Annotated in this window: 61 protein-coding genes, 3 tRNA genes, 1 rRNA gene, 1 other RNA gene and 1 pseudogene (2 of these 67 only partly in view); 37 read left to right on the top strand and 30 right to left on the bottom strand. The window is 48.9% G+C overall.

All coding sequences use genetic code 11. The features are described 5' to 3' along the window. On the bottom strand, positions 1 to 787 hold the 5' portion of the coding sequence (locus METMK1DRAFT_RS13360) for an AIR synthase-related protein (protein ID WP_009075083.1). 485 nt of this gene lie to the left of the window's left edge; only the first 787 of its 1,272 coding nucleotides appear in the window; it begins with the start codon at positions 785 to 787; its stop codon lies beyond the left edge, outside the window. 49 nt (positions 788 to 836) lie between these two features. Between METMK1DRAFT_RS13360 and METMK1DRAFT_RS13355 the strand changes: the two genes are divergently transcribed. The 4 genes from METMK1DRAFT_RS13355 to dnaG all read left to right on the top strand — a co-directional run bounded on the left by METMK1DRAFT_RS13355 (position 837) and on the right by dnaG (position 3,934). After that, positions 837 to 1,241 (top strand): secondary thiamine-phosphate synthase enzyme YjbQ, encoded by a 405-nt coding sequence (locus METMK1DRAFT_RS13355; protein ID WP_009075081.1) that lies wholly within the window; start codon positions 837 to 839, stop codon positions 1,239 to 1,241. Positions 1,242 to 1,354: 113 nt separating this feature from the next. Further along, positions 1,355 to 1,594, top strand: coding sequence for a hypothetical protein (locus tag METMK1DRAFT_RS13350; RefSeq protein ID WP_009075079.1), 240 nt, complete (start codon positions 1,355 to 1,357; stop codon positions 1,592 to 1,594). A gap of 40 nt (positions 1,595 to 1,634) precedes the next feature. Next, complete coding sequence (locus METMK1DRAFT_RS13345) at positions 1,635 to 2,717, top strand: tyrosine--tRNA ligase (protein WP_048088124.1); 1,083 nt, start codon at positions 1,635 to 1,637, stop codon at positions 2,715 to 2,717. A 5-nt stretch (positions 2,718 to 2,722) separates the two neighbouring features. Beyond that, the gene (gene dnaG / locus METMK1DRAFT_RS13340; protein WP_048088123.1) at positions 2,723 to 3,934 is read left to right on the top strand and encodes a DNA primase DnaG; all 1,212 of its coding nucleotides are present in this window, start codon (positions 2,723 to 2,725) and stop codon (positions 3,932 to 3,934) included. On the opposite strand, the gene METMK1DRAFT_RS13335 is transcribed toward dnaG, so the two are convergent. Both METMK1DRAFT_RS13335 and rimI read right to left on the bottom strand, forming a co-directional pair. Next, positions 3,921 to 6,272, bottom strand: a complete 2,352-nt coding sequence (locus tag METMK1DRAFT_RS13335) for a DNA-directed DNA polymerase (RefSeq protein WP_048088122.1) — start codon at positions 6,270 to 6,272, stop codon at positions 3,921 to 3,923. The two genes, dnaG and METMK1DRAFT_RS13335, sit on opposite strands and share 14 nt — an antisense overlap. Positions 6,273 to 6,310: 38 nt before the next feature. Next, positions 6,311 to 6,778: a ribosomal protein S18-alanine N-acetyltransferase gene (gene rimI, locus METMK1DRAFT_RS13330; protein WP_009075071.1), complete on the bottom strand. Its 468-nt coding sequence runs from the start codon at positions 6,776 to 6,778 to the stop codon at positions 6,311 to 6,313. Between the two features lie 18 nt (positions 6,779 to 6,796). Between rimI and METMK1DRAFT_RS13325 the strand changes: the two genes are divergently transcribed. Continuing rightward, a complete protein-coding gene (locus tag METMK1DRAFT_RS13325; RefSeq protein ID WP_009075069.1) occupies positions 6,797 to 7,816 on the top strand; it encodes an mRNA surveillance protein pelota in 1,020 nt (339 codons plus the stop codon). Between the two features lie 9 nt (positions 7,817 to 7,825). On the opposite strand, the gene METMK1DRAFT_RS13320 is transcribed toward METMK1DRAFT_RS13325, so the two are convergent. The 3 genes from METMK1DRAFT_RS13320 to METMK1DRAFT_RS13310 form a co-directional block, all read right to left on the bottom strand. Beyond that, positions 7,826 to 8,761: a radical SAM protein gene (locus METMK1DRAFT_RS13320; protein ID WP_009075065.1), complete on the bottom strand. Its 936-nt coding sequence runs from the start codon at positions 8,759 to 8,761 to the stop codon at positions 7,826 to 7,828. Positions 8,762 to 8,822: 61 nt separating this feature from the next. Next, on the bottom strand, positions 8,823 to 9,329 hold the full coding sequence (locus METMK1DRAFT_RS13315) for a DUF1122 family protein (protein WP_048088121.1): 507 nt from the start codon (positions 9,327 to 9,329) through the stop codon (positions 8,823 to 8,825). A 16-nt stretch (positions 9,330 to 9,345) separates the two neighbouring features. Continuing rightward, positions 9,346 to 9,957: a nucleotidyltransferase domain-containing protein gene (locus METMK1DRAFT_RS13310; RefSeq protein ID WP_155812461.1), complete on the bottom strand. Its 612-nt coding sequence runs from the start codon at positions 9,955 to 9,957 to the stop codon at positions 9,346 to 9,348. A gap of 83 nt (positions 9,958 to 10,040) precedes the next feature. Here METMK1DRAFT_RS13310 and METMK1DRAFT_RS13305 point away from each other — a divergent pair, with 83 nt between their 5' ends. After that, entirely contained in the window at positions 10,041 to 11,105 is a 1,065-nt protein-coding gene (locus METMK1DRAFT_RS13305; protein ID WP_009075060.1) for a site-2 protease family protein, read from the top strand. Here METMK1DRAFT_RS13305 and lysS read toward each other — a convergent pair. Next, positions 11,092 to 12,573: a lysine--tRNA ligase gene (gene lysS, locus METMK1DRAFT_RS13300; RefSeq protein WP_009075057.1), complete on the bottom strand. Its 1,482-nt coding sequence runs from the start codon at positions 12,571 to 12,573 to the stop codon at positions 11,092 to 11,094. The genes METMK1DRAFT_RS13305 and lysS overlap by 14 nt on opposite strands. A 94-nt stretch (positions 12,574 to 12,667) precedes the next feature. Here lysS and ffs point away from each other — a divergent pair. Next, positions 12,668 to 12,973: signal recognition particle sRNA (gene ffs / locus METMK1DRAFT_RS16795), an RNA gene on the top strand. Between the two features lie 266 nt (positions 12,974 to 13,239). On the opposite strand, the gene METMK1DRAFT_RS13295 is transcribed toward ffs, so the two are convergent. The 6 genes from METMK1DRAFT_RS13295 to METMK1DRAFT_RS13270 form a co-directional block, all read right to left on the bottom strand. Further along, a tRNA-Trp gene (locus tag METMK1DRAFT_RS13295) sits at positions 13,240 to 13,368 on the bottom strand. 315 nt (positions 13,369 to 13,683) lie between these two features. Continuing rightward, a tRNA-Gly gene (locus tag METMK1DRAFT_RS13290) sits at positions 13,684 to 13,759 on the bottom strand. Between the two features lie 40 nt (positions 13,760 to 13,799). After that, positions 13,800 to 14,288 (bottom strand): DUF2258 domain-containing protein, encoded by a 489-nt coding sequence (locus tag METMK1DRAFT_RS13285; RefSeq protein WP_009075055.1) that lies wholly within the window; start codon positions 14,286 to 14,288, stop codon positions 13,800 to 13,802. A gap of 400 nt (positions 14,289 to 14,688) precedes the next feature. Beyond that, the gene (locus tag METMK1DRAFT_RS13280; RefSeq protein ID WP_009075053.1) at positions 14,689 to 15,312 is read right to left on the bottom strand and encodes a protein-L-isoaspartate O-methyltransferase family protein; all 624 of its coding nucleotides are present in this window, start codon (positions 15,310 to 15,312) and stop codon (positions 14,689 to 14,691) included. Beyond that, positions 15,309 to 17,024: an ATP-binding protein gene (locus METMK1DRAFT_RS13275; protein ID WP_009075051.1), complete on the bottom strand. Its 1,716-nt coding sequence runs from the start codon at positions 17,022 to 17,024 to the stop codon at positions 15,309 to 15,311. Before METMK1DRAFT_RS13275 ends, METMK1DRAFT_RS13280 begins: the two co-directional genes overlap by 4 nt. Continuing rightward, positions 17,006 to 17,752, bottom strand: coding sequence for a DNA double-strand break repair nuclease NurA (locus tag METMK1DRAFT_RS13270; RefSeq protein ID WP_009075049.1), 747 nt, complete (start codon positions 17,750 to 17,752; stop codon positions 17,006 to 17,008). Before METMK1DRAFT_RS13270 ends, METMK1DRAFT_RS13275 begins: the two co-directional genes overlap by 19 nt. 1 nt (position 17,753) lies before the next feature. Between METMK1DRAFT_RS13270 and METMK1DRAFT_RS13265 the strand changes: the two genes are divergently transcribed. After that, a complete protein-coding gene (locus METMK1DRAFT_RS13265; RefSeq protein ID WP_009075047.1) occupies positions 17,754 to 18,653 on the top strand; it encodes a thiamine-phosphate synthase family protein in 900 nt (299 codons plus the stop codon). Here the strand turns inward: METMK1DRAFT_RS13265 and METMK1DRAFT_RS13260 are convergent. Beyond that, complete coding sequence (locus METMK1DRAFT_RS13260) at positions 18,607 to 21,078, bottom strand: MMPL family transporter (protein WP_009075045.1); 2,472 nt, start codon at positions 21,076 to 21,078, stop codon at positions 18,607 to 18,609. The genes METMK1DRAFT_RS13265 and METMK1DRAFT_RS13260 overlap by 47 nt on opposite strands. Positions 21,079 to 21,172: 94 nt before the next feature. Here METMK1DRAFT_RS13260 and METMK1DRAFT_RS18335 point away from each other — a divergent pair, with 94 nt between their 5' ends. Genes METMK1DRAFT_RS18335 through METMK1DRAFT_RS13235 form a run of 7 tightly spaced genes read left to right on the top strand, consistent with a single transcriptional unit; the run spans position 21,173 to position 24,797 of the window. Continuing rightward, entirely contained in the window at positions 21,173 to 21,334 is a 162-nt protein-coding gene (locus METMK1DRAFT_RS18335; RefSeq protein ID WP_009075043.1) for a hypothetical protein, read from the top strand. A 17-nt stretch (positions 21,335 to 21,351) separates the two neighbouring features. Continuing rightward, positions 21,352 to 21,966: a hypothetical protein gene (locus METMK1DRAFT_RS13255; RefSeq protein ID WP_048088025.1), complete on the top strand. Its 615-nt coding sequence runs from the start codon at positions 21,352 to 21,354 to the stop codon at positions 21,964 to 21,966. A 20-nt stretch (positions 21,967 to 21,986) separates the two neighbouring features. Further along, positions 21,987 to 22,598, top strand: coding sequence for a site-2 protease family protein (locus METMK1DRAFT_RS13250; protein ID WP_048088024.1), 612 nt, complete (start codon positions 21,987 to 21,989; stop codon positions 22,596 to 22,598). A 37-nt stretch (positions 22,599 to 22,635) separates the two neighbouring features. After that, a complete protein-coding gene (locus METMK1DRAFT_RS13245; RefSeq protein ID WP_009075036.1) occupies positions 22,636 to 23,163 on the top strand; it encodes a rhomboid family intramembrane serine protease in 528 nt (175 codons plus the stop codon). A 5-nt stretch (positions 23,164 to 23,168) separates the two neighbouring features. Beyond that, a complete protein-coding gene (locus METMK1DRAFT_RS18330; RefSeq protein WP_009075034.1) occupies positions 23,169 to 23,330 on the top strand; it encodes a hypothetical protein in 162 nt (53 codons plus the stop codon). Next, complete coding sequence (locus METMK1DRAFT_RS13240; protein ID WP_009075032.1) at positions 23,327 to 23,872, top strand: adenylate kinase family protein; 546 nt, start codon at positions 23,327 to 23,329, stop codon at positions 23,870 to 23,872. Before METMK1DRAFT_RS18330 ends, METMK1DRAFT_RS13240 begins: the two co-directional genes overlap by 4 nt. Before the next feature lie 25 nt (positions 23,873 to 23,897). Beyond that, on the top strand, positions 23,898 to 24,797 hold the full coding sequence (locus METMK1DRAFT_RS13235; protein WP_009075030.1) for an Mrp/NBP35 family ATP-binding protein: 900 nt from the start codon (positions 23,898 to 23,900) through the stop codon (positions 24,795 to 24,797). Here METMK1DRAFT_RS13235 and METMK1DRAFT_RS13230 read toward each other — a convergent pair. Further along, positions 24,781 to 24,987 carry a helix-turn-helix domain-containing protein gene (locus METMK1DRAFT_RS13230; RefSeq protein ID WP_009075029.1) on the bottom strand — a complete coding sequence of 69 codons (207 nt, stop codon included), beginning with the start codon at positions 24,985 to 24,987 and terminating at the stop codon, positions 24,781 to 24,783. The genes METMK1DRAFT_RS13235 and METMK1DRAFT_RS13230 overlap by 17 nt on opposite strands. Positions 24,988 to 25,084: 97 nt before the next feature. Between METMK1DRAFT_RS13230 and METMK1DRAFT_RS13225 the strand changes: the two genes are divergently transcribed. Beyond that, on the top strand, positions 25,085 to 25,432 hold the full coding sequence (locus METMK1DRAFT_RS13225; RefSeq protein WP_048088022.1) for a helix-turn-helix domain-containing protein: 348 nt from the start codon (positions 25,085 to 25,087) through the stop codon (positions 25,430 to 25,432). On the opposite strand, the gene METMK1DRAFT_RS13220 is transcribed toward METMK1DRAFT_RS13225, so the two are convergent. Then, the gene (locus METMK1DRAFT_RS13220) at positions 25,413 to 25,982 is read right to left on the bottom strand and encodes a LysE family transporter (RefSeq protein ID WP_009075025.1); all 570 of its coding nucleotides are present in this window, start codon (positions 25,980 to 25,982) and stop codon (positions 25,413 to 25,415) included. The two genes, METMK1DRAFT_RS13225 and METMK1DRAFT_RS13220, sit on opposite strands and share 20 nt — an antisense overlap. Positions 25,983 to 26,091: 109 nt before the next feature. Between METMK1DRAFT_RS13220 and cbp1 the strand changes: the two genes are divergently transcribed. Next, the gene (gene cbp1 / locus METMK1DRAFT_RS13215) at positions 26,092 to 26,511 is read left to right on the top strand and encodes a CRISPR DNA repeat-binding protein Cbp1 (RefSeq protein ID WP_048088120.1); all 420 of its coding nucleotides are present in this window, start codon (positions 26,092 to 26,094) and stop codon (positions 26,509 to 26,511) included. Positions 26,512 to 26,800: 289 nt separating this feature from the next. On the opposite strand, the gene gins15 is transcribed toward cbp1, so the two are convergent. The 4 genes from gins15 to METMK1DRAFT_RS13195 form a co-directional block, all read right to left on the bottom strand. Continuing rightward, entirely contained in the window at positions 26,801 to 27,250 is a 450-nt protein-coding gene (gins15, locus tag METMK1DRAFT_RS13210; RefSeq protein ID WP_009075022.1) for a DNA replication protein Gins15, read from the bottom strand. Position 27,251: 1 nt separating this feature from the next. Further along, the gene (priS, locus tag METMK1DRAFT_RS13205) at positions 27,252 to 28,226 is read right to left on the bottom strand and encodes a DNA primase small subunit PriS (protein ID WP_009075020.1); all 975 of its coding nucleotides are present in this window, start codon (positions 28,224 to 28,226) and stop codon (positions 27,252 to 27,254) included. After that, positions 28,198 to 28,932 (bottom strand): DNA polymerase III sliding clamp, encoded by a 735-nt coding sequence (locus METMK1DRAFT_RS13200; protein ID WP_009075018.1) that lies wholly within the window; start codon positions 28,930 to 28,932, stop codon positions 28,198 to 28,200. Before METMK1DRAFT_RS13200 ends, priS begins: the two co-directional genes overlap by 29 nt. Before the next feature lie 340 nt (positions 28,933 to 29,272). Beyond that, on the bottom strand, positions 29,273 to 30,037 hold the full coding sequence (locus METMK1DRAFT_RS13195; protein ID WP_009075011.1) for an ATP/GTP-binding protein: 765 nt from the start codon (positions 30,035 to 30,037) through the stop codon (positions 29,273 to 29,275). A gap of 51 nt (positions 30,038 to 30,088) precedes the next feature. Here METMK1DRAFT_RS13195 and prs point away from each other — a divergent pair, with 51 nt between their 5' ends. Genes prs through rnz form a run of 3 tightly spaced genes read left to right on the top strand, consistent with a single transcriptional unit; the run spans position 30,089 to position 32,786 of the window. Further along, positions 30,089 to 30,961, top strand: coding sequence for a ribose-phosphate diphosphokinase (gene prs / locus METMK1DRAFT_RS13190; RefSeq protein ID WP_009075009.1), 873 nt, complete (start codon positions 30,089 to 30,091; stop codon positions 30,959 to 30,961). Between the two features lie 11 nt (positions 30,962 to 30,972). Next, the gene (locus tag METMK1DRAFT_RS13185; RefSeq protein WP_009075007.1) at positions 30,973 to 31,899 is read left to right on the top strand and encodes a TRM11 family SAM-dependent methyltransferase; all 927 of its coding nucleotides are present in this window, start codon (positions 30,973 to 30,975) and stop codon (positions 31,897 to 31,899) included. A gap of 8 nt (positions 31,900 to 31,907) precedes the next feature. Next, entirely contained in the window at positions 31,908 to 32,786 is an 879-nt protein-coding gene (rnz, locus tag METMK1DRAFT_RS13180) for a ribonuclease Z (protein ID WP_009075005.1), read from the top strand. On the opposite strand, the gene METMK1DRAFT_RS13175 is transcribed toward rnz, so the two are convergent. Further along, on the bottom strand, positions 32,767 to 33,204 hold the full coding sequence (locus tag METMK1DRAFT_RS13175; RefSeq protein WP_009075004.1) for an RNA-binding domain-containing protein: 438 nt from the start codon (positions 33,202 to 33,204) through the stop codon (positions 32,767 to 32,769). The two genes, rnz and METMK1DRAFT_RS13175, sit on opposite strands and share 20 nt — an antisense overlap. Further along, entirely contained in the window at positions 33,201 to 33,752 is a 552-nt protein-coding gene (locus METMK1DRAFT_RS13170) for an AAA family ATPase (protein WP_009075002.1), read from the bottom strand. Before METMK1DRAFT_RS13170 ends, METMK1DRAFT_RS13175 begins: the two co-directional genes overlap by 4 nt. Positions 33,753 to 33,767: 15 nt before the next feature. Between METMK1DRAFT_RS13170 and thpR the strand changes: the two genes are divergently transcribed. The 3 genes from thpR to METMK1DRAFT_RS13155 are packed head-to-tail and all read left to right on the top strand — an operon-like array spanning position 33,768 to position 36,181. After that, positions 33,768 to 34,313 carry an RNA 2',3'-cyclic phosphodiesterase gene (gene thpR, locus METMK1DRAFT_RS13165; protein WP_048088021.1) on the top strand — a complete coding sequence of 182 codons (546 nt, stop codon included), beginning with the start codon at positions 33,768 to 33,770 and terminating at the stop codon, positions 34,311 to 34,313. Between the two features lie 12 nt (positions 34,314 to 34,325). Further along, complete coding sequence (cca, locus tag METMK1DRAFT_RS13160; protein WP_009074997.1) at positions 34,326 to 35,582, top strand: CCA tRNA nucleotidyltransferase; 1,257 nt, start codon at positions 34,326 to 34,328, stop codon at positions 35,580 to 35,582. Beyond that, entirely contained in the window at positions 35,570 to 36,181 is a 612-nt protein-coding gene (locus METMK1DRAFT_RS13155) for a phosphotransferase (RefSeq protein WP_009074995.1), read from the top strand. Before cca ends, METMK1DRAFT_RS13155 begins: the two co-directional genes overlap by 13 nt. Here the strand turns inward: METMK1DRAFT_RS13155 and METMK1DRAFT_RS13150 are convergent. Then, entirely contained in the window at positions 36,144 to 36,302 is a 159-nt protein-coding gene (locus METMK1DRAFT_RS13150; RefSeq protein WP_009074993.1) for a hypothetical protein, read from the bottom strand. The two genes, METMK1DRAFT_RS13155 and METMK1DRAFT_RS13150, sit on opposite strands and share 38 nt — an antisense overlap. A 236-nt stretch (positions 36,303 to 36,538) precedes the next feature. On the opposite strand from METMK1DRAFT_RS13150, the gene METMK1DRAFT_RS13145 reads away from it, so the two are divergent. From METMK1DRAFT_RS13145 to METMK1DRAFT_RS13110, 8 genes are all read left to right on the top strand, one after another. Continuing rightward, positions 36,539 to 36,635: transfer RNA gene (locus METMK1DRAFT_RS13145), tRNA-Pro, on the top strand. A 63-nt stretch (positions 36,636 to 36,698) separates the two neighbouring features. Further along, a complete protein-coding gene (locus tag METMK1DRAFT_RS13140) occupies positions 36,699 to 37,370 on the top strand; it encodes a nucleotidyltransferase family protein (protein WP_009074991.1) in 672 nt (223 codons plus the stop codon). Then, positions 37,364 to 38,200, top strand: coding sequence for a bifunctional phosphoglucose/phosphomannose isomerase (locus METMK1DRAFT_RS13135; RefSeq protein ID WP_009074989.1), 837 nt, complete (start codon positions 37,364 to 37,366; stop codon positions 38,198 to 38,200). The genes METMK1DRAFT_RS13140 and METMK1DRAFT_RS13135 overlap by 7 nt, the downstream gene beginning before the upstream one ends. A 169-nt stretch (positions 38,201 to 38,369) precedes the next feature. Beyond that, complete coding sequence (locus METMK1DRAFT_RS13130) at positions 38,370 to 39,278, top strand: ornithine cyclodeaminase family protein (RefSeq protein ID WP_009074986.1); 909 nt, start codon at positions 38,370 to 38,372, stop codon at positions 39,276 to 39,278. Positions 39,279 to 39,527: 249 nt separating this feature from the next. Next, positions 39,528 to 39,815, top strand: a complete 288-nt coding sequence (locus tag METMK1DRAFT_RS13125; protein WP_009074984.1) for a 50S ribosomal protein L44e — start codon at positions 39,528 to 39,530, stop codon at positions 39,813 to 39,815. After that, positions 39,812 to 40,009 (top strand): 30S ribosomal protein S27e, encoded by a 198-nt coding sequence (locus METMK1DRAFT_RS13120; RefSeq protein ID WP_009074982.1) that lies wholly within the window; start codon positions 39,812 to 39,814, stop codon positions 40,007 to 40,009. The genes METMK1DRAFT_RS13125 and METMK1DRAFT_RS13120 overlap by 4 nt, the downstream gene beginning before the upstream one ends. A gap of 138 nt (positions 40,010 to 40,147) precedes the next feature. Next, complete coding sequence (locus METMK1DRAFT_RS13115; protein WP_009074980.1) at positions 40,148 to 40,849, top strand: TatD family hydrolase; 702 nt, start codon at positions 40,148 to 40,150, stop codon at positions 40,847 to 40,849. Between the two features lie 154 nt (positions 40,850 to 41,003). Next, the gene (locus tag METMK1DRAFT_RS13110) at positions 41,004 to 41,735 is read left to right on the top strand and encodes an SDR family NAD(P)-dependent oxidoreductase (protein ID WP_009074977.1); all 732 of its coding nucleotides are present in this window, start codon (positions 41,004 to 41,006) and stop codon (positions 41,733 to 41,735) included. Here METMK1DRAFT_RS13110 and METMK1DRAFT_RS13105 read toward each other — a convergent pair whose 3' ends face one another. Genes METMK1DRAFT_RS13105 through hpaD form a run of 3 tightly spaced genes read right to left on the bottom strand, consistent with a single transcriptional unit; the run spans position 41,736 to position 45,033 of the window. After that, on the bottom strand, positions 41,736 to 42,584 hold the full coding sequence (locus tag METMK1DRAFT_RS13105; RefSeq protein ID WP_009074975.1) for a fumarylacetoacetate hydrolase family protein: 849 nt from the start codon (positions 42,582 to 42,584) through the stop codon (positions 41,736 to 41,738). A 26-nt stretch (positions 42,585 to 42,610) separates the two neighbouring features. Beyond that, positions 42,611 to 44,092 carry a 4-hydroxyphenylacetate 3-hydroxylase family protein gene (locus METMK1DRAFT_RS13100; RefSeq protein WP_009074972.1) on the bottom strand — a complete coding sequence of 494 codons (1,482 nt, stop codon included), beginning with the start codon at positions 44,090 to 44,092 and terminating at the stop codon, positions 42,611 to 42,613. Further along, entirely contained in the window at positions 44,089 to 45,033 is a 945-nt protein-coding gene (gene hpaD, locus METMK1DRAFT_RS13095; RefSeq protein WP_009074970.1) for a 3,4-dihydroxyphenylacetate 2,3-dioxygenase, read from the bottom strand. The genes METMK1DRAFT_RS13100 and hpaD overlap by 4 nt, the downstream gene beginning before the upstream one ends. 316 nt (positions 45,034 to 45,349) lie before the next feature. Here hpaD and METMK1DRAFT_RS18325 point away from each other — a divergent pair, with 316 nt between their 5' ends. From METMK1DRAFT_RS18325 to METMK1DRAFT_RS18540, 6 genes and pseudogenes are all read left to right on the top strand, one after another. After that, entirely contained in the window at positions 45,350 to 45,505 is a 156-nt protein-coding gene (locus METMK1DRAFT_RS18325) for a hypothetical protein (protein ID WP_172634146.1), read from the top strand. A 276-nt stretch (positions 45,506 to 45,781) separates the two neighbouring features. Then, positions 45,782 to 46,111: a hypothetical protein gene (locus METMK1DRAFT_RS13090; RefSeq protein WP_009074967.1), complete on the top strand. Its 330-nt coding sequence runs from the start codon at positions 45,782 to 45,784 to the stop codon at positions 46,109 to 46,111. Between the two features lie 253 nt (positions 46,112 to 46,364). Beyond that, positions 46,365 to 47,831, top strand: coding sequence for an MFS transporter (locus tag METMK1DRAFT_RS13085; RefSeq protein ID WP_009074965.1), 1,467 nt, complete (start codon positions 46,365 to 46,367; stop codon positions 47,829 to 47,831). A gap of 96 nt (positions 47,832 to 47,927) precedes the next feature. Beyond that, entirely contained in the window at positions 47,928 to 48,548 is a 621-nt protein-coding gene (locus METMK1DRAFT_RS13080; RefSeq protein WP_245544647.1) for a helix-turn-helix domain-containing protein, read from the top strand. Positions 48,549 to 48,584: 36 nt separating this feature from the next. Then, positions 48,585 to 50,036 (top strand): annotated as a pseudogene (locus METMK1DRAFT_RS13075) (aldehyde dehydrogenase family protein). Positions 50,037 to 50,198: 162 nt separating this feature from the next. Continuing rightward, positions 50,199 to 50,435, top strand: a complete 237-nt coding sequence (locus METMK1DRAFT_RS18540) for a hypothetical protein (RefSeq protein ID WP_216586107.1) — start codon at positions 50,199 to 50,201, stop codon at positions 50,433 to 50,435. Here METMK1DRAFT_RS18540 and METMK1DRAFT_RS13065 read toward each other — a convergent pair. From METMK1DRAFT_RS13065 to METMK1DRAFT_RS13050, 4 genes are all read right to left on the bottom strand, one after another. Further along, a complete protein-coding gene (locus tag METMK1DRAFT_RS13065) occupies positions 50,428 to 50,619 on the bottom strand; it encodes a hypothetical protein (protein ID WP_009074953.1) in 192 nt (63 codons plus the stop codon). The two genes, METMK1DRAFT_RS18540 and METMK1DRAFT_RS13065, sit on opposite strands and share 8 nt — an antisense overlap. A gap of 33 nt (positions 50,620 to 50,652) precedes the next feature. Then, positions 50,653 to 51,129, bottom strand: coding sequence for a hypothetical protein (locus METMK1DRAFT_RS13060; protein ID WP_009074951.1), 477 nt, complete (start codon positions 51,127 to 51,129; stop codon positions 50,653 to 50,655). Positions 51,130 to 51,197: 68 nt separating this feature from the next. Next, a complete protein-coding gene (locus METMK1DRAFT_RS13055; protein WP_009074949.1) occupies positions 51,198 to 51,899 on the bottom strand; it encodes a hypothetical protein in 702 nt (233 codons plus the stop codon). 431 nt (positions 51,900 to 52,330) lie between these two features. Continuing rightward, a 23S ribosomal RNA gene (locus METMK1DRAFT_RS13050) occupies positions 52,331 to 53,541 on the bottom strand (it continues 1,850 nt past the right edge of the window).

Raw genomic sequence — 53,541 nt, 5'->3', positions numbered from 1 at the left:
ATAACTTCTCCCTAACGACCTCACATGCCCTCAGGTCTTGAAGTCTTAGAGTTTCCTCTACCACTCCGTCGATCCCGTAGAACAGAGCCATGGAGGAGATCGTTCCTCCGCCGTGTCCCTCTGTCATGACTATGCGAAGTCCCTTCTTCACGTTTCTTCTGGAATAGTCCCTCGTTCTCTTACCTACAGCTCCCACAGCTCCACTTATTCTCTCTCCTATCACCACGTCCCCTCCAATTCTGAGTGTGCTCCCAGTAAGTATTGGAACGCTCATTGCCTCACTTACAGTTGAGACCCCCGCTTGAAAGTCAAATAACATCCCCACGTCACTATCATCAGAGAGGTGTATGTCCACCAATAACCCTAGCGGTCTAGCTCCCTTTACCATAATGTCCCTCAAGGACGCTCTCGTGGCATGAAATCCTGCGAGAAATGGGAAATATGAGAGCCTGGAGTGTATACCGTCTATGGCAACAACTACATCTTCCCTGAGTCCCGCATCGTCATAATTCTGTAGGTCGATCTTACTCAGCTTAAATAACATACGATGTATCAGATTGTCTCCTAGACCTCTAGATCCCAAACCGGTCTCTCCGGCTCTGAGACCTGAGACAGGGAAGGCAAACTTAGTAAACCTGAGTGAATTTTTTACCTCAGTGAGCACGGAGCTAGCAATCTTATAGTTAAGTTCTCTCTTTCCCTTGTAAAACTCGAGCCACTCCACTATTCTCTTCCTAGCCTCCTCCTCGTCGGGAATTAACTTCCTAGCTACTCCTTCAAGATCCATTAAGTCATATTATATGGCTTGAGGTGTTAAAAGTGAGGTTGTGTCAGTAATGAGAATATTCACCCATGAATTCGAAGTGAGGACAGACTCAAGATTTCAGAGTATTGATATAACTGAAGAGGTGAAGAAGACGGTTAAGGAGTTTCGTGATGGCATTGCTTTCATTTTCGTTAAGCATACCACCTGTGCCGTTATAATTAATGAGGGTGAGTCGGGGCTAATGGAGGACTACACGGCATGGATGAGGAGACTCATTCCTCCAGAAGGAGAGTTTAAACACAACGTGATAGACAACAACGGGCACGCTCACATATCCGCAATGTTCCTTGGAAACTCCAAGGTTGTTCCCGTGAGGGACGGGAAACTGGATCTAGGGACGTGGCAGAGGGTAATTCTCCTTGAATTCGATGGACCTAGAACAAGGAAGATTCAGGTGAAAGTCATGGGAGAATGATGACTTTTATTTCACCTCATCAATGTAGGAATTGGTGAGTTTTGCCTCCAGGATTTATTTCTCCGCTTGATAGGTTAAGTTACTGCGAAAGTAGAGAGTGCGTACAAAAGGTTGTGGATGACTATCTGAACTATCTCCTCAACAGGAGAGAGGAAGGGTTCTCTGCATTTAGAAAAGAGAGTGTTCAGGAGGACGAAAGGACTATAGCGAATTCCTATCTCTTCACTGAAGCGCTCATAACTAGAGTTTTAGAGACGGAGATAGACCTAATCGCTGTAATCGAGGATCTTCAGAAGAGGCTGGGAGATAACCATCCAGTACTAATTTTCCTGAAACAACTCATGGATGAATAGGACTTTTTAGTCTTTAGTTCATGATTTCTTTTAGAGGATGATTACTTTGGAGGACAGACTATCGTTAATAACGAGGAACGCCGCAGAAGTGGTCACTCCAGAAGAGCTTAAGCTTAAACTGGAGAGCGGCGAAAAACTCAAGGGCTACTTAGGTTTCGAACCTAGTGGTCTCTTCCATATAGGGTGGCTCATTTGGGCCCAGAAGTTTAAGGATCTAGTGAAAGCTAACGTAGAAATGAACCTTTTAGTAGCGACATGGCACGCCTGGATAAATGACAAAATGGGAGGAAACCTGGAAATGATAAGGTTGGCGGGAGAGTACGCCGTCGATGTGTTAGAGGCGTTCGGTATAGCTAGATCATCAATAAAGATATGGGACGCTGAAGATATGGTAAAGGATAAGGACTATTGGGCTTTGGTGATTAGAGTAGCCAAGAACACCAGCCTAGCTAGGATGAAAAGAGCACTGACTATCATGGGAAGGAAGGCTGACGAGGCTGAACTTGACTCTTCTAAGCTGATTTATCCAGCGATGCAGGTTAGCGATATCTTTTACATGGACTTGGATATAGCTCTAGGAGGCACTGACCAGAGGAAGGCACATATGTTGGCTAGGGATGTTGCAGAGAAACTGGGAAGGAAAAAGGTAATTGCAATTCACACTCCGCTACTAGTTGGTCTACAAGGGGCACAAAGGATGACTGCAGGGGGAGATGAAGATGAAGTGTTGGCAGACATAAAGATGAGTAAGTCGAAACCAGATACGGCAATTTTCGTTAATGATGAGCCTGAGGAGGTAGAGGCGAAGCTGATGAAGGCCTACTGTCCTAAGGGGGTCGTAGAGAATAACCCGGTTCTACAAATAAACAAATATATCATATTTCCTTCTGACCCCTCCGGTCTTAAGGTAGAGAGGGAATCCAAGTTCGGTGGAGATGTGCACTTCAAGAGTTACGACGAATTGGAGAGGGAGTTTGCCGAAGGAAAGCTTCACCCGAAGGATCTCAAGGTTGCTACTGCCAAGAAGCTGAATTCGATCCTAGAACCCATGAGGAAGTCTATTAAGTCTAAACCTGAATATGATAGATTAGCAAAAGAAATAGCGAGGAGTGTCACCAGGTGACGTCGTTGAAATATGTAATAAAATTGACCTTCGAAGTAGAAGGGTCAGTGGACAAGCCAGATGTGATCGGAGCGATTTTTGGACAGACCGAGAATCTCTTCGGTCAAGAGTTTGACCTCAGAGAACTCCAGGATAAGGGAAGACTAGGAAGGATAGTAGTGGAAATGAAGACGAAGGGCGGAAAGTCAGAGGGATACATAGAGATACCTTCCAACCTTGACAAGGTAGAGACTGCCCTCATAGCCTCCATGGTAGAAAGCGTCGAAAAAGTAGGTCCATATAACGCTAAATTTGTACTAAAGGAGATAGAGGATGTAAGAGCAGAGAAACTAAAGAAGATAATAGAGAGGGCAAAGGAAATACTGGCCACTTGGACCAGAGAAAAGAACTTGGACATAAAGGAGGTAATGAATGAGATAAGCGGTGCAGTAAAGACTGGGGAGTTAATAGAGTTCGGACCTGATAGATTACCTGCTGGACCAGACGTTTACTCTGATCCCAACCTCATAATTGTTGAGGGAAGGGCTGATATAATTAATCTCCTGAGGTACGGTTATAGAAACACAGTTGCCGTTGAAGGCGCGAGCGGAAAGATTCAACAGTCTGTGGTGGACCTAGCCAAGACCAAAAAGACAGTTATCGCGTTCCTAGATGGAGATCATGGTGGGGATCTCATCCTCAAGGAATTACTGAACAGTAACGTGAAGATTGACTACGTAGCTAGAGCTCCTGTAGGGAGAGAAGTTGAGGAACTCACAGGAAAGGAAATAGCCAAGGCCCTTTCTAACATGATACCGCTGACTCAGTACCTGAAGAAGCAGCAGGAGGTCTTGGCGTCCCCACAACGTATGGAAGAAGCCCAGAGCCAGCAAGCAGTCCAGTTAGTTGAACAGCCCAAGAAAGAAATAGAGATTCAGATTCCGCAAGCGGCAATAGAAGAAATAAAGAAGCTTCCCGGTACTTTAGAAGGCATAATCTTCGATGAAAATTGGAGACCAGTGGAAAAAGTTCAAGTAAGAGATATAATTAGTAAATTAGAGAACATGTCCAACGGAAACGTATCCTTCATAGTGTTTGACGGCGTAATCACGCAGAGGTTGTTGGAGCTGGCTTCCTCTAAGAACGTTAAAATGATAGTAGGTGTGAGAATAGGGGGCATAAATAAGAAGCCTGAGAACGTTAAAATACTGACTCTCTCAGACGTTATCGGTCTCTGAAATAACTAAGGATGTCCATCCCACCGCCCTTTAGGTTGCTCTCCTTTATCCCGAATGGCTCTAGGATCCTGAGAACTGCTGGTACAATCTGCTTGTCCACATAATAATCTACGTCAATTCTGTTTTTATCTTTCACCATGAAGTAGGGCTCTACCCTATCTGAGACCTTTCCTACGCCCTTAACTACGACATATCCTATTTTTCCTCCCTTCATTATCACATACCCAGAACTCATGGCCTTCTTGGCAGCTATTACGTGAGGTGCGTCCACCTCGTACTCCTCTAGAGACTTCTCAAGAGACTTCCATATTACCAGCTCTTGTAAATTGAACTCCCTTCTCCTTATCCTCATTATTATTTCCTTTGCTTTCTTCACCGCTTCATCGACCCCCTTCAGAAGCGTCGTCTCGATCACCATCCGTTGTGCCTCCTTGGCCAGCTCGCACCAGTCCCCCCTTATGGCTTCGAACCCTACTATGTCGATCTTGTTTTCCTCAGTGAGCCCAGCGTATCTCTTTTTGTTTTCCGTGAAGAATATTCGCTTGTACTTCTTGTCTACCTTAATCTCAAGGTCCAATCTACTTGTTATTTCCTCCACCAATCTCCCTACTTTGGATAGGTCGCCCTTTACGAAGATAGAGTCCGTATCTCCATAAATGATTTCGAAACCCATACCTGAAGCCATTTCGATGGCCTTTCTTATGGTCTCTCTTCCCCATGCTGTAACTGCCTCAGCTCCTTCCTTACTGTACCATCTCGCGTTGAGCCATCCCATATAGCCATAGAAAGCGTTGGCCATAACCTTCAGTGCCTTCTGCCTCTCTTCCAATCTTCGCCTCTCGTATTCGTCAGTGACGTCCTTCAACTTCTCCTTAATGGCCTTCCTCTCCTCCAAGAGTACCTTCAATATCCTCCTGTAGAATCCATCGGGTGACTTTCTGAATTTATAACCAACCTCTGGTGCTGTCCAACAGTCTCTGCACTCCCCCCTAACTAATGTGTCGGGTCCAATGTTGTACTTGACCATTATGGAGGGATACATGGACGTAAAGTCTAGGACGACAACATTCTCATGAATCCCCGGTTTAGGTTCTATAACGAGACCTCCCTTGTAGCTCTCGTGAGGTCTCTCCAGTCTATTGGGTATCAACTCGTTGAATTTGTAGGCCTCCCTCATGAGCAACCACTCGACCCTATATCCGACACTGGCCATGGGGAGCTGATCCAATGGCAACCCTGAGATTATGGTCAATTGTTCCCCAAACGGAAGGAAGACGTCCTTCAGGAGATATGTAGACCTAGCATCATCTAGGTTGTACTTGAGAACAGTGTCCCTCTTTTTGGGATCTGCCCAATATTCGGGGATCTGGTACCATTCCAGGTTTACCCTGCTGGCCTTAGGGACTACTCCTAGGTAGTCAGCGATATTATCCAGGCTTTTTACCTTCACCTCTTCGACACCCTCAGCGAATCCCAAAAGATCAACGTTGAGTCTGCCCATGATGGAGAAATGACCGTAAGTACCTTGAGATGGTTCAGAGCCGACCTTTCTACCCACATCTACCTTAAGGTTCCTGGAGGAAGCCCTCTCGGTCAGGTACTGCCAATCGAATCCATTGGAATTGTACCCGAGAATGATATCGGGATCATAGTCGACCACGAACTTGACGAAGTCCCTGATCACTTCAATATCGTCACCCCTGAGGTTTATGAATTGTCGAGGACCTTCGGCAGTCCAAACCCCTATTACGATAATCGGGTCTCTCTTTGGATCAGGAAAACCGTATTTGTTATATACCTCTATATCGAAGGCCATCGTCCTCATAATTGGCGGGTTAGCCTCGTATATCTTCAGGATCTTCTTCAACTTGTAACACTTCTTAACCCTTAGCCCCCCCAGTTCATCCTCCTCTACTTCTGCCTTAAGCCAATGAAAGGGTTTAACACCACTATCTATGGAATATCTCATGTAGAATCTGATGTCTGCCTCAAGTACCTCCCTAATTCCCTTGAGTTTCGCAACTTGATCCCTGTATATCCTTACGTAAGCGGGTATGATGGTCTGAATCCTGAGCGTTTTGACTGGCTCTCCGTAATACTTCTTCTCTAGGAGCTTTACGTCCGTGATTGGGGATTGAGGCTTACTCAGTCCCTTTATCTCTGTTGCCAACGTTTCTGGATCAGTGTCAGTCTCAAGGAGCGCATAGAAGTAAGGTCTAAACTCCTTCTCTAGTATTACTACCCTTTCCCCCTCTCTGGATATTCCCCAAATATAGATCTCTGGGGATCGTTCCTCAACGTCGTAAGAGAAATCTAACACGAAAACGTCAACTTCCATAGCTCTAATATTCGTCTCATAATAATTATGCATTTTCTTCATGATTCTAAGACTCTTGTGCTTGGAAGAGGTTTAATCATAATTAAGGCGTGTCTATTTCTCCCATAGTAATTCCTTTTTAACCCTACAACAATATATCCATGCTTCCTGTAAAAAGATATTGCGTCTATATTTTTGTAATCCACTTCAAGGTAGGAGTATTTACTGCCTAGTATCTGAAATCTATTCTCCATTTCGTTTAGGAGCATCGATCCTATTCCTTTTCTCCTTGAGTCCACCTTCGTGGCGATTGAGATGACGTGGCCCCTATGCCTGTATTGAATGAGTCCAATGCAATAACCTTTGATCTGTCCATCCTCCCTTGCAACCAAATACAAGCCTTCGGCGATAAATAAGTACGCCCTGAGGAGTCCCTCTGGATAGGGGGTAGGGAAACTGGTCCTCTCTATCTCGTATATTTGAGGCAGATCGAACTCGTTCGCATCGGAAATAATTACCTCGCCCAATTCCAGTATATTGAGGCAATGAGAGTATTAGAGTATGACGAGAGGAGAAACTACCTAAGGCTCTATGTAGAGGATGAAGATGATCTATGGCTATTGCATACCATTTTAACGAAGGGGGACGTCGTGATAGCCAGGACTACGAGAGATGTGAGTATGGGGAATGAAAGTAGAAGGATTCCAATGACGATTCAGCTAAGGGTGGAGTTCACCGAGTTTCAATCCTATACCGGAAGATTGAGGATCCATGGAATTGTAGAGGATGCCCCCGAGAAATTTGGGATAAAGGGATCCCATCACACTATAAATCTAGATTTGGGAGAAGAAATAGTAATAGTCAAGCCTTGGACTAAGGCTCAGCTGGAGAGGATCGAAAGGGAGGCCCGAAAGAGGAGTAAGAACATGATAGTACTGGTCGATCAAGACGAGCTACTGATAGCCATACCCATGGAGCAGGGCATCAAAATTTTAGTAGAGAGAGCCCTACAGGGAATCAACGAACAGACGGAGTCTCTGGAAGATGTAGCTAAGGACGTTGCAGAGGAGATAACTCAGTTCGCTAATCAATATCAACCTGAGGCACTGATTTTGGCTGGTCCGGGGCCCTTCAAGGAAATAGTGAAGGATATGTTAAGGGTGAAGGCTAGAATATACGTGGACAGCGTATCCACGGCCTCCAGGGCCGGACTAGCAGAGATACTGAAGAGGGACATAATTGACCAGGTCATGAGGGACTACTCAATCTCTAAATCCACGAAACAGCTTGAGAGGGCCCTGGGACTCATGGCTAGGGATTCAGGACTGGTGGTCTATGGTTTGGAAGAGACGAGGGAAGCCTCGACTTACGGTGCTGTTGAAACCCTTCTGGTCTCTGAAGACCTTATAACCGATGACGAGAAGAGAAGCGTGATTGAGGAGGTCATGAACCTAGTGGAAAGCAAGGGAGGAAATGTTATGATAGTTCCTAAGGACTCCCCTGTATATCATCAACTTAAAGCTCTTTCTGGAATAATTGGAATTTTACGATTCAGATATAAATAGGTAAGAGATTTATTTTCCTCTTCTAAATACCAAAGTCTCCGATACTTTCTGACCGTAAGGCAGCTCTTCCACGAGCCAAACCTCGTCAGCTAGACCCTTCTTCATTAGCTCCTCGACTATTGACGGAGAGACGCTATACATCTCCTCTCTCTTTTCGCCATAATCAAGGAGATCTTCTTTGGTTCTAACTAGAGCCCTCACTACTGTCCCCTCCCCAGTATATTCCTCATACGGCTTTGCACTAGTCCTTACGGTCCTAAGAAACCTGGTCCTAGTCTCAACGACGTCCTTATAGACAGAACTGCAATAATGAAGGGATATCTCTGCTTCTGAGAACTCTTGAAGCACTCTCAAGGAGGTCTCGAAACTCCCCTTGGCCCCTGCTAACCCGTGAGATATATTGAAACCTAGAGGTGCTAAGTTCCCAGCGTTTCTCTCGGTTATCTCCAGTTCGTTAATGTTGACGAACTTGACACCTTTATTCTTCGCCCACTGAACTAATCCCCCTAACCACTCCTCCTTTCCTGGAATCGCTGGGACCTCCAAACCGACGTCCATGCTAGTCCTCAAGGCCCTCTCCACCGCCTCCAAGTAGCTCTCCTTGACTGGATGGAACCTTATCTCGTCAAGACCTGAGCGCTCTAACTCTCTGAGGGCATCTGAAGTAGCGTATCTGCCCGTGGTGTAAAGGTGGACGTGATAGCTCCTCCCAAACTCGGACTTGAGGATACCGATCAGTTCCACTACTCTATCTAAATGGAGGAGTGGATCTCCCCCGGTTATCCCAGCACCGACGGCCTTCATTCTGTACGATTCATAAACGTAATCCATGAGGTCCTTTACAGGGAACTCGTTCGCATACGCCCTATCCTTACCGAATCTACCCTCGCTCACGGGACAGTAAAAACACGAGTCTCCACACTCACCGGAGATGAATACTACCATTTTACCTCCTAGCCTACAAAGCTCACAGCCCTTCGGCAACTGTCGGTTGTAGAGCCCTACTTCAGGGTTTCCCTTTAGCAAGCATTTCAGCAATCACTTGTCTAGCCTCGGGGGTTTTAACTTCTGCTGAAAGCTCCTCTAACTCTCTTCTCCTGTCCTCCTCCCTAAGTACCTTGTTGGCTTGAAGCTTTAGTCCACCTTCATTTCCTCCCTCAGGGAAGTACCAATTCTTAAACCACGTAAATCCAGCTCTTAATAGAGATAAACCTAGGGGCGTGTCTACTGGACTAAATCCACTCTGTAACATGTTTAATGTATCCCGATCCCTCACATATGAAATAAAAAATCGGCCTTGATCTGGGAGGATATCGTAAAACACTCTGAAGAGCTTTACCTCCAGGCCTAACCCCCTGGGCCAAGGGTCGTAATCCAGCTCTATCCAAGGTGGATAATATCCCCTTCCCTGGAAATAGTGGCACTTTCCCACCAACTTGTTACCTAGGAGTAGATCTAAGACCAATAATTCAGTTATGTGGGTTCTACGCACGTTGGTTGAGATTAACCTCATTCCATCTATTTCTGCCTCAATCGCCAACAGATCTCCTGAAGAACTTGTTGTTCTTGCTCAAATCCCTTACTGCACCCTCAATGCTCTCATCCCTTGAGAGATCATACCTCAGGAAGACTCCAGTTCTACCCTTCTCCCTTCTCCTATTCAATAGTCTCTCCCGTAAGGTGAGGGAGGCAATGGATATCCCCAGGTACTTCACTGCTACGTCCTCATTTCCTAGGAGGGGTAACTGGACGTGTCCCTCAGGAATTGGGACTATTAGCTCCAGCTTCTTATTGACTCCAGGCACTCTTACTTTATCCTCTATGTCCTTCCTCGACACCATCCCCCCGAATCTGTAAAAATCCTCTTCGTGTCTCTTGAGCTTACTGAGGGGGAACGATATGACCTCTCTCTCCTCTGGGTCTAACGATAAATACGCCTTGGGAGTTGAGGTTGGAGTAGCCTGAACAATGAACTTGTGATTTACCTCCAGGAGGTCTAAGACAATAACGTTAGGATTCAATACGACTACGTCTATGTCGCTATCCCTGTTCACATCTCCTCTGGCCAGGGAGCCGTACACGAAGCCTGTCTGGGAAATCTCCTCCAATTTGCTCAGTATTCTCAGTGCTCTGGCTCTCATGAAACCTAGTAATTTCCACTGTACCTCGTTATACTCCACATACACAAGGTTTTTTAAAAAGGGCCGGAAATTAAAGCCAGTTGATGCCTACCACAATATATTTTCTAATTGGGCTACTGGTGTTCTGGGGGATAGTTTTACTGTTAAGGGAGAAACTAGTAGAGATGGGATTTACTGTGTATCCTTTCCTCCTCCTCTGGAGGAAAGGAACTAGGGCAGAGTGGTTTCCTAAACTAGCTCGATCTAGGGCCTTCAAAGTCTTTGAGGTGATATCCTTAGGAATATCGATTGGGGCAATGTTAGGAGGAATCTCACTCATTATATTGTCCTTGCTCGGCTCTTTAAATCCAGCAAAACCCTCTACGGTGAGACTGGAGCCCATAATACCAGGCGTGACGGTGGGACTAGATCAAGCTCCTTATATCTTGATCGCAATAGGCGTCTCCGTATTGATTCATGAACTGATGCATGCCATATCAGCCACGTCAAACCGAATATCAGTCAAAAGTGGAGGCATAATTCTCCTCGGGTTCTTCCCTGGAGCCTTCGTAGAACCTGAGGAAAGAGAGTTCTCCAACAGTAGTACACTATCCAAATTGAAGGTCGTATCTGTGGGAATAGCCATTAACCTAATCCTAGCTGGAGTCTTCTTTCCAATAGTTAGTTATGTTCCTCCCATGTTATCTCAAGGAGTCTTGGTGGAGGGAGTCCTTCCCCACAGTGCAGCCTACAACTCTTCCATGGAACCAGGATATGTAATCCAAGAGATTAATGGGATAAGAGTGACCACTCCAGACCAACTCCACAGAGTCCTGGAGAACTTCACAACCTATTTGATTGAAGTGAAGACACCATCTGGGAGCGAACTCTTCAACGTTACATCTCCTAACCATTTCCTTGGGGTTTATATCACCTATTATATTCCCTCCTACTACTTACCTCTGATCTCGACCGCCCTTTGGATGTTCATAGTGAACCTGAGCCTCGGTCTGCTCAACGGAGCACCCCTTATTATAACAGATGGTGGAAAAGTACTTAACGAGCTCATGAAGAAAATTCCACACGGCGAGAGGATATCCTTAATACTACAGGGAGCCTTAGTTTTACTCTTGGTGTTCTCAATATCCTTGTCCTTCACTCCTCAATGAGCTTGGAACTTACCATAGGGAACGGAATAACTTCCTTTATACTCGAGTTATTAGTGAACAGCATAACCAACCTGTCTATTCCTATTCCTAGTCCACCAGTTGGCGGCATGCCGTAACCCAAGGCCCTCACGAAGTCCCTATCGTAGGGGTGTGCCTCCTGATCTCCTCTCCTCATCATTTCCTGCTCTTCATTGAAGAGCTTATCCTGAAGTATCGGATCATTGAGTTCCGTATATGCGTTGGCAAACTCCATTCCAGCGATATAGAGTTCAAATCTCTCCACAAGTCCAGGCTTACTCCTGTGGGGTTTGCAGAGGGGGGTTGTCTCCTGCGGGTAGTCAGTGACAAAGGTGGGCTGAACGAGCTCCGGTGTGACCAACTTATCGAAGAGCTTCTCGATCATGAGTCCCCTAACGTACATGGATCCCCTGGGCACTAATCCGTGTGTCTTCATTAGAGACTTCAATTCCTCGTCGCTCATGCTCTCAACGTCTTTGCCCAAATGATCGGAGAGTAACTCGAACATGGACACCCTCCTGAACTTCCCTAGGTCTATTACGACTTCCCTGTCACCCAGGTGATACTTCAGCTCATGAGTTCCAAGAACCCTGTTTGCTAGATGGGAAAACAACCTCTCAGTTAGATCCATTATGTCAATGTAGTCCGCGTAAGCCCAATAGAGTTCCAGGAGGGTGAACTCTGGGTTATGGGTTACGTCAATATCTTCGTTCCTGAAGACCTTACCGATCTCGTAAACCTTGTTGAAACCCCCAACTATATATCTCTTGAGGTAGAGCTCTAGGGATATCCTGAGGTACCAATCCTCATCAAGGTAGTTAATATGAGACTTGAAGGGTTTAGCCAAGGCACCGCCGTATACCGGCTGTAATATTGGAGTCTCCACTTCCAGGAAGCCTTCAAGGTTCAGGAAGTTCCTTATCTCCCTGATTATGGTATACCTCCTCTCCATGGTTTGTCTCGCTCTGTCGTTGTAGAGGAAATCTACATATCTATGGGCATACCTAAACTCTGGGCTCATCTTTGACCAGTCTGGTGGTTCTACTAAAGACTTGGCCAACATCTGATAATCCCTGACTAGCAAAGTGAGCTCCCCCTTAGCTGTGAAAAAGAGGTCGCCCCCAACACCTATTATGTCTCCTCTGTCCACTTCCGCAAAGAACTGCTCATACCTATTCTGAAGCTCATTCACTCTCAGGTAAAGCTGTAGCTTCTCGCCCTCGTCGAAGATGTCCACGAACGAAGCTTTCCCGTGTCTCCTAAGGTTAGCTACCCTCCCTGCAGTCCTAACGTTAGTCAGAAAGGGATCCTTAGGCCTATCGTTCTTCTCTAAGCCGATCTTTCTTAACTGGACTATACTGTGAGTAATAACGTACTTCTGAGGGTAGGGATTTATTCCCTTATCCCTCAGGTACTCAATGATCTTGAGTCTCCTTTCGTCCCACTTCATAGGGTTTGAGAGACGATTCCAATTTTAAGCTTGAGGTATGACCTCAGATACCTGAAACCGTAAACTAAAATATACCATACGACAAGACTCAACTGGGCCGGGTAGGGTGGAGGTCTCGCCAGCCTCTCATCCCGTACGGCGTAAAGCGGGCACCAGTAACCCCCACATGGGCGTCGAGCCCGTGGTGGGGTCCGAACCGTACGATGATGGCCGCCCAGCAGGGCTGACGGATAGGGTCTCCACTCCTGGAGGGGAGAGGGGAACCCTATTAGCTGGGGGAATCGGTGAGGCCCGGAAGGGAGCAGCCGTGCCTGGACGTCAGAGCTTGCTGGTCACCGGTCGGAGGAAGATTCGGGCTCACCCCCACCACAGGCAGGCGAGCATGTGGGGGAGCCGGCCCTCCATTAGATGAACCTTTATCACTATAGTTAGAAAATGTCTAAATACTTCGTCATTCCTAAAACTACACATTAAATTGTAAGATCGACGATCCGCCAGTGTTATGGAACAATCTCCTCCGCCAGCCTGACTTAGACGTGAAAGTATATGCGGAATTAACGAAGCCTTTCTAGGACACTGGTCTCTCCTATAAGCGTCCATAATAATTAGGAAAAGAAAAACTCTACTCTAACTACACACACCAACCCACAGAAATAAGATATTTAATGGGCCCACGGGGATTCGAACCCCGGACCACTGGGTCTCTCCATTCCAGACACATATCATCCCCTTTCGGGTCTACAGACCCAATGCTGTCTGGAGCCCAGCACTCTAACCTGGCTGAGCTATGGGCCCATTATCGAGCACTATGTTAACATAGTCCTGAAGGAGTAATTAAGATTGACTAAAGGGCTTAAAATCACTAACATGATTGGGTTCCTTGTTTAGGAACCTCACTGGGCCATGAGTCAGCTTAAGAACATTATGTGTATTAATGATTTTCCCTCGCCTTAAAGAGCCCCCCAGGAAGATAAAAACAAGGGAACCTAGCGAACCTTAACTCCCGTTGCCACACTCCTCTCACAACATCCTTATCTTTCGTTAAAAGTATTTTCAAGGCAATTGTTAGGTATACCCATAACGTTAGACAGAAAGAACATGAACCCATAGTGCGACCGCCGGGATTTGAACCCGGGACCTCCTGCGTGGCAGGCAGGCGTCCTAATCCAGGCTAGACTACGGCCGCACGGAACATTATTTTCATGATTTTAAAAAACCTATCGGTCTCATTCAGCCTCTCTAATGACGGCACTCAGGGTTTCGCGGATCTTTTTAAGTTCGTCCTTAAGTTTGTTATTCTCTTTCTCAAGTTGCTCGACCCTCTTCTTCAGGTCACCCTCGGCAAGCCCCTTACATTCCTCCTCAGTATAGTATCTGGTCACCCTGATGTTAGAGAACACCAGCCTCTTCTCCGCTTCCTTGTAGGTAGCGTCAACCACAATCCTCACTACGTCAAGCTTACCTACCTTCATCTTGTTAACTAGGATGTCATAGAGTTGTTTGTTCAGTTCCGCTACGTCCCTGACTATCACTTCCCTAGGAACTAACCTCCCCAACGCCACTAGGGCAATCCTTCTCATCTTATCTGCATACCTTGCTGCTATTATTAGTCCAGTGCTTAGTTCCACCTTGTTCTCTCCTAGAAACGATGCCCTAGAGGTGGTGTGTTCATACTCTTCAACTCTTTCCAGGTCCCTCCCGATCTCTTCGGTCATATGTAAATATTTGATTTCATGTTTTTAAACCTTAACTTACAATTATATACATCATATTAAATAAAAATAGTCCATTTTACAATTCAGTAGGCAAAAGACAGCGGTTGACGTTACTTGCAACGTCAGGGCCCCACCTCTGGCAGAGATCTGCGATCGTTGCGGATTTGATCGGCATCTAACGAGTACAATCGACTGTTGATCTGGGCAGAGGTTTGGTGAGGCCGTATTCCTTAACCGCTAAGTGGGATCTAGAATTCTTGAGGAAAGTGGTATTTTTGAACTATACCGTCTTCCTAATCTTATAGAGCTTAACTCGATGAACGTTTTAAACGTATGGTACTTCTCTTATCTAGTGATGACAAGGTAGGTACGGAGTAGTGAAGAAGGTCTTGAGTCCTGATCACTCATAAAAGCCGAAGAGCCCCGTCGCCTTCATGAAGATCACTGAGTCCAACCTTTCAATTAGAGGTTTATTTGACTTCCTGACGCGATATAAGTGTTGAACTCTGTCTCCTCCTATCGGTGTTAGGAGTATTCCCTCTTCACTAAGTTGCTCGTAAAGGGCACAAGGAACGGTAGGCATAGAGGCCCACGCTATTATCTTCGTATATGGAGATTTTTCCTTATAGCCTATGGTTCCGTCGCCCACTATGGGATTTACGTTATATTTCGTGAGTCTATTTCTTGCAAACTCTGCAAGCCACGGGTCTATTTCCACAGTATATACATTCTCACCACCTACGATCTCGGCCATTATCGCAGTGTAATATCCACATCCGGTACCTACCTCGAGCACCTTGTCGCCCTTCTTAAGGTCTAGATAATCCAACATTTTCAGACCCAACGTGAGTGCTGTCGTGTTCACCTTATCGGTGATGGCTATAGGCCTATCTAGATACTCTGGGTCATAGGCGAATTTCTTTGAACCCTCCGGGAGGAAGTCCTCACGGTTTACGTTTAAGTAAGCCCTCCTGAGCTCTTCACTGGATATTAGTGATAGGATCAGACCGTCCGCCCTCCTCACTGGAGTCCCCTCCTGAGTTCGTCAAGGTTATTAGGGGCAGAGAAGAACACTGGAACGTCGTGTGGAAGGGATGCCTTAAAACTTACGAGGAGCCACTGGCCCACTTCTAAGTCGAGCGTCCTATCCAATAAGGCGTCGCTCACTCCAAATGTCTCCGAAACCAATTGACGATCGTAAGGTCTGGGGAGTGTGCTGATGAAGTAGGTGTGAAGTTGCTGAAGGACGTTAGTATTAAGGTAGGCTAGCCTCTGTGTACTTATGAGAGTATGAAGATGATACTTTCTTCCGTGTCTCAAAAGCTTCTCCACAGCACTGCTGGAGAGTTCGCTCTTGTCTCTCTGCCTTGTATCGAAGGGAATGAACTCTTGGGCTTCGTCAAGAACGAAGAGTATGGGGAGATTACTGAAGGCCCTCTTCCTCCTAGACATAACGTGTTCTATTAGCGATGCCAACAACTCTCTGGCCTCGTCTAAATTGGGTAGCTCCAGGATGAAGAGCCTAGAAGAGGCAGGGTCTCTGTCTAAGATGTCTATTGCTAATTTCTCTACGTCATATTCATTGCTCTCAGGGGACTCGGTTGAGATATAGCTCTTCACAGAGGAGATGAAAGTGAAAATTGATGAGTTCTCTCTAAGTCCTGCCTCCCTGGCTCTCTCTGACGCCTCCTCAAGGAGGGGTATTACGGTGTCGTCTAAGACCGATTCTTTACTTATCTTGTTTTCCCTCATGAACTGATCCAGCCTCTTTAAAAGGAGACTGAAGAGTGGCTTCTGGGCAAACGCTGTGTATTTATCATCGATCTGCGATTTGACTAACTCTACCAGGTCACCGTAAGTTAGCTCCACCGAACCCTCGGGAGGCATATACAGATACCTGGCTTTCTGACCTCTGAATATACTCTCAGCGGCATCACCTATCTTCTCCCTAATGTCATCGAGTTCTTCTGGCACCACGTGACTTCTCAAGAATTTCCTTCTAGCGTCTGAGGGGTTCTGTGGATACCTCTCCGTGGAGATGAGGAGGGAATTATGCTCAAGGATCTGATCAATCAACAGGACCGCGTACTCCATGGATATATCAGCTATAATCACCTTAGCGTCAGTGTAACGTAAAACCCTCCTTATGAGACTCGCCGTTAGGTTAGATTTTCCAGATCCAGTAAAGGCGAAGATACCCATATGGTACACTAAGGCCTTGTTCAGGTTTATGGTGAGTGGAATATCCTGACCTAAAACCTTCCCTATCTCCACTCCACCCTCATAGCACACGAACTTCCTGAAAGCCTCCTTGCTCAGGATCCTGACGGAGGTGCCGGGTAACGGAGGTACGTAGCCCTTTTTGAAACCGGAGGATGTCATGAGGTAACCAATGGGATACGCAAAGACGTCCACCCACATCTCCTTACTCTCTCCAGCCTTCCAACTGGACTCAACTCCTTCCATTACCTGGTCCCTTATCTCCTTGGGTATAGTTCCGTCCAAGTTAAGCATGCCGTAATGGACTGGGATGAAATCTGCGACCTCCAGTATCAAACTAGTTCCCTCCTCCATGGTATCTACTGCAAGTAGGGTACCTATGTTGAGCTTAAGATCCCTAGAGTAGGGTATCTCTATGACGAAATTTCTGAACGATACAGAACTCCTTCCGTCAGCAGTAGGTCTGGTGACAACTCTCACTTCTCTAAGTCTACCACTTACACTCTCGAATTCCATACTCTCCTTCTCCCGATCTCCACAATTCTCCTAAAGTCCCTATATTTAAGGAACTTCTTGGATGAAAGGAAATCCAGTCCTCTCCTGGCCCTGTCCCTATAGAATTTGGCCATCTTGTCGGCCAAGAAGAGTGGATAGTTGTAATTGATGGCCTCAGGTATAGGTTCTCTGGCCATACGATAAAGGAGTGCCAACAGCTGCCTCTGTTCGTAGTTCAGGTCAGTCTCTATTCTGAAGACCCATCCTCCATCAGAGAACCTCACAAACCCTGTCCTGAGACCGTTTCCGCTGAGAACTATCCAAGGAGCTCCACTCTCATCGAGTATCGATCTTTCCCTCTGATCGAAGTCCTTCACTATACCTATGATGTTACGCGGGATTTCTATACCTAGCTCTCTATCCATGGAGATCTTTCTGTCCATTAGGATTATTACGTCCTCCATTTCCGATCTTAAATTTCTAGCCTCTTCATACTCTATTTGCCTCATGGCCTCCTCACCTGGGCCTTGTACTATGAACTCCTTAACGTGTCCACCTTGATATATTAGGGAACTGGTGAGCCTAAATATCACGGCACTCACATTAACATAGCTGTAGTTTCCGTCTTCTGTGATGAATTCGTGAAGACTTCCGTCAACTGCAGCTACCCTTATGTCAAAAACGTAATTATCCTCTGGATACAATCTCACTACCGTGCTGGATACCCCCCTATCGCTAATAACCGACATTATGCTACCAAACGTAAGGGGTTTGGTGGCTAAAAGGCTTAGGGCTTCAGGGATGAGCCAGAGCAGGATAGCGTCACTCATAGGAGTTACGCAACCGGCAGTGAAGCAATATTTAGACGGTGATGAACAGGAATACAAGGAAAACCTGGTAAAATTAGGTCTATCTGTCTCTGAAATAGAGTTCTTGATATCATCGATCTCTAGTCTCCTATCGATGGGAAGGGGGGAAGAGACTTCTGCTTACATTACTGTATTTGGTTTATCCAATCTCAGTAGACTGAGATTCTGTGAATTCCACAGGAGATTCAACCCCTCCATCTCCCCGGACTGTAGAATATGCCAGGGGTTCTACAGGGAAAACGAAGAGAATGAACTGGAACTCGCAGTTTCGATGATAAGGAACCCAGAGGTAGCTAAGCTGGTACCTGAAGTCCTGAGTAATCTGGCCTTCTCCAAAAGGAATCCTCAGAGTGTATCGGATGTAATAGCTGTAGCTGGGAGGATAGCTGTCATAGGGGGAATCCCCACCCCCGCTTCCAGGCCAACGTGGGGAGGAAGTAGACATTTAGCTACGATACTCCTCAGGGCACTCAAAGTCTGCGGGAAATGGAGGGCAGTCATGAACATAAAATTCGACGATAGAGTAGAACAGGCTCTGAAAACCGCGGGTTTGGTCTACTCTAAGGTTGGACCATCTCAAGATAAGGACGATGAGAGGATAGCCCAAATGGTGGCCTCGTCCTTAGGCGATTGTCCAGACGTGGTAGTCCACCTGGGCGGGAACGGCATAGAGCCTAACGCTTACGTCTTTGGTGAGAACCCACTTGAGGTAGCTACTAAAGTCATGAAGATAGCTAAGAATTATCAGCCCTCAAATGGGGCCACCAATTATACTGCTTAAGTACAGACATGATTGCAGGAACCAGGATGGGTCTAACTATGAAAGTGTCGAACAGGATGGAGAAGGCTACAGCTACTCCTATCTCCCTTAGAAACTTCATGTCGGTAAAGGCCAACGAAATGAAAGCACCAGAAAGTATCAGCCCAGCTGCGGTGACTACGAGACCGGTCTTCTCCACACCTTTCATTATTCTCTCCTCTTCCGTCCCTATCTCCTCCTTTATCCTTAAAATGATAAACATATCATAATCTATTCCTAGGCTGAAGAGTAGAGCAAATACTATCAATGGAGAAAGCCAATAAACAGAACCGAATACCGCAAACATGAACGCGACTCCCACTAAGGAGCTGATGGCTAGGGTCACAACTAGCCTGATGGGGACTACGAGAGATCCGAGAATCCAAGTGAGGTAGAAGAGGATGAGAAGAACAGTTAAGGGGAGAACGAAATGGTAGTACTCGAAGACGGTGCTATCCACGATGTCTATCCTCTCAGCGTTACTCCCTCCCACCAGAACAGGATACTTCATGAGGCCTTCTGTTATGGCTATGGCACCGTGACTGAACACGGGATAGGGTATGAGAACTTCAGTCAAGGTGTAATTGTGACTATAAAACTGGTTAGTGATCGCAGTCGGTCTATCGAAAACCACTCTACCCAAAGAAGTAGGGCCGTAGACTATGGCTCCATGCTTTATGGTGAAGTTAGTTATGTTGAGAAGGAGATTATATGACGAGTTGGGATTTCCCTTGATGACCAAATAGTCTAAGCTGTAGTTGAACAAGTTAGACAACGCATCTAGACCCCTGACGGAAGTAGATTGGGCCGGAACTATTTCGTCGACGTTGACGTTTGTTGGGTGAGTCGCGAACACGTAGAGGGATACAAGCGCTAAAATAACCGTGAAAAATATAACGAGATACTTTCTCCTCAGGGCAAGAAGTACTGACCTCCTGAGGTAGTTGCTCCTGGGATCCTCGGTGTTGGGAACATCCCTCTTAGGAAAGGCCAATAAAGAGGGTGGAACTGACCTCAGAGCTGTGTACATGAAGCCTATCACAGGGAAGAGAGATGAGAGGGAACTTACCAAGAGGGCTATGCCTATGTTCCTCAGTAGAGGGGACGGAGAGATCACAAACGAGGAGAACCCTATGGCTATGGAGAGGCCACTAAAGAGGGCCCCTCGACCAGCAGTCCTAAAGGCTAACTTTAAGGGTTCTCTTGACCCTTTTCTCAACTCCTCGAAGTACCTGTAGAGAAACAAGAGAGAGTAGTCCACAGTAATGCCAAAGACGATGGGCGGAATCACGAGTCCAGATATGTAATATATTTGATAACCTGAGAACGTGAGCAACTCAAGTAAAGTGTACGATATTTCTACCCCCAATAGGGCACCAGTAACTAGAAGAATGATCGGTAACAGTGCCCTCACTAAGACGACCAGGAGGACACCAACAAGAATGATGGTGACCAGGTCTATGAGCCTCAGATTCTGCTCTGTGTAAAATGCGGACTGAGCGTAAATGGGAAGGTGACCTGTGACCTCAGCGTTAACGTTTTCAATGAAACGATTTATCGAGTTGAGACTCTCGTTTTTAGGCACCTTAACGATGAAGAGCCAAGTGTAATTCCTATGAAATTGTGATAGATTGAAAGGAGGTGGCGGTATCTCCTTCTCTACAACATCAACGGCATAGGAGTGAGGGTCGACCAACGCCTCCTGACTTACGTTATGTTTGGTAAGGAGATAAATGAGGAGTGGGTACTCATTGAAATTCTCGAGGAAGGACTTAGCTAAGGTGCGATTAGTGAAATTATTGAAAGAGAAGAAGACTAGAAAAGGGTTCTTAAAAGTCAGGTACCCTGCTACCCTCGATGCGTTCAGCTCGGAGTAGTTCTGAAGTGCTAGAAAGTAGTAGGTTTTAAACTCTTCCAATAGCCGTGGGGACGCGTTCACGTGAAGTCCTAGAGGAACTCCGTAGGTTACATTTAGTTGAAATAGAAATAAAGAGAAGTTGTCCAAGAGGGCGTCCCTCAACCGAGTGAGGTTTAGGTAGAGCTCGTGAAGAGGCATCAGTTTAGACTGAATGGAGCCTACTAGTGGTTCTACTTCATTGAGATACTGTGAGTTATAATCGTTTAGGATCTGATACGGAGTGAGTATCTTGGCTCCCTGTAGATACTTGAGGGAATAGTTCAGTTCAGCCAGAGAGCCGTTGTAGGATCCGTTAGAAAGGACGTATATATAGCTGTATTGACTCTGATCGTCATGAAAATACTCAACTACTACATCACTTACCTTGACGCTTTGGTAGGTAGATGAGAGGAAGGGCGAATCGGAGTAAACGAAGTAGTTCTGAATCTGTAACACTAGCGGTGCCAACACTACAATCAAAACGAACCAGGCGGCCAGGATCCATCTCATTGAAACCAGTAACTCACCCTTGCATAAAATGGTTAAGGAAATACCGGTTTAACATGTGTAACCCATTTATTACTTCCCGCACTATGAATTCGATATGGAGTCCCTGAAGGATGCGTTGGCAGTCCTTGAGGAGGTTGAGAAGTTTCTTAGTTCTTATAACCCCAAAACGGAGGAGGATAGAAAGCTACTCTACTTGCTCATCTCCAAAAATATGAGAATTGAAGCTGAGGCGTATGTAAAGTATTTAAGGATATAACACTATTGATATTTTTCGTGATATATGAAATAGAGATAGATGTCATGGGATGCAAGGGAAGAAAGGGGATATCCCCAAGCGGGCACCTATATTGCTTGTCAAGCTTCCTAGAGAACGAACTGAAGAGGATAGGATTGCCTGTCTCCTCGTTCGTAGAGATAGTCATCGACTTCCTCTCAGAAAAGACTGCATCGCACTCTGGTTACACAATCTCTAAAGTAATGACGAAGTCCTCCAGGATTCTCGACCTCTGGATAACGACAACTGAGGGATCTCGACGAGCTTTCTTAGTAGTCTCCGCCTTTAATGACGTGACCGAAGTAACCCTCTTAGAGCCCTTCTACTTCAATCAAGTGATGCAAAAAGTCCTTCTTCACGGATCGAAATTGAATATGTACGAAATTTCCATGCCGTTCCTCTATAAGTTCATCGTCTTCGAGACGTTTGATGCCTTCGGGAAGATGTCAAGGATAAGGTACCAGGGGCTCATTTCTAAGGAAGATTACAAATACATGGTAGCCGTGAGCGAAGACGAGAGAGCGCTAGTCTGGAAAGTGGATTCAACTAGCCTGAATCTAATAGGGGAGATAAGCGGACTTCGAGATAATGTACTCAGGCATTTAAACCTCTGAACATACATTCTTTGATCGCCTTGTCATGGTTGAGAGAGTGGGAGTGGAGGTTCAGCAACCTTGGTGAAATAGAGTCCTTCCTCCTGGCTATATTCTCCATTGCAGTGAAGGGCGTTTCGTTATACCTAACAGGTGAATTCATAGGTTACGCTATCCTGGCTGCCATAATAGCTGCCACCATTGCCGTGGTGCCGCACGAACTTGCCCATAGGCAGTCTGCAAGGAGATATGGATGTTACTCCAGGTTCACTCTCAACTTCACCGGCTTTCTTGCCACTACAATTATAAACCTGCTACCAGTTTTCGGGTTAGTCTTCTTCTCTGGATATACCCTCATTTCGTGTAGGTTCTTCTCCGCCGACAGAAGGGTTGAGGGAGTGACAGCTGCTGCTGGACCTGCCACTAATCTGGCAATAGCGATCTTGTTCTATCTAGGTGCCTTACTAGCTTCTAACCCTTTACTATCGTTCTTCCTCTTCCAAATATCGGCATTTAATTCTGCAGTGGCGTTCTTTAACCTGTTACCCTTCTGGGTTCTCGACGGTCTTAAGATCTTCAGGTGGAATGTGGGGGTGTGGATAGCTCTCATAGCAATTTCATTAGTGCTCATGTTCATAACGGGGGAGATCTAATATCTCCATCTCTATCAATAAGCCCACTTTCATTCTAATGTTTTTGACCCTGATCGGATTCGCAGTAGGGGAGTTTTCCTATTACACCAATACCTTCTTGTTCGCCTACCTAATCCAAGTAAACTACCTAGTCTTACACGGGGACTACATCGCTTTGATCACCTCAATTTTCGTTACCAATAATTTCACTGACTTTTTCTTCAATTTCTTCTCACTAGGAGTGTTATACTATCTCTTTGGGTCGAAGGCAGGGAAATTAGAGTACGTAATCTTTTTATTATCTGGTATGCTAGGCAATCTACTCACACTCCTGGCCTACCCGCCTCTTACAGCATCTGCAGGGGCCTCCGGAGGAATTTTTGGACTTCTCTCCTTCTATATAGTTGATGATATGGTGGAATTCCAAAGGGTCGACTGGAACGGGATCATCTTCCTGGCCATCGTTTTCGTACTAAGTGACATAATCCCCAATGTAAATATCGTTGCCCACTTAGGGGGAATTACCGGGGGAGTAATACTAGCATATCTGAGGGGATCGCTTTTAAGGAAAGCTAGATCAAGCTAGCCTTTATGAACCTATTGGAGGAGATACTGTTGGTTATTGGGGCGTTAATGTTCCCTTATGGAATATATGAGATAAGTAAAGGGGATGGAGAGCTCAAGACGAAGTTGATCCTCATCCTAATTTCGGTAGGATTATTTACTGCGGAGGTCATCCTAAGTTTCAGATGAGGATACTCATCTGCGGTACTCCAGGAGTGGGTAAGAGCTCCGTTAGTCGAGAACTTACCAGACTGTTAAACGCTGAGTACATACATGTCTCTGAGTTCGTGATTAGGAAGAGGTTATTCAAGCAGTACGATGAAATTAGGTCATCGTACGAAATAAACGATGAAGAGGTTGCGAGAGAATTGGAGAGAGAGTTGGAAGGAAAGGAGAGAGTGGTTATAGAGACCGTTTATCCCTCCCTTTTAGATAGAGCAGATAAGATCATTGTATTAAGACGAAATCCCAAGCTCTTATATCAGGAACTCTCCAGGAGAGGGTGGAGCCAATTGAAGGTTATAGAGAACGTTGAAGCGGAGGCCCTAGGTTATGTTAGTCAAGAGGCCAAGGAGTGGTTCGGCCGTACCTGTGAGATAGACACGTCGTCACGAACTCCACTGGAAACGGCCAAAATGGTGCTGGAAGGTAAGTGTGACGGCGAGATAGATTGGCTTAATGATGATGAGATCGTTAAGTTACTGTTATATTTAGATAAGATTATTAGTTAAGTCTAAGACATGTTTAATGACCTAAATGAGTTCCAACCCGTTTAGACTACAGTCACCCCAACCTACCAAGCAGCCTAGAGATCTGAGGAAGGCTCCAGCACCTCAGGTTCAGGGAGCCGATCTAAAAATACAGACGAGGATGAAGAACGTTAAATTCAAGATAGCCATACTCAGCGGGAAAGGAGGAGTTGGGAAATCCTTCGTATCCTCAAACCTCGCCATGGCATTGGCAGCAGCCAACAAGAGAGTTGGGATAGTCGACGTTGACTTCCACGGCCCCTCTGTACCAAAGATGCTAGGAGTCAGGGGGCAGATGCTCACGGCTGACGATAATGGAATCAATCCCGTTAATGGGCCCTTTGGAATAAAGGTGGTATCCATTGATTTTCTGCTCCCGAGAGACGACACCCCAGTGATCTGGAGGGGGTCAATAAAACACTCTGCCATAAGACAGTTTCTGGGCGACGTAAACTGGGGAGAACTTGATTATCTCATAATTGACATGCCCCCAGGTACTGGAGATGAGGCCTTGTCCGTGGCCCAGCTGGTTCCCAACATTACCGGCTTCATTATCGTCACAATTCCGTCTGAGGTCTCTACTTTAGCTGTGAAGAGGTCAATAAACTTCGCTAAGACCGTAAACACGAGGATATTGGGTGTAGTTGAGAACATGAGTTACTTCGTTTGCCCATCTGAAGGCAAGGCCTACTATATATTCGGGCAGGACAAGGGGAAGAAGATGGCGGAAGAGCTGGGGGTAGAACTTTTGGGCCAGGTTCCCTTAGACCCGAGGATAGCTGAATCCAACGATCTGGGTGAACCGTTTTTCCTAAAGTATCTCGAGTCTCCAGCCTCCAAGGAGTTTCTGAAGATAGCTGATAAAGTAATAAACGTAGTTGAGGGAAAGTCTAACTCTTCAGCCTGAAGTAGAACTTCTTCCTTTCATAGTCTGGATATTTCTCTATTACCCCCTGTCTGACCAGCTCGGCGAGGGTTTCCCTAAACTCGAGTGGACTGAAGGTCAATCCCTTGTCCATGAGGACGTCCCTAAGCTCGGTAGAAGCCATAGGCTTTTCCCTAAGCAACTCTACAATTTCCTCTCTAAGCCCTTTCATACCTTTAACTGAGGCCGTTTCAGTTAAAAAATTGAGGGACAGTGTTAGATAAAACTTTAAAAACAATAAAAACTAAAAGTTAAACGGTGAAACTAAATTGACAATGGAAGTCGTGGAGAAAAATTTATTACTAAAGAGGTTCTTGATGGTAGGTTACGGCTTATCTGAGGCTGACGTGGAGGCCTTTGTCAAGATCGTGAGGAGTGGAACTGGGAAGGATGTAGACTCCATAGCGGCAGAGCTAGGAATAAGCAAGAGTCGTGCTAGTCTGATCCTGAAGAAGCTATCCGATGCCGGACTTGTGGAAAAGCAGAAGAGTAGTGGTTCCAAGGGCGGAAGGCCTAAGTATGTTTACTATGTGAACAGGGGTGAAGTGATAGAGAAAATGAAGCAGAGAGCCTCAGAGCTGTGTACCGATCTGTCCTCTATAATATCCGCGCTATGAGAATTACTCCCTCTACCAATATAAAAGCCCCAAAACCTAAAAGAATACCAAAGGATATGAACCTTATGATCCTGAAGAGACCCTTCGCATATCTGTTAACGATATAGGGGAATAAGGTTATCCATATCACTATTCCTCCAAAGAAACCAGGTGCTGCAAATACCCCAACCTGTTGTATCATAAATAGACCGGTTGTAAGCCACCAGGTGATCTGAAAGGGATTTGTAAGACCCATGCTCAAGCCGGTGATGTAGTTAGCCCTAGCGGTCCTAGAGGAGGATGTGGACCTCAACACCCCAAAGGCTAGCCATATCATGAATAGACCTCCTACAACGTAGAGGAAGTATGTTATCTTCGTTGGGATAAAATGACCGAAAAATAGAGTTAGTACGAAGAAAATGAAGTCTGCGGTCATTGCACCTAAGCCTACGCTGGTTCCGTGAAGCTTAGACCTTAGCGACTCAGCCGCTATTATAGAATTGACAGGACCAGGGGGTGCAGCTATTGATAAACCCAGGGCTAGGCCAAATAACAAGCTGAAAAGCTCCATTGTGATGACTTATGCCCTGTCCTTAAAAGTTCAGGTGGAGAGGGGATATAAAGAGAATAAAAAGGGTTTTGGGAAAAAATATAAAAAGTATGGAGAAGAAATCCAATGCATGCAAGATGAGTTGAATGAAAAAGCAAAGAAAATGTATGAAAGCGGTATGTCGATCAGGGAGATCGCCAAACAACTGAACCTGAGTTACTCAAAGACCAGGAGAATACTGAAAGATAGTGGAGTTGAGTTTAGAGGAAAAACCCCTCAAGCGGTAGTGGAGAAGGTCATCGAGATGGGAAAACAGGGCTACAGTGCAAATAAGATCAGCAAGATGTTAGAACTCAACTCCAACACCGTCCTCAGAATTCTCAAGAAGCATAAACTTGTGAAGACTAAAAGGAGAATGACTCAAGACAAGATCGAGAAAATCAAAGAGATGTACATCAACGGATACTCGATTTACAGAATAGCTAAGGAATTAAGTATCTCAACCAACCTCGTTGTATATTACCTAAAGAAGTTAAACTTAAAGAACTGACTTGCGCAGATAGCTGAGACAAATACTATTTGAGCGGGGCAACTAAACGATCAACCGTAGCTGAACCTGTCCGAATGTGTGGGTCTTCTGGTCGCTCTCTACTGTTTCCGTAGAGACGTTCCTTGAATCACTTACGCATATCCCGGCCTCAAGGTAAAATGATGAGCTAATGAAGGGTTATCATGCTTTTGCTTCTGCATAGGTGCGAAACATCACAGACTTACTTTGCCTGGATTTGTGAGAAAACCTCAGTGAACTAGACGAATGCGGATAATTGATCCTTCGATTTTCACTCTCGCCTTGTCTTCTTGAACAAACTGCAGGGTTCCACAACCCCAGAGAGGAGTAATCCCACAGCCTTCTTAACCTCCATGAAGATCAGGTCCCCTGGCTTTAGGACTGTCCCACTGAAGTACAGTTCCTTGACAACTCTACACAAAACCTTACCGTTCCTCACCGGATAGTGACCCATGACAAAGGAGACGTAGAACTCCCTCAATTTGGAGAGAATCTCCTCCTCCCAGGAATCGAAGCTATCCCCTAGCGAATGGCCCTCCAAGACCTTAGCTAACCTGACTTCGAAGAGAGAGTCAGCTAGTTCCGAGTAGACCTTGAGCTCTTCATCGTGAATCTTATCACTATATTTCATGCTAAGCCTCTTGAAGATCAGCTGAAGATCCTCTACCTGTTGTTCTGCAATCCTCTCCGGTTTCTCGTCCTTTAGTTCCTTGGACAACACTTCATCTAACGTAGAAGGTCACCTCGCCCAATCCCTTCGCCCACGCAAACATGGCGTAACTGGCGTCCAGCTTCAACGGAACACCTCTCTCCAACCTGAATGTCCTGTCTATGAGGAGGAACTCCCCAGACAAATAAGGTAAAACGATTGCGGAACCGGTGAAAGGAGAAAGCCCCTGATCCAACCTGAACTCGCCAGTGACCTCCTTGACCAGTAGGGAACTCTTTCCGTGAACCGAACCAGGAATCCTTACCAGTCTCCTCACGTCAACCGTGACCTGTTCATCGACCTGCACTCCCTTCACTCCCCTAGCTTGCCTACCGGGCCACCCTGGATCCTGTAAAGAGCCCCTATAGTCAGGTACCCCATCACCAGTCACGTATTTCACTACCTCCCTCCTGTCCTCAGAGTCCATAAGTGCACATTCCCCAGAACACTCCACTAGAACGTGAAACCCTCTATTCCCAGAGAAGAACAGTCTAGGGATGAGACCAAAGTCGTCCTTCAGTATATCTGTTAACGTTGTAGCCTGCTCCAGGGCCTTCTCCAGACAGTCCTGGGTTATCTCAACGTATTCCATGCTCTCAGTGCCGTCCCTGGGACATCGATCTCCCGTCACTTCCTCCCCACAGATCGGGCAGAATACGATCCTCCTTACTTGACAGAGGTGGTCTGCATCTATGTCGAACTGAAGATCTGACCCCATCCACCCCTTCTCTTCCATGTCTCTCGCCGCAGGCCTCTGATACTTCGCAGAGGAGTAAAAGAGATGTCCCGGTATCTCCCTAGTGGCCATCTGTCTCACCTCGGCCTCGTTCTGAAGGGAGATGTGCCTTACGTAACTTCCCCCATCTAAGGGCTGATACGCGAACTCTCTCAGTTCCACGTCGAAGGGTAACATCAGTTGGGCTCTCTCGTAATACTCCTTGAGGAGCCCCCTCACTATCTTACTCGGCCCTCGGGGCAATGTAAACATCACCGTATCCTTCCTGAGGTAACTGGAACCTCAGCTTTAGGGGTAGCTGGGTGCCGAACATGAGCTCCACTACATCTGAAGAGTTCCTCATCTTAGTAGTTTTGAGGAGGTAGTCCAGACCGTAAACCGAAGAGGCGTTAGTCCCCGAAGCTTCAATTAAGTTCCCTGCGGCCTCAGAGAGCTCAACCCTGGAGACCCCTACGTCTCCTTCCACGGAGATGATGAGTTTCCCGTCCTCTGACGAGATTACTACCGACTCCCCCATGTCTGAGAGGATATCTAGGGTCTCGTTGAATGTCGAAGTGAGCATCTTCGCCTTGAATGCGAACTGGAGATTTATACCAGGATTCTTAGGTTCCTCAAGCTCGACGAGGGGAATGATGAAGGATCTCTCGAAGTCTCCCTCTATTGTCAGCTCCAGTTTCCCCTCGTTTGTGAAAAATGTTAGCCCATCGTTTTTCTTGACGTTCTTAAGTGCGTTTATGACATCCTCGAGTTTAATGCCTATGACCTCTCTCTCTCCAGACTCAAATTCCTGGAAGTAGAGTGAGGGAATGACGATGTCAACGTAAGCTACCCTAGAGGGATCCACACCACCGAGCCTGAGTCCCTCCTTAGTGGAGACCAAGGTCACCTCTGGCATGAATTCCCCCACTGTCCTGAGGATCGATGCGATGGATACCGCGTCTACTGCCTTAAACTTCATAGGTAAGTCCTTATTTGGACCAGTAAAAAATCACTGTGGTTCATGAATCTACAGCGATCGAATTGGAATAACAGTACTGACTGTGAACTTAGAACTCAAGTGGAAGTTCAGCAAGTTATTAGAACACCTTAAGTGTGGGATTAGGAAAGTCCGACAACGGCTGTGAGTCCGTAATCCCTCAGAGCCCGAATTGCAAGACAATCCAGCTGGGCTTCACGAATTGCGTAACGAGGTAGCCCTTCAGGACTGAGGAGTATGAAATAAGTGGTTGGGGAGCTGTCAGGCCTGAGGGGAAAAAGCTTGTACTTTATCTCCATGGAGTTTGACGACGTTCAATGGGCTAAAGTCTACTGTTGTTCTCCTCTGTGGCGAAATCCTCCCCACTTGCTACTATCCTCTGAACCTCGGCATAGAGCTCATCGAATCCATCTCTCTTGTTGGCCGACAGAGGAATAGGGGGCCTCTCAAGGCTCTCTATAAGAGTCTTTACCAACTCATAGGAATAATCGTCTATTACCCCCAGTGAGTCAACCAACCCCTCACCCTCACCCCACTCCAGTAGTTGGTGTAACTCCCTCTGGTTCAGGAGATCCACCTTAGAGAGGACGTTAATTTGAGGCATTCCTAGCTTGAACCTAACCGAGCTCGAGAGGAGGAGCAACGATACGTAGCTCCTGGCCTCTCTGGCTAGATAGGAGTCCAGGAGGAAGACGTTCACGCTCTTACTCTCCCCCACCAGGAGTGAGGAGAACAGCCTGCCAGTGTCCCTATAAGCGAAGAGCTCCACTTGCCCAGGCGTATCAACCAGCACATAGTTAGCCTCTATATCTCCTATTTCCCTCTTGATATCCGTAGCTTTGGTAAGGAGGAGGTCTATTGATACCACCAGGGAAGAGTTAGGACCCAATCCGTATCTCTCCATAACCTCAATGGCATCAACGTAATCCCTGACGTCGAAGTCAGGAGTATAGGGAACCCTCTCCACCGCTGGATCCATATTAATAACTGCGGTATCCATCTCTAGGTCCAAGAGGTATTGCTGAAACTCTTTCACTAGTGTCGTCTTCCCAGATCCTGCTGTACCGGTGAAAAATATGTAATACATGAGACTCGGTATTCCCTTAACCTTTAAAACTTCTCCATTCCACTCTTCTCAATGATAATAGTAGGCGGGACGTCAACTAACGGCGTTGACGGTAGGCTCTCCAAGCTAACTGGATACCCTCTGGTGAAGGTTGAGTCTAAGCTCTTCCCTGACGGGGAGTCGTACATCAGGATACCAGCCAGCTTGGACGGCGAGGAGGTTGTCCTGGTTCAGACCACACAACCTCCACAGAACAAGAACCTCCTGGAACTACTCCTGACCCTTGAGGCCATAAGAGACATGGGGGCGACGAAGATCACCGCAGTTGTCCCCTACCTTGCTTACCTGAGGCAGGACAGGAGGTTCACAGATGGAGAAGCTTTGAGTGCAAAGACTATCCTCAATCTCATCCACGCAGCTGGTGCAAACACCCTGGTGGTGGTAGAACCCCACCACAGGGAGTCCATGGACTATTTCCCAGGAGAAGTGAGGATCGTAGATCCTATTCCCTCCCTGGCCAGGGAGGCTAGAAAGAGAGTAGAGAGACCCTTCGTGCTGGCCCCAGATAGGGGAGCTCTGGAGAGGGCTGAGAGGTTGGCCAAGGAGCTTGAGACAAACTTCTCCTTCCTAGAGAAGGAGAGGGACAGGAAGACTGGAGAAGTTAGGATAAGACAGGCTGACATACCCCCCCTCAACGGTTACGACGTAATCCTGGTAGACGACATAATAAGCACTGGGGGAACCCTGGCTGAGGCGAGCAGGATTGCTTACTCCTCCGGGGCCAGAAGCGTCATAAGTGTTGCAGTCCACCTACTCCTAGTTCGGGATGCCATGAACAGGTTAAGAGAGGCCGGAATCAGAGAGGTTATAGGTACCAACACGGTCGTGCCTGAGGAGAGGGTAACACTAGTTGACGTATCCGACCAGATAGCAGTGAGATTATAAAGGGAATTGGCGTGAGGTACGCCAAGTTCAGTATGGACGACCCCTTCATCTCCATGGCAGAGGTTAGGGCACTAGTGGAGGGGGAAGTCCACTTTTTGGCTGGAGTCGCCCTCTTACCCGACGGGAGGGAGAAGATAGCCAGTAGGTCTTCCACGGTTAAGGTCTCCGGTAAGCTACTGTCTGCCTCTCACGATCCTAAGGAAGTGAACGAGGCGATCAGAGGGAGGTGCTTCTCCATCTATCCTGACGTTATCCTTGGAAGGGACAAGAACATGTTCAGGGCACTTTACTCTGAGGCCACAAAAGGTGTCGAGACCTCCAAGAGGTGCCCTAAGCTGGACCTAGTCTTCACAGACGGAGTGATAGTAGCTGGTATTAGGGAGGAGGAGAGGGACTCTAAGAGCTTAAGGGAACACTCCATGAAGCCCTTCTCCCAGTCAGGTACCATGGATCCTTTCACCTCCAGGTTAATGGTCAACTTGGCTAGGGTGAGGAAGAGGGTGTTAGACCCGTTCGTTGGTGTGGGATCTATCCTCTTGGAGAGTGCATGGATGGGACTGGACTGTGTAGGAGTTGACGTGGATCCCTCCATGGTCACCAAAGCCAAGGCGAACTTATCTCACTTTAATTATCAGTGTCACGTGATTCAGGGATCAGTGACATCGCTTAACCTGGTTGGAGGATTCCACGTAGTCACGGACCCTCCTTACGGGAGGTCGAGCAGCGCCAAGGGTGCAACCCTGAGGGAACTTTATGCAGCCTTCCTCTCTGTCTCAGCTGAGCTTATGGAACGTGGGGGGAGGTTAGTCTTCGCTTCTGACTCCAGGGAGGACTGGAGAGACGAGATAAGGTCAGCAGGGCTCAAGACAGTCTCAACTCATCTGATATACCTTCACAAGAGCCTGTCCAGGGCAATATATGTTGTTGAGAGAGGGTAGTGAAGTTAATGTTCCAGGTAATCTTCATAGGGACTGGGGGAGGTGCCCCATCAAAGAGGGGTCTCCCAGCATATCTCATGAAGAAAGATAACTTCACCGCCCTTCTGGACTGTGGGGAGGGAACTCAACTGGCCATGATTCGTAATTCCCTAAATGTGATGTCCATAAAGCTAGTGGCGATAACTCACCTCCACGCAGATCACGTGTTAGGCTTACCCCCTCTTATCCAGACTATGTCCATGTACGGGAGGAAGGAAAAGCTCTACGTGATGGGTCCTCCAGGCATCAAGGAGTTATTGGAGGAAAGCTTCGAGCTCACATTCTTCAAACCGGACTTCCCCCTGGAGTTCGTAGATGAACTAACCTTGGGAGAGATACATGTAACCCCATTCAGGACATGTCACGTGGTCCCATCCCAAGGCTATTTGATTCAAGAGAGGGACTCCTCAAATCTTGATGTAGAGAAGCTAAGGAGAGAGGGAATAAACGATTGGAGGATCATGAGGACACTAAAAGAAGGTAAGGAGGTACATTGGGAAGGAAGAACACTGAGGCCTGAGGACTACCTGATCAAGAGGAGGGGGCTCAGGATAGCCTATACTGGGGACACGAGACCCTGTAATGAGGTCATTAGGGCAGTGAGAGGGGTTGACCTCCTGCTTCACGACTCTACATTCGAGGCTGGAGTCAACGCAGGTGAGTACGGTCACTCCACCTCAGTTGAGGCCGCTGAGGTAGCTAAGGAGGCTGAGGTGAGAAGATTGGCACTCATCCACATAAGTTCAAGGTATCGTGACGCCACTGAGCTAGTAAAACAGGCCAAGAGGGTCTTTCCGATGTCGTTCGCTCCGAGTGATCTTTCCTTCCTTAACCTTCGTCAGGGATAGGGTTCTCCCAGAGGGGTCTTCCCCTGGAAGTCCTAGGAGCAAGCCAATCCACAACCTTCTCTGGCTCCTTATGGATAATCGTGAAGGTGATTGGACCCAAGGGAGACTCGTTCTCTTCGTCCACGAAAGTCAGCTTTCCCACATACGCAGCTTGCTTGTGAATCATGAAGGTCAGCCTATCTCCCTCAACGCCCCTTCTCATGTACTTCCTTGCAGCATCCAATATCCTCTCCTCCCTCAAGGCTCTATGAACCTTGGTCAGGCTTTTCAGGGTCTCAGACTCAGCAATTAGTACCTCAAATCTCCCTCCCTTCTCCCTCCTTATGGTTGTATAATCGAAGAAGTTAGCTATAGCCACTTTTACCTTATCCACGTCCTCTGAGGGTCTCAGCTCAGCAGTTACCACTACCTTGGTCAACCTATTCTCCCCAGTAGCTCCAGAACCCTCCTCCTGAATTCATCCTCGCTACTGTCATTGATCACTACGTAGTCTGCCATAGCTATTACCCCACCTATTCCCAGCGAAATCTCCTCCATATCTCTTCTTCTCAGCTCCTCGACACTAGTGGAGTCGTCAGGCCTCATCCTCCTCATGAGCCTTGCATACCTCACTGAGGGAGGAGAGTGGACTGCCACTATCACGGTATCTCCCAGCCTTGAGAACTCCTGTACCTCAGCCAGATTTCTCACTCCGTCGAAGGCTATCCTCTCCTCCCTTCCTCTCAGCTCTTCTATGCTGAGCCTAGCCACTATCCCCTCTCCGTAGATCTCCCTCATTCTCTTGGCGTAATCCATTAACCTCTCCCCTCTCCTGGCGTCCTTCTCGAATCTCTTCCTGAGAACATCGCTCATGACTATCACGTTGAACCCCCTCTCCTTAAGTACAGAGGAGAGCAGTGACTTTCCAGAGCCTGGCATTCCGGTTATGAGAAGCACTTTAATTGGAGACCACCACCAAACTCTCATGAGGGGTTAAAAAGCGTGAGGTTGTTCATTGGAATACCTGTGAAGTTCGAGGAGTGGTTACAGCGTGTCTACTCCAGGGTGGAGGCCCTGAGAGCTGACATAAAGATGGTGGAACCGAAGAACGTTCATATCACCCTGGCATTCTTAGGAGAGGTGAGGGAGGAAAAAGTTGATTTGGTCAAGGAGAGCATGAAGGAGGTTAAGTTCAGCACGTTCTCGCTCACCTTCAAGGGTCTTGGGGCCTTCCCTAGCCTATCCAGACCCAGGGTTATATGGGTAGGGATATCAAACGGTTTCAACGACCTCAAGACCTTAAGGACCTCCCTGGTGAAGTCTCTAGCGGCTAGGGGAGTGAGACCTGAGGACGGGCAATTCCAGCCCCACCTGACTATAGGGAGAGTCAAGGGACCAAAAGGGGTCTTAGAGCTCATGAAGTTAATTGAGGAGATGTTGGACATACCCTTAGGTGAGCAGGAGGTCAGGGAGGTGACATTGTTCAAGAGCGTCCTGACTCCCAAGGGTCCCATTTACGAGGAGCTCGCCTCTATCCAGGCTCACTGAGGCGTTTAGGCCGTGGAGGAGAGGATTCGAGAAGTACTAGAGACAGTTTTATCCAAGGTTAAGCCCACTGAGGAGGAGGAAAAGAGAATAATATCAGTGGTGGAGAGGATTCGTGATCTCCTCCGTGGCCTAGACGTTGAGGTTCACGGTTCCTTTAGGAAAGGGACTTGGCTTAGGGGGGATACAGACGTAGACCTCTTCGTGTTCTTCCCCAAGGAAGTAGGTAAGGAGTTCCTCTCTAAGGAGGGACTAGACACGATAAAGGAGAGGCTTAAGGGACTTGAGGTAAAGATGGCTTACGCTGAACACCCATACCTCATAGTAAGCCTGGATGGGATAGAGGTGGATGTAGTGCCTGCCCTTAGAGTGGGGGAGGGTAGTGAGGCCGTGACTGCGGTAGACAGGACGCCGTTTCACACGATGTACGTTACCTCGAAGTTAGACGAACGAGGGAGAGATCAGGTGAGACTGCTTAAGAGGTTCCTGAAGGGAGTGGGCGTTTACGGGGCCGAAATAAAGGTTCTCGGATTCTCAGGTTACGTCTCTGAGCTCCTGACGATCTATTACGGTTCCTTCTTGGAGGTATTGAAGGGAGCTAGTAAGTGGAGACCACCGGTGAAGATACCTCTAGTTGAGGAGGGAAGACAGTTCGAGTCCCCACTGATCATCCCAGACCCTGTGGATCCCAAGAGGAACGCCGCTGCGGCCGTATCCTTGAGGTCTATGGCTATCTTCTCGCTGGCTGCCAGAGAGTTCCTGGTGAATCCAAGCCTGGATTTCTTCTTCCCCCCTGAACCTGATGTCGGCCCTGTCCTAGGTGACGTGCTGGTCACTGAAGTGGAGGTGCTAGAGCCTTTCGTGGACGACGTTCTGTGGGGTCAGATGAGAAAATCCTTGGATAAGGCAATTAGGGCGTTGGAAACTGTGGGTTTTAAGGTCGTGGATTACGGCGCCTGTGAGGGAAACGGAAAAGTGTACCTGCTGATTCAGATGGAGAGTGCACATATAGGGGAGTACACGGTCTACAAGGGGCCTCCTTTCTACCTGGAGACCTCTAGGGACTTCATCTCCAAGAACTTTCACGTGTGGGTGGGTGAAGACGGTAGGCTGTACTCGCTGAAGAGGAGACATGAGTCCAGCCCAGAGACGCTGGTTGGGAACTCTCTGGCCCTCAAATATAAGCACATGGTCAGACAATACTGGCTTAAGGAGGTGAAAGATCCCTGCATGAAGCTCTTCCTGAGGAAGAGGCCCCTTTGGTTGAAGTGAAGAGGTTCATATTTCCCAGGTATTCTCGAGAAATAGAAACGGAACTGGAGTCCCATGATCTTAAGAGAGCTTACTCCTTCGGGAGTACACGCCTGGGGAACCTGAGGGTGTTGGGTAAGGGGAAGACTGGAGTTGTGGTACTGGTAGAGGGCAACATGGCACTTAAGATAAGGAGAGTTGACTCTCCCAAGGAGAGCTTGGAACTGGAAGCTAGGCTTCAGTTATGGGCAGAAGGAGTTGCACCCAAGGTTTTTGACTATGGGAGGAACTTCATCCTTATGGAGTTCGTCCCTGGAAGGCATCTGACAAGGGACGAATCCCCTGAAGTTCTGATGGATCTGTTGGAGAGGGCCAGGAGATTGGAGGAGTTGAAGATAGAACACAGGGAGCTGGTTCACCCGTGGAAGAACGTACTCGTGACGAGGGAAAGAACGTATATCCTAGATTACGACTCGGCGAGCATGAGGGAAAGTGCATTCAACGTCAATAAAATCCTCAATGCCTACGGGCTTCATGAGTTAGCCAGGAGGTACAAGAGGAGGGAGATGAGCTTTGAGGAAGTCATCTCACTAATACTCCAGCTCTTCCGCCCCTCCTGAGCCTAGCCTTGATCTCCTCCATTCCAGGTACTCCAAGCTTTCTACCGCACTTGGGACACTTTCCTCCGTAGATAGAACTTATCTCTGAGGGAGTCCTTATACCGTAGAAGTCCTGGCCCACTCTTTCGAACTTATAAAGTTCATAACCACATCCTTTACATCTGTAGGTTACAGGAATATTTCCACCCTATACAAACATGATCTGTAGAGAACTTAAAACATAAGTGACGTGTTACCGTCTCCTATCCCCCTTATTTGAAGATTTCTAGCCGAAAGAAAGTAGAGAGACACTACACTGAAAGTGAATGTATTACCTATAGATTAACTTATAAACTGTACTCACCCTTTGATAGTCGAGGGGCCGTAGTCTAGCTTGGACTAGGATGCCAGCCTGGGGATGATTCCCTAACCACCAGATCGCTGGTGGTCCCGGGTTCAAATCCCGGCGGCCCCATTGATTCCTCGTCTACTATTAGATTCCCTTCAGCTTTATTTTGAAGTTCTCCATTATCTTCACATGAAAGCGGTTATACTGGCCGGGGGTTACGGCAAGAGGCTGAGACCACTAACCGACGAGAAACCTAAGCCTCTCCTCTCCGTTGCGGACAAACCCATCATAGAATGGCAGATCCAGTGGCTCGTGAAGCAGGGGATCAAACAGTTTATAATTGCCACGGGTTACAAGAAGGAGCTGATGGTAGAGTGGGCGTCACAGAGTTCAGACAGGTTGGGAGTAGAGATATTGTTGGGTGTCGAGGGAGAACCTATGGGGACTGGGGGAGCGATCAAGAGGTTAAGGGAGTTCTTGAGAGAGAACTTCCTGGTGGTAAACGGTGACATCTTGACCAACTTGGATGTGTCCCTCCTCAAGGGAGGAGAGGTGGCAACTATAGCCCTAGTTCCCCTAAAGAGTCCCTTCGGAGTAGTCAGAACTGATAATAACAAGGTAGTCGAGTTCGTGGAGAAACCTATCCTTGAAGATTATTGGATCAACGCAGGTGTGTACGTCTTCACCCCACGCATCTTCGACTACCTCCCAGAGAAGGGAGACCTAGAAAAGGAGACGTTCCCGAAATTAGCAAGGGACGGTCTACTCTTGGGTGTCAAGTTTCCTAAGGTTTATTGGAGGTCAGTAGATAGCATGAAGGACTTGGAGGAGGCGTCGCAGGAGGTGCCTAAGATTTGGTAATATACGAGAAGTGGTACGATCTGTATCAGGAGGCCGAGAAGCTTCCAGTCGCCGAGATTAAAGGGGAAATAGCGTGTATAGGGATGGGGGGAAGCGGTGTAACCTGCGAAGTGCTCAAGGCATTCCGGGAGTTAGAGACCTTGAGGCACGCTGACACCGTCATTGCCGTATCCTATTCTGGAGAAACGGCAGAAACGTTGTTACAGGTTAAGGAATCCCTAAGACAGGGTAAGAGAGTAATTGCTGTGACTAGCGGTGGTACGCTCTCCAGGTTATGCAAAGAGGTAGTGAAAGTTCCTGGAGGGTTACAGCCGAGGTTCGCCTTTCCTCTCTTAATTCATCCAGTCCTGAGGATGACCGTTCAAGGAGATCTTTCGGAGCTGAAAGAGGCTGTTAAGGACATCAGAGGAATGAGGGAACAGTCGAGTTCACTGGCAAATGAAATGTTCACCAAGATCCCCGTCTTCTACGCCTCAAAGTACCTGGGTGTCGCAAAGAGGTTCAAACAAGAAATAAACGAGAACGCCAAGTACCCAGCCTTCTTTGGCGAGATACCTGAAGTTCATCACAACGAGGTGGAGAGCTACGTTCACGGGAAGAACCTGTACCCTGTAGTTATAGAGGGAGATAAAGTAGATGAGATAACATCAAGTCTTTTGAAGGCACGTGCCTTCAAGGTTACAAGACCCCTGTACGATGTCTCCTACCTGATCGCACTTGCAGGCTTTCTTTCCGTGGAGTTGGCGAGGATGAACGGCGAGGATCCTGAGAGACTTCACGTGATCCCGAAAGCTAGGGAAAGGAGCAAGGAAACCCTTCTGAACCATTAGGGGTTCCCAGACTCAGCTAATGTAACCTGATAAGGGCTCAGCGCTGCAGTGTCTCTTCACAGATCTAGCCGCCCATCGCTCCTCATGGCCCAAGGTATAGTGGATGAATCTGAAATTAGAACTTTCCCTATCTTTTGCCCTCAAGATTTTAGTTTCCCCATAGGAGTTTATGGAGATGGTAACTTTCATTTCAGGAGAAGAGATGGTGGAACTACTCCCACCAAAGAAGGCAGTAGATGCGGTCAGAGAGGCATTCTCACTCCTCTACAAAGGCGATGTACAGAATCCTCCCAGGACAGTCCTGACCGTGGAAGGAAACTGGTGGGGAGTGATGCCTTGTTCTACCAAATATGGAGTCACGGTAAAGGTGATATCTGTCATCCCTGGAAACAAGGAGAGGGGTATTCCCTCGGTCAACGGTGCTGTGCTCCTCCTCTCTGGTGAAACTGGGAACCCGCTGGCCCTCATGGACGGGTCAACACTAACAGCCATCAGAACCTCAGCAGCTTCAGTACTCTCAACCGAACTTTCGTGGGGACTTAAAGTAGAGACACTGGGGGTGATAGGAGCTGGATTGGAAGCAGAGCACCACATGAGAACGGCGTTGGGCTACCTCTCGGTCTCAAGGCTACTCTTGACCTCCAGGAGGAGACACCCTGAGTTGGCCAGGAAATTCGGGGCGGAGGAGGTAGAGTTGAAAACGTTGTTGAGGGAGTCGGACGTGATTTTCGCAGTCACTTCTAGTTCCTCCCCCGTGGTACTCGGGACCGAGTTAAAGAACGACTTTCACGTATCCAGCATAGGTGCCCACACTCCCAAGGAGAGGGAAGTTGACGATGAGACTATAAGGAAAGTGTCGACTTACATGGTGGATAGCCTAGATGCGGTATCGAGAGAGACTGGAGACTTCATCCTGCCTAAAGAAAGGGGGCTCCTCCAGGAGAAGACGGTCATGGAAATAGGAGAGGTTATAGTCAAGGGGGTTAAGGTCAAGAGACCTTCCCTCTTTAAGACGGTCGGGTTAGCGGTAGAGGACAACGTCACAGCATACTTTGTCTACAGAGAAAAGGGGGGCTAGACGAAGGAGATCTCGAAATTTTAGAGGATCTCCCATGCCTTCCCTACGGTTAATCCTCGCGTTCTCTGTCTTCTATCTGCAGCAGTTATGGGATTTTTCGTCAGGTGACACCCAAAAGTCAAGGCGATATATAATAACTGCTGTATCCGGTTATGCTCATGACAGAACCGAGAGACCTCTAAACAGAGCAGAGGACTGCCCCTTCCCAAGACCTCAAGTTTTTAAGCCGGAGTGACCATACCCTCACCCATGAAGTTTCCTAAGGCCGTGAAGACTTACTGCCCCAAGTGCAAGGCCCACACAGACCACTCCGTGTCCCTGTATAAGGGTGGAAAGAGGAGGACTTTGGCCGAGGGCCAAAGGAGGTACGACAGAAAGAACCTGGGATACGGGAGCACCAGGAAGCCAGAGCAGAAGAGGTTCTCTAAGGTCACAAAGAAACAGGTATTGATGTTCAAGTGCCAGAAGTGCGGCTACACCATCATGAAGCATGGGATACGCGTAAAGAAGCTGGAGCTCGTTGAGGTGATCAAATGAGGAAGAGCAGGGTACTCATACCGGAGCCCAAGAGCAGGTTTGTGAGGGTGAAGTGCCCCAACTGCAATAACGAGCAGGTAGTGTTCAGCGACGCCACCTTCCCCGTGAGGTGCCTCTCGTGTGGCACTCAGTTGGTCTATCCCACCGGTGGGAAGGCCAAGATAGTGGGAGAAGAGTTGAGACAACTGGGATAGGCACACGGCAACTCAGCGTAATTTTGAGCATCCCCACTTATTCTTTTACAGGCCCGACTTACAGTTTCTTTATCACAGGGTTTGGCGAACGTATACGAGGAACCCCATCTTCGTTCCGATTAATTTAAGGTGTATCAGTTGAAAAGTATCTCTAATTCTGAGGTGACACCGATACTTTACGATGCTCACTGTCATTGCTCAGAGCTCAAGGGGAACTACGACGTCTACATCGCTGCGGTATCCATGGATCTAAAGTCATCCCTCGCAACCCTCTCCATGAGAGGTGTGCTCAGAGGAGTGGGAATACATCCTTGGAACGCGGGGAACGGAGAGTTAAGAGAGGTACTAAACCTCGTGAGGGAGGCCGACTTCCTGGGCGAGATAGGGCTGGATTACAGGCTCTCTAGAGCGAGCAAGGAAGTACAGCTCGAATATTTCTCCTCCATCCTGGAAGCTGCACCGGAGAAGACTGCCAACGTCCACGCTCTAGACGCCTGGAGGGACGCCCTCAACATCCTTCTTCGTAAGGGTGTCAAGAGGGCCATCCTTCACTGGTACAGTGGGCCGGTGGAACTATTGAAGGAAATTGAAGGGGCTGGGTACTTCATCACCATAAACCCTTCAGTTACCTTTCAGGAGAAGCACAAGAGGGTGTTGGAGAAGGCACCTCTGGAGATACTTCTCACAGAGAGTGACGGTGGCTATGTGTATAGAGGGAGACTCTTGGAACCCCCGATGGTCAGAGAGTCCCTGGAGAGTATAGCCAAGGTGAAGGGGATTGGCCTTGAGGATGCAGAGAAGGCGGTAGAGAGAAACTTTAAGAGAGCCTTCAACATTTAACGGCAGTTATTGGTTTGCCTTGGATATCGCCCTGCGAGTGAGGCAAAATCTAATAAGTGCTGTACAGTAAAGGAAATAGCCGCCAAGGCGAAATTGCCCTTTCCTTATCTAGAAAAGGGAAAATCGATAAAAGTCGGGAAGACTCTGTTCGAGCATGATAGCCTTAGTCACCGGAGCGTCAAAGGGGATAGGAAGGGCCACAGTGGAATTACTCATGAGGGAAGGATATAAGGTAGTAGCAGTGTCGAGGAGTACCCCTGACGTAGGAGACTACAGGTTCGAATTGGACGTATCCGATAGGGAGTCGGTCTTCCAACTGGTGGAGAAGGTGGAGAGGGAAGTGGGAGAGATCTCCCTCCTAGTCAACAACGCAGGTTTCGGAGTGTACGGTTCATTCCTGGAGACCCCCATGGATGAAGAGGAATATATGGTTAGGACCAACTTCCTCGGTGTGCTCTACACGACCAAGGCAGTATACCCGAGTATGGTCAAGAGGAGGGAAGGTTCCATAGTCAACGTGGTCTCTGAGGCAGCCTACGTGAGTACTCCAACCCTCCTGGTGTATTCTGCCACTAAGGCTGCGGTCTCCAGTTTCACCAACGGTCTCTGGGCTGAGGCAAGACGTTATGGAGTGAAGGTGTCAGGGATATATCCAGGCCCAGTAAGAACCTCGTTCACCTCTCACCCTTCATTTCGAGGAAGAGATATAGCGCCCAAATACGCGGTGGAGCCTCGTGAGGTAGCTAAGGCCATCCTTAAGGGAGCCAGGACCGGGAAGAGGGAGATATACGTTCCCTCTAAGCTGAAGATAGAGCCCTACTTCCTGAAGCTAGCCAATGTGGCCCAAAGCCTAACCTACTCCTTCATCTCAAGGTTCGTCAAGTAGTTACTCTGCCTTGACCCAATTCTCCAACTTACCTATCCTCTCCACCTCAACGACCATGGGTGCCTCAAGTACGCCGAACTTATACTCAGAGGCCTCCTCTGCTTCTCTGTAACCTATGGTACCAGTAGTAACCACACTATTGGGGGGCACAGTTATCACGTTGCTCAGCTCCGCCAGGAGCTCCTCAACGCCGTACACCAACTCGTCCGTATGACCGTCCTGCACCAACTTATCCCCGTAACTGCTCCTTATCTTCAGTCCCTGAATGTCTGACAACTCCTCCGTGGTGACCACCCAAGGACCCATGGGTGAAAAGGTATCCCTGTTCTTGTTCCTGAAGTGTGAACCTCTGACGGCCATCTTCTTTATCTTCCCGTCCATGGGATCTCTCCTGTAGGCATAGTAAACGTCCCCACTCATCTCCCCAGGAGCGGTGACGTCATTGAAGACCGTGTAGCCCAGAACAGCCCTCCTGACCTCCTCCTTAGATGCCCTCTTGAGTGGGGATCTGACTACAATCCCTATCTCGGCCTCAGGCCTTATTCCAGACTTAGGGGCAAGTATTGTGTCCCCTGGACCTATCACCGTCTGAGGTAACTTCAGGAAAAACTTGGGAACTCCCAGCATCTTCTTAGCCTCCTCCCTGCTCTCAACCCCTAACATCCTCGGTGAGTTAACTAACGTGCAAAATATGGCAGAGGGTTCCAGAGGGGCTACCAGCCTCACTTGCATCAGCTCCACCTCGTCTCCTACTTCCCTTCCTCCCAGAGAGTCCGTGATGACGATAGTATCACCCTCCAGTAATCCGTACCCCCTCCTCCCCTCACGTATGAAAGAAACTAGCTTCATTGTGATAACCACATGGAAGTCCTTATTTAGGCTTTAGGGTTAGGTATCTGATCCATAATGTCCCTTATGATCTTAACGTACTCTCCTTTCTTCTCCTTGAAGACCTCGGTGTACATTTGGGCCCACCTTATTGTTGGATCCCCCCTACTGAACCTATCATATTGCTCGTACCTTATCCCGGTCTCTGAGCCGATCGTATCCCAGAGGATATTGAATAGCTTCACCCTATCCAGGGCATTTAGACCCTTGGATGACATATACTTCTCCAGAAGCCTCCTCTCCTCAGGGTTCTCGAAGTCCTTGATCCCAGCTGGAACCGGTATAGAAGATCCGGCACTTATGAGCCTTAAGATCTCGTTTATTCTGGGCAGGGCCTTCATGCCCATTGCGCTCACAGCTATGGAGATCTGGGGATTGGGCCTGTAGATGCTGTCCAGTTGCTCTCCCAATTCCTCTGATGCCACCATCCCAGCTTCATATATGGATAAGTAGAGCAGTATCTCCCCCAACTTTTCCTGGACGTTGATGAAGTTGTTTATCCCCACGGCCTCCGCCAAGGCTATGGCCAAACCGGCCAAGAACTTCGTCCTAGAGTAGTGCTGGATCACGAAGTGCCAGTTGAACCACGCCCTAAGGTTCACCGTATGCCACATGAATCCTTCTATTTCCTCTGGTTTCTTGTAGAAAATTATCCTATCCCAGGGTACTAACACATCGTCTAAGACCATTATGGCGTCGGGTTCCTCGTACTTTGAGGTGAGTGGGTACTCGAACTCTCCGAAGCCTTCCTTAGGATGGAACCCTCTCCTGGAGATGAACTTCACTCCCTTGGATTCTGTGGGGAGGGAGAAGAATATGGCGTACCTGGGGTCGGTGTCCCTCCTGATGTTGGGAAGGTACCATAACCTTTCTGAGTAGGGTCCTGCGGTGGAGAGCAGTGCTGCGCCTCTCACCACTACGCCCTCACTGGTCTCCCTGACCACACCTATCTGTATATAGGGGTCTTCCCATTGAGAGGGTGGCCTGGACCTATCGTACATGGGAGCTACTATGGCGTGAGTGTAGAAGAGGTCCTGCCTGGTAGCCTCCCTGTAGAGCTCTATCACGTTCTCCATCATCCTGCTACCGAAGACCTTCCCGAAGTAGTCCTCAGCGTGGGCGTAGAAGAGCATTGTCCACACGTTCAAGTAATCTGGACTCCTGCCGAAGAAGCCCCTATAGAAGTCATAGATCTTAGATATCCCAATCCTGAGCCTCCTGAGGTCGTCCTTGTTCCTGGGTCTGAAGAAGGTTACACTGGTCTCCTCACCCACATCTGGGTTGTATATCCTTAGATACTCCTTAAGGCTCTCGCTCCAGTGTAGGTCATAGTAGTCAGCCACGGTCCTCACTGCCGACCTGAAGGCCGGGTGTTCAGTTACGTCCTCAACCTTCTCGCCGTTATAATAGACCTCTCCGTGGTGTCCCTCTTTCATGCTCCTTATGAAATCTGATCCCCTACGGATCACGTACTCCACCCCCGTAATTTACCCGTGATGTCCTCCACGGGAACCCACTCCTTGAGCCAAGTCTCTGGGACTTCCCTCCCCCAGAAGTCGGAGCGGTACCTAAGTTGATCCCACGTCCAGGCTATGGGCTTCCATTTGTCCGGGTCGAGCACAAAGTAATCCCCTGTGAAGAACTCTATCCTATTCCTGTCCTGATCCCTGAGGTAGACATAGAAACCCTGTGTCACACCGTGCCTTCCTGGCCCTCTCTCCAGGGAGTCCCACATCCCTGCAGCTGAAATTATATCAGCTGCCTTGATGATATCCCTCACATCGTGGACGTAAAAGGTGGCGTGATGGAACCCAGGTACGTTCCTAGAGCTCCTAGCTATCGCCACCTCATGCGAGTGGCCTATCCTCGTCATCCAAGAGACCATCTTCTTTCCCTCCTTGTCCAAGAAGGTCTCGGTTTCCAGGAAGCCGAGAACCTTGGTGTAGAACTCAACCTCTGCCTCCAAGTCCCTCACCATGAAGTTTATGTGGTCTATCCGCACCGGGCTTACTCCCCTATGGATATGGAACTTGAGCCTGTTGTCCCCCACGTACTCCATATCATGATATAGGAGAATGGGTATGCCCTGCGGATCCTCAAAGAGGACGGCCTCCTCTACTCCCTTCTCTTTATAGAACCTATACCTGATCCCCATCTCCTGGAAAGTCTGTTTAGCCACGTCTAAGTGCTCCGGTCTTCTCACCCTCAAGGCTGCATAGGAGAGACCGTTAGACTCCGCTTTTCTCAAAATCAAGCTGTGATGTTGCCCCTCCTCTATACCCCTCAGGTATACCTCTTCCCCTGATCTCTCCGTCTCCACGAAGCCCAAGAGGTCACGATAGAAGTAAAGTGCGCGCTCCAGATCCGTGACCCTGTAGACAACATGTGAGACCCTCAAGATATCAATCATGGTCACTCAAAAGTTAACTAGAGTTGATTTCTATAAGCAATAAATGAAATGAGTTTCAGTGGAAAGCTCTCATGTTGAAACAAGTTTCATGATGTTGTGAGGAGACCTCTGACTTCAACTGTAGGAACGGGCTCTTTAACTCGCATTCGAAACCTTTTCCCCGAGATCAAAGTTACCTTTCAGGTGAGGATCTGTTCTAGTCGTGATCAACATCGTGACAACTCTCAGGACGACAGAAAGCAAGGAGTTTGGGCTTTTGGGCTGAAGCCCTTTTTACGTTAATGGAAGCGTTTTATATTCGTTTATTACAATTTTATTGATAAAAGATGAACTCTCACTCGATGTGGGCTATGCCCAAAAGGGTGGGAGAGATTGCAGAGATGTGAGTCCCTTGCCGTTGGGCTCGAAGGAGTCCCGTGACCCACCTACCGTTAAGCTTGGTAGGTGGCTGAGGGCTAAGTCCCTACGCTAGATCATGATTGAAGATAAAATGAGTGAAACGAAAGTTTAGGGGCAAACGGAATTAAGCCGTTCCGTTCAAACTTAAATTTTCCACCATAAATTCCCCACTTACGATGAATGAGGACCTTCCGTTATCGTTTCCGTAATCGACGATACTAGGGTTACCTTAGCTAGTGCTGTATAGCTACGCCCCTGACGAACTGATGAGATTCCGCGTTGGAGTCCCCCCGAGGACAGCTACTGGAGATCCCACGAAACATTTAAGCGGACATTCTCTTTCTTTCACATGATAAAGGGTTTAGCCCTACTTGGGGCTGGTTTGACGGTGCTTCAATTCCTTATTGGCGTCGTCTTATCGTCCCTGAAGTTCCTATTTCTTCCCCACGTCATTGTGGGTATATCACTGCTCATCCTCTCCTCGGTGTGTTCCTGGAAGAGTGAGGGGATGATAAGGAGGATGTGCTTAGGTAACGTCTTTCTAGTCATATTGGCTGGAACCGTAGCGTTGTTTTCCCTGAGAGGTGTCTTTTTGGTACTACACACCTTCCTGGCATTGGGAGTTCTGTCAAACTTCTCCGTGATCTACGGATTCGAGAGGGGAAGGGAGACCCCTTGAATTCACGTTCTTAAGCTTCTTCCTGAGAGGGCGATAGTCCCTGGTTTCGATCAACCTCACGTATGGTGACTGACACTTAAGTGACAACGACTGTAAGAACCCAAGCACGGCCACCTAAGACCAGTGATGGAATGCCCTCGAAAACGTGATAACCTCTGTCAATAAAACGACCAGAATAAGGAAAATTACTCACTGAATGAAACCGGTTTAATGTTCCCGTTATATTCCATTTCTCAAATGATCTTAGACCTTTATGGAAGAGAAGTCTGCGTCTGAGGTCATAGCCAGACTGGATCGTATTCCCATCTGGTCCCTCTCATCCATTTTTATTGGAATTTTGGGAGTCGGTTTCCTCTTCACGTTTTTTGATATCTTCGACATAAACGTATCCTTCATTCAGACTGCCCTGACCACCTTCGGCGTGACCTCTCCCTCTTCTCCTAGGATAGCGGAATTGCTGGGTCCTGTAGTCCTCTGGAATCTAGTAGGATACGTCGTAGGTGCACTCCTGATAACCCCTCTCTCCGACAGGTTCGGAAGAAGGTCCATGTTGGTCCTCACCATGGCCATAACGGGACTCGGTTCCCTCTATAATGCCCTCTCCCCAGACTACACTAATTACCTGATAGCTAGGACAATAACCGGTGTCGGAGTAGGGGCTGACTTGGCCATAGTGAACACCTACATAAACGAGGTCGCCCCTATCCAGGGTAGGGCTAAGTATACTTCCATGGTCTTCCTCTTCGCTACGCTGGGCGCCTTCTTGGGTTTATGGCTCGGTCTCCTCCTCACAACCCCTCCGTCCCCGTTCCCGTTGGGCCTCCCCTTTGCCTTAGGCTCCACCGGCATCTTCACAACTTCAGGCTGGAGGATAATGTACGGGATAGGTTCACTTCTCGCAATAATAGGTCTGGCACTGAGGTTTGAGCTCCCAGAGTCACCAAGATGGCTGATCAGTAAGGGGAGGGTCAAGGAAGCCTCAGAGATAGTGTCTAGGATGGAGAGGATGGCGGAGAGAAAATTGGGCTCACTCCCTCCCGTGCCCCAGTACCTGGAAGTTAAAGTTGCCACAGAAACGTCGTACGCCGAGGCCCTGAAGACCATCCTCGGGAACAGGGTCTATCTGAGGAGGTGGATCGTCCTGATGCTGATGTGGTTCTTCGGTTACATAACGGTTTACACCAATGCCGCTGGTTTGACCACGATCCTTTCGGCCCTGGGTTACCCTCCCCCAGAAGCCGGAATGATAGCCGCACTGGGTGTTCTAGGGTTCATCGCGGTGCCCCTAGTTCTCATATTCCTGGGTGATAAGATGGAGAGAAAGATTTGGGTACCCATATCCGCTGCCATATCTCTGTTGGGAGGTATCACGCTGGCCTTTTCTGGATCAAACCTAGGTCTTGCCGTCCTGGGGGCCATGATCTTGTTCTTCGGCATAGATCTATGGATACCAATTTCCTATACCTGGACCACGGAAAACTTTCCAACTAGGGCTAGGGTGACCGGGTTCGGCCTAGCAGACGGGTTAGGACACATAGGGGGCGGAATCGGGGCTTTCGCGGTCGCCCTCCAGATAGGCTCAATCCTCTCGGGAGGCGTGAACTCCTCCTCCAGTCTTGAGGTGTTCATGCTCATGATATCCTTCCAGGTCATCTCGGCGTTGATCTCCCTAGCTGGAATAAAAACGGCAAAGAGGAGACTGGACGAGATCTCTCCCTAAACCATTATTTTTTTCTCCTCTTATTTAAAACCAATAATTTCTCTATAAATGATAAGGAAAGGTTTATAATGTTTAAAGGAGTCAATGATATTCGATATGGGACTCATAAAGCTAATGACTGTTTCGGTCCAACATGAGGGTTGCTGGACCAGCGTCTTGGAGGACATAGACGCAATAACACTGAATTACCAGGTCTATCCGGAGAAGGACTACCTCAGGTCCAGACTCCTCCTCCCCAGCCAAGGGAAGGAAGTGGCACTGAGGATGAAGAGACTCCCCGGTATCCTCAGGATAAACAAGGTTTCCATACACGAGGATCAGGTCCTGGTGGACTTCCTTAACAAGTACAGGGATTCCCTGGCGGGGTACCTATACGATAAGGAGGTACTATTCGTCAACAACAGGATAGGCAAAGGGATGGAGACGTGGTCCTTCGCCCTACCCAGGGACTCAGTTAACGAGGTCCTCAAGGGATTCTCGGAGTTCGGTAGGGTAATGAATTACACCGTGGAGGAATTTAAACCTAAGGTCTCCCCCAGGCTCACGCCCTCAGAGAACAGGGTGCTAAGGGCAGCCTTGGCCCACGGTTACCTGGATTACCCCAGGAGGGCTGACGCCGAGGAGGTTGCGTCTCTCCTGGGCCTCAGCAAGGTAACTTTCCTACATCACCTCAGGAACGCCTACAGGAAGTTGACGGAATTCTACTTGAGTGACTGAAAACCTGTTAGCGGGAAACTCTTTAGCTGGAAAAGGATGTTATTTCTGGTCACCTTGATCTTAGGTGGAGAGAAGGTAAGGGGAGAGAGGGTAATCAAGGTCCTCAACCCTGCAACTGAGGAAGTAGTGGGAGAGGTGTGGGAGGCCGGGAGGGAAGAGACCAGGAGGGCTGTGGACCTGGCATTGGAGTCATTTCAAATCTTCTCCAGGCTGTCAATTAAGGATAGGGCTAAGGTGTTGGTCAGAGCCTCAGAGATCCTGGCCTCAAGGAGCGAGGAGGTCGCGAGATTGCTCACCACGGAGTCGGGGAAGCCCATAAGGGACTCCAGGGTGGAGGTGAGTAGGGCAGTACAACTCTTCAGGATAGCTGCGGAGGAAGCCAGGATCGTCCTCGAGGGAAAGACGTTCAGGGTCGACGGATATGAATACCCCCCAGGAAATGAGAGGAGACTGGTGCTCTCGCTGAGGGAACCGCTGGGCGTGGTGGGGGCAATCCTCCCCTTCAACTTCCCAGCCAACAGTTTCGCCCATAAGGTAGCTCCCAACCTGGTGGTAGGCAACACAGTCGTGGTGAAACCTTCCTCATCCACTCCCCTCACTGCCCTCCTCATGGGGGAGATACTTTACCAGGCCGGCCTACCCAAGGGCACTCTCAGCGTCTTGCCCGGGGGAGGAGACAGCGTGGGTGAGGAGTTGGTGAGCAACAGGAAGGTGTCGGGGATAACGTTCACCGGTTCCACTCCCGTAGGTACTTCCATAGCTTCCAGGGCAGTCAGCCTGGGGAAGAGGGTCATGGCAGAGATGGGAGGTTCAGATCCCATCATAGTCCTGGAGGATGCGGACCTGGATAAGGCAGTTCAGGTATCGGTCAGGGCCAGGTTTGAGTACGCCGGTTAGAACTGCAACGCCGGGAAGAGGATCTTAGTTCAGGAGAAGGTTTACTCTAGGTTCCTGGAGGAGTACGTCAAAAGAGTAAAGGAACTGAATGTGGGAGATCCCCTTGACGAGTCCACCGAGGTCGGTCCGGTGATCTCCAAGAAGGCCAAGGAGGACATGGCCAAGCTGGTGGAGGACTCCAGGAGGAAGGGTGGATCGGTCTATTCAGGTAAGGCCCTGGAGACCGGTTTCTTCTTCCCTCCAACGGTTGTAGGAGAGGCGGGATTGGACATGGAGGTAATGAAGAGGGAGGTCTTCGGCCCCATTGCTCCGGTAGCTAGGTTCTCGACCGACGGGGAGGCAGTGGAGATGGCCAACTCCACAGAGTACGGCCTTCAGGCATCAGTATTCACGTCAGACCTCAAGAGGGGACTCAGGATAGCCAGGGAACTCAGGACAGGAGCTGTGATCCTGAACGACAGCACTAGACTGAGGTGGGACGCCCTTCCCTTCGGAGGAGTAAAGCTCAGCGGAGTAGGTAACAGGGAGGGGGTGAGGAACACTATGCTCGCCATGACCGAGGAGAAATTGATATCTATGGACGTGTGGTAGATTCAGCTCTACGCGTCTCGATCAGCTAACTGAACGTCTAGGGCTACCAGGTCCTGAAGGGCGAGGATTTCTGTCTCATTGCCCAAGGAGAGGGCGGAACTCCACAAACTCTGAGGGCACTCTGACCCAGAAAAGGCTCTACCGCTCGACCCCTGACGGGTCATGGATTTCCCGTTGGAGGGAACTGGGTCTACGTCGCTCTCAAAGGCCGTCCCTGGGACAGAGGCGTACCTCATCAAACCTCGCCGATGTACCTCAGCGATGCTTGATGCAAATTTACATATGTTCATTCCATTTAGTCAAGTAAAGGGAACTTTAAGGGAGATCTGGGTGAGGCTCCGTACATTGCTCAACAACTTCATGGACTTGAAGACCGTGATGACCGCTCTCGCTATCTGACCAGCTCCTTGCCCGGGGCCCTGTGTTCCAGGACGCACTCGAGGGAGGACTGGTAGAGCCAGCCCTCGTCGAACTCCTCCTTGCCCAGCCTGAGCTCGTCTAGATTGTCGGTGACGCACTCGTCCACGAACCCCTGGAGGGACTCCTGGTTCGTGGACCTGAGGAAGTCCCTCACCTTATCCATGACGTTCTTGGTCGCCTCGGCGTAGGGCCTGACCTACTGGTAGACCTGGGCCCAGTCCAGGCTCCAGGGCACCATTGCCACCAGGACCGAGACGATAACCGGACTGAGGCCAAGTGCCGCGACGATCTCGCTCTCGGCCCTGTTGGCGCCGGAGACGTAGGTCCTGCTCATGAAGAGGACCTCGTGGACCCCGAGCTGTTGGGCGTACCTGTCGAGGTCGGCGTCGATGTATTTCCCGTCAGTATTCCCGGGTCCCAGGACGTAGGTCAGCGAGGCGAACTTGTAGTCCCCCACGGTCACGGGGTTCAGCGGGGCCCGGTTCAGGGAGTAGACGAGTCCCAAGAGCCCGGCCCCCTTGCAACCGCTGGGGCAGGAGAAGGCCGAGAACACCGGGGCACCCACGAGCATCTCGCTGTAGGAAGTGTCTGAGACCAGATCCTGGCAGTACTTCTGGTAGGGCCCGGCCAGGATGAAGTCGCAGAGGGCCGAGTTCAGCTGGCCTGGGAACAACGCGTAAGCCACCCTGCCGTTGAGCGAGACCCAGGGCGGGTAGGGACCTGATTCCGGCCTGAGGGAGGTCAGGACAGTGGAGTAGGGGTAGGGGGAGTGGTCGAGGTACCCCTCAGATATTCCCCTAGCGGTTCGGCACTGTAGTGACCTCCAGAAGATATAACTAATCTTCCGGGTATTTCTTGTGAACCACTAGGTTGTGCGCGTATCGCGGGTACGTAGTTGGTCAGCACTGCACCCCTCCCGGTCCTCTCCAACCAGTCCAGGAGCCAGCCCACCACGGCTTCGTTGCAGTCCCTGGGGGGCTCGGGGTTGACCCACCGCTTGGATATCCTGGCCCCCTTGACCTGGATCACCACGACCTCAGACTCAGTCTCCCTGACTGTCTCCCACAACCTCTCCGACTCCGAGCCGCTCCCCGTGCTCATTACGAAGTCCACCGACCACTGATAGGCGTGGAACGCCCTTCCCCCGGCCCAGTACCTCGACCTCCCTCCCACGTAGTAGTAGTTCCCCTCCACGGTCCTCACCACGACCCCGTGCCTCACGACCTGCATGACGTTGGTCGCCCCGCTCAACACCCTCGTCGTCAGGGCCAGCGCTGGGTAGAACGCGTACCTCCCAAGGCCCTGAGCCAGAGAGTCCCTCATGCTCCTCACTGTACAGGTCGCCGTGTCCCTCACCGACCCGTACTCCAAGCCCAGACCTACAGCAGACCCTAACCCTCCTAGAATACCTCCCGTGATAGGTATAGGATCAATTTCGGTCATATAACTCTAAGCGTTATAAAACTCAATTTCTTTATAAACTTTTTCCGTCACAGTCGGTCTATTGGTTACTTCAGTTTGTGTCAACGTTGACGTAAGGCTTTCTTTCAAAGTGAGACGTAATTTCGATTTTTAGGTTAGTTCAGCATGCTTGACGTCTGAGAAAATTGATCGTAGCGCACCACTCCGCCATTAGGGGATTGAGGTTGTAGCCCTAAACTCACACGTAGATGTTACCTTCAGGACAAATTTGCTTTGTGCGCTTGTCCAAATTTCTCAGATGTTAAGCTCATCGGACAATCCAAAATTCAAAATCATACATCAATTCGGAAAAAGCTTACGTATATTCTGATAAAAATCAAAGAAGCACACAAAGCAGGACAAATTAGCAAGAGAGGCTAACCGTGACCAATTACACCCAGCCACCTAGGGATATTGCGCTGGACTCGCCCTATTGGGAGTGGCAGGCTGAGCCCCTCGGACTTTCGCCCTCGGGACTTACACCCCCACCCCATCAACCCCCTGTTCTTGGGGAGGGCTCCCGCGTGACAACCTTTCGGCCGTCACGCACCGCTGCCTCTTTTCGGGGAGGGGTTCCCGCTTAGATGCTTTCAGCGGTTACCCCACAGGGCGTGGCTGCCCGGCGTTGCCCTGTCGGACAACCGGCAGACTAGAGGCCCCGATACCCTGTTCCTCTCGTACTAGGAGTACCTTCCCCTCAGGCAGCGTGCACCCCTCACCCTTAGAGTCCGACCTGTCTCGCGACGGTCTAAACCCAGCTCACGTTCCCCTTTAACGGGCGGGCAGCCCTACCCTTGGAGGCAGCTGCACCTCCAGGGTGGGAAGAGCCGACATCGATGTAGCAAACCGCGGGGTCGATGGGAGCTCTCGCCCGCGACGACCCTGTTATCCCCGGGGTAACTTTTCTGTCATGCCCGGCCCCCACGTGTGGGGGCACGAGCGTTCGCTAGGCCGCGCTTTCGCGCCGAGACCCCGTACCTTGAAGGGTCTCGTCAGGCCAGCTTTTGCCCTTGCACTCTACGGCGGCGTTCTGTACCGCCTGAGCTGACCTTTGGGCTCCCGTGTTACATTTTCGCGGGAGTGCCGCCCCAGCCGAACCGCCCACCTGACGTTGTCCCCCGAAGAGGTTAGGTTCCCGAGCACCCATGGGTGGTGTTTCACCTTCGGCTCCACCGCCCCCGAAGGGACGGCTTCGACGCCTCCCACCTACTCTACGCATAGGCGCCCGAGAACCAGCGCCAGGCTGCGGTGAAGCTCCACGGGGTCTTCTCTCGGTGTGAGGGGTTGCGGGACTGTGAACCCACTCTGGGCGGTCATGGGGCCCCAGGCTGGGACAGTGGGGATCACGTTGATCCATTCATGCACGCCGGAACTTGCCCGGCAAGGCATTTGGCTACCTTGAGAGGGTCAGAGTTACCCCCGGCCTTCAGCGGGGCTTCGCCCGGTTGGACCCGGGTTTAACCGACCGCCAGTGGCCAGGATTTAGCCCCCGTTCACACCCTTTCGGGCTAGCGGGGACCTATATTTTTATTAAATAGTCAGATCCCCCTGGTCTCTGCGACCTACCACCGCAGGTTCACTACGATGGTAGGCATCCCTTCTTCCGAAGGTACGGGACCAATTT

The sequence above is a fragment of the Metallosphaera yellowstonensis MK1 genome, from assembly GCF_000243315.1.
Lineage (GTDB): Archaea > Thermoproteota > Thermoprotei_A > Sulfolobales > Sulfolobaceae > Metallosphaera > Metallosphaera yellowstonensis.
This window is presented reverse-complemented; position numbering and strand designations above follow the sequence as displayed.

What these genes read in the sequence shown, in the direction of transcription:
- METMK1DRAFT_RS13355 (WP_009075081.1), top strand. Translation starts at nt 837, where the DNA reads ATGAGAATATTCACCCATGAATTCGAAGTGAGGACAGACTCAAGATTT.
- METMK1DRAFT_RS13335 (WP_048088122.1), bottom strand. Translation starts at nt 6,272, where the DNA reads ATGGAAGTTGACGTTTTCGTGTTAGATTTCTCTTACGACGTTGAGGAA.
- METMK1DRAFT_RS13325 (WP_009075069.1), top strand. Translation starts at nt 6,797, where the DNA reads ATGAGAGTATTAGAGTATGACGAGAGGAGAAACTACCTAAGGCTCTAT.
- METMK1DRAFT_RS13320 (WP_009075065.1), bottom strand. Translation starts at nt 8,761, where the DNA reads ATGGTAGTATTCATCTCCGGTGAGTGTGGAGACTCGTGTTTTTACTGT.
- METMK1DRAFT_RS13315 (WP_048088121.1), bottom strand. Translation starts at nt 9,329, where the DNA reads ATGAGGTTAATCTCAACCAACGTGCGTAGAACCCACATAACTGAATTA.
- METMK1DRAFT_RS13310 (WP_155812461.1), bottom strand. Translation starts at nt 9,957, where the DNA reads ATGAGAGCCAGAGCACTGAGAATACTGAGCAAATTGGAGGAGATTTCC.
- METMK1DRAFT_RS13305 (WP_009075060.1), top strand. Translation starts at nt 10,041, where the DNA reads ATGCCTACCACAATATATTTTCTAATTGGGCTACTGGTGTTCTGGGGG.
- lysS (WP_009075057.1), bottom strand. Translation starts at nt 12,573, where the DNA reads ATGAAGTGGGACGAAAGGAGACTCAAGATCATTGAGTACCTGAGGGAT.
- METMK1DRAFT_RS13285 (WP_009075055.1), bottom strand. Translation starts at nt 14,288, where the DNA reads ATGACCGAAGAGATCGGGAGGGACCTGGAAAGAGTTGAAGAGTATGAA.
- METMK1DRAFT_RS13275 (WP_009075051.1), bottom strand. Translation starts at nt 17,024, where the DNA reads ATGGAATTCGAGAGTGTAAGTGGTAGACTTAGAGAAGTGAGAGTTGTC.
- METMK1DRAFT_RS13270 (WP_009075049.1), bottom strand. Translation starts at nt 17,752, where the DNA reads ATGTCGGTTATTAGCGATAGGGGGGTATCCAGCACGGTAGTGAGATTG.
- METMK1DRAFT_RS13265 (WP_009075047.1), top strand. Translation starts at nt 17,754, where the DNA reads ATGCTACCAAACGTAAGGGGTTTGGTGGCTAAAAGGCTTAGGGCTTCA.
- METMK1DRAFT_RS13260 (WP_009075045.1), bottom strand. Translation starts at nt 21,078, where the DNA reads ATGAGATGGATCCTGGCCGCCTGGTTCGTTTTGATTGTAGTGTTGGCA.
- METMK1DRAFT_RS18335 (WP_009075043.1), top strand. Translation starts at nt 21,173, where the DNA reads ATGGAGTCCCTGAAGGATGCGTTGGCAGTCCTTGAGGAGGTTGAGAAG.
- METMK1DRAFT_RS13245 (WP_009075036.1), top strand. Translation starts at nt 22,636, where the DNA reads ATGTTTTTGACCCTGATCGGATTCGCAGTAGGGGAGTTTTCCTATTAC.
- METMK1DRAFT_RS18330 (WP_009075034.1), top strand. Translation starts at nt 23,169, where the DNA reads ATGAACCTATTGGAGGAGATACTGTTGGTTATTGGGGCGTTAATGTTC.
- METMK1DRAFT_RS13240 (WP_009075032.1), top strand. Translation starts at nt 23,327, where the DNA reads ATGAGGATACTCATCTGCGGTACTCCAGGAGTGGGTAAGAGCTCCGTT.
- METMK1DRAFT_RS13235 (WP_009075030.1), top strand. Translation starts at nt 23,898, where the DNA reads ATGAGTTCCAACCCGTTTAGACTACAGTCACCCCAACCTACCAAGCAG.
- METMK1DRAFT_RS13230 (WP_009075029.1), bottom strand. Translation starts at nt 24,987, where the DNA reads ATGAAAGGGCTTAGAGAGGAAATTGTAGAGTTGCTTAGGGAAAAGCCT.
- METMK1DRAFT_RS13220 (WP_009075025.1), bottom strand. Translation starts at nt 25,982, where the DNA reads ATGGAGCTTTTCAGCTTGTTATTTGGCCTAGCCCTGGGTTTATCAATA.
- cbp1 (WP_048088120.1), top strand. Translation starts at nt 26,092, where the DNA reads ATGCAAGATGAGTTGAATGAAAAAGCAAAGAAAATGTATGAAAGCGGT.
- priS (WP_009075020.1), bottom strand. Translation starts at nt 28,226, where the DNA reads ATGTTTACATTGCCCCGAGGGCCGAGTAAGATAGTGAGGGGGCTCCTC.
- METMK1DRAFT_RS13200 (WP_009075018.1), bottom strand. Translation starts at nt 28,932, where the DNA reads ATGAAGTTTAAGGCAGTAGACGCGGTATCCATCGCATCGATCCTCAGG.
- METMK1DRAFT_RS13195 (WP_009075011.1), bottom strand. Translation starts at nt 30,037, where the DNA reads ATGTATTACATATTTTTCACCGGTACAGCAGGATCTGGGAAGACGACA.
- prs (WP_009075009.1), top strand. Translation starts at nt 30,089, where the DNA reads ATGATAATAGTAGGCGGGACGTCAACTAACGGCGTTGACGGTAGGCTC.
- rnz (WP_009075005.1), top strand. Translation starts at nt 31,908, where the DNA reads ATGTTCCAGGTAATCTTCATAGGGACTGGGGGAGGTGCCCCATCAAAG.
- METMK1DRAFT_RS13170 (WP_009075002.1), bottom strand. Translation starts at nt 33,752, where the DNA reads ATGAGAGTTTGGTGGTGGTCTCCAATTAAAGTGCTTCTCATAACCGGA.
- METMK1DRAFT_RS13140 (WP_009074991.1), top strand. Translation starts at nt 36,699, where the DNA reads ATGAAAGCGGTTATACTGGCCGGGGGTTACGGCAAGAGGCTGAGACCA.
- METMK1DRAFT_RS13130 (WP_009074986.1), top strand. Translation starts at nt 38,370, where the DNA reads ATGGAGATGGTAACTTTCATTTCAGGAGAAGAGATGGTGGAACTACTC.
- METMK1DRAFT_RS13125 (WP_009074984.1), top strand. Translation starts at nt 39,528, where the DNA reads ATGAAGTTTCCTAAGGCCGTGAAGACTTACTGCCCCAAGTGCAAGGCC.
- METMK1DRAFT_RS13120 (WP_009074982.1), top strand. Translation starts at nt 39,812, where the DNA reads ATGAGGAAGAGCAGGGTACTCATACCGGAGCCCAAGAGCAGGTTTGTG.
- METMK1DRAFT_RS13110 (WP_009074977.1), top strand. Translation starts at nt 41,004, where the DNA reads ATGATAGCCTTAGTCACCGGAGCGTCAAAGGGGATAGGAAGGGCCACA.
- METMK1DRAFT_RS13105 (WP_009074975.1), bottom strand. Translation starts at nt 42,584, where the DNA reads ATGAAGCTAGTTTCTTTCATACGTGAGGGGAGGAGGGGGTACGGATTA.
- hpaD (WP_009074970.1), bottom strand. Translation starts at nt 45,033, where the DNA reads ATGATTGATATCTTGAGGGTCTCACATGTTGTCTACAGGGTCACGGAT.
- METMK1DRAFT_RS13090 (WP_009074967.1), top strand. Translation starts at nt 45,782, where the DNA reads ATGATAAAGGGTTTAGCCCTACTTGGGGCTGGTTTGACGGTGCTTCAA.
- METMK1DRAFT_RS13085 (WP_009074965.1), top strand. Translation starts at nt 46,365, where the DNA reads ATGGAAGAGAAGTCTGCGTCTGAGGTCATAGCCAGACTGGATCGTATT.
- METMK1DRAFT_RS13080 (WP_245544647.1), top strand. Translation starts at nt 47,928, where the DNA reads ATGGGACTCATAAAGCTAATGACTGTTTCGGTCCAACATGAGGGTTGC.
- METMK1DRAFT_RS18540 (WP_216586107.1), top strand. Translation starts at nt 50,199, where the DNA reads ATGGATTTCCCGTTGGAGGGAACTGGGTCTACGTCGCTCTCAAAGGCC.
- METMK1DRAFT_RS13065 (WP_009074953.1), bottom strand. Translation starts at nt 50,619, where the DNA reads ATGGATAAGGTGAGGGACTTCCTCAGGTCCACGAACCAGGAGTCCCTC.
- METMK1DRAFT_RS13055 (WP_009074949.1), bottom strand. Translation starts at nt 51,899, where the DNA reads ATGACCGAAATTGATCCTATACCTATCACGGGAGGTATTCTAGGAGGG.